At 44.8% G+C, this 52,980-nt stretch carries 49 protein-coding genes; 24 read left to right on the top strand and 25 right to left on the bottom strand.

Annotation, left to right across the window (positions count from 1 at the left end):
• Positions 1 to 64: 64 nt before the first annotated feature.
• The 6 genes from AB4405_RS12065 to AB4405_RS12040 all read right to left on the bottom strand — a co-directional run bounded on the left by AB4405_RS12065 (position 65) and on the right by AB4405_RS12040 (position 6,616).
• A complete protein-coding gene (locus AB4405_RS12065) occupies positions 65 to 649 on the bottom strand; it encodes a TetR/AcrR family transcriptional regulator (RefSeq protein ID WP_372060966.1) in 585 nt (194 codons plus the stop codon).
• A gap of 256 nt (positions 650 to 905) precedes the next feature.
• Entirely contained in the window at positions 906 to 2,654 is a 1,749-nt protein-coding gene (locus AB4405_RS12060; RefSeq protein ID WP_372060965.1) for an arylsulfatase, read from the bottom strand.
• A 53-nt stretch (positions 2,655 to 2,707) separates the two neighbouring features.
• Positions 2,708 to 3,199 carry a tetratricopeptide repeat protein gene (locus AB4405_RS12055; protein ID WP_372060963.1) on the bottom strand — a complete coding sequence of 164 codons (492 nt, stop codon included), beginning with the start codon at positions 3,197 to 3,199 and terminating at the stop codon, positions 2,708 to 2,710.
• Positions 3,200 to 3,342: 143 nt separating this feature from the next.
• The gene (locus tag AB4405_RS12050; protein WP_372060961.1) at positions 3,343 to 4,524 is read right to left on the bottom strand and encodes an iron-containing alcohol dehydrogenase; all 1,182 of its coding nucleotides are present in this window, start codon (positions 4,522 to 4,524) and stop codon (positions 3,343 to 3,345) included.
• A 198-nt stretch (positions 4,525 to 4,722) separates the two neighbouring features.
• Entirely contained in the window at positions 4,723 to 5,166 is a 444-nt protein-coding gene (locus AB4405_RS12045; protein WP_372060960.1) for a hypothetical protein, read from the bottom strand.
• Positions 5,167 to 5,200: 34 nt separating this feature from the next.
• Positions 5,201 to 6,616, bottom strand: coding sequence for a coniferyl aldehyde dehydrogenase (locus AB4405_RS12040; RefSeq protein ID WP_372060959.1), 1,416 nt, complete (start codon positions 6,614 to 6,616; stop codon positions 5,201 to 5,203).
• Between the two features lie 271 nt (positions 6,617 to 6,887).
• On the opposite strand from AB4405_RS12040, the gene AB4405_RS12035 reads away from it, so the two are divergent.
• Positions 6,888 to 7,400: a glycine cleavage system protein R gene (locus AB4405_RS12035; protein ID WP_102471601.1), complete on the top strand. Its 513-nt coding sequence runs from the start codon at positions 6,888 to 6,890 to the stop codon at positions 7,398 to 7,400.
• Positions 7,401 to 7,507: 107 nt separating this feature from the next.
• Here AB4405_RS12035 and AB4405_RS12030 read toward each other — a convergent pair whose 3' ends face one another.
• Positions 7,508 to 8,188, bottom strand: coding sequence for a DNA-3-methyladenine glycosylase I (locus AB4405_RS12030; protein ID WP_372060958.1), 681 nt, complete (start codon positions 8,186 to 8,188; stop codon positions 7,508 to 7,510).
• A gap of 223 nt (positions 8,189 to 8,411) precedes the next feature.
• On the opposite strand from AB4405_RS12030, the gene AB4405_RS12025 reads away from it, so the two are divergent.
• Positions 8,412 to 9,203: a fumarylacetoacetate hydrolase family protein gene (locus AB4405_RS12025; protein WP_372060957.1), complete on the top strand. Its 792-nt coding sequence runs from the start codon at positions 8,412 to 8,414 to the stop codon at positions 9,201 to 9,203.
• A gap of 114 nt (positions 9,204 to 9,317) precedes the next feature.
• Here the strand turns inward: AB4405_RS12025 and AB4405_RS12020 are convergent, their stop codons facing one another.
• The 7 genes from AB4405_RS12020 to pspA form a co-directional block, all read right to left on the bottom strand.
• Positions 9,318 to 9,929 (bottom strand): DNA-3-methyladenine glycosylase I, encoded by a 612-nt coding sequence (locus AB4405_RS12020; RefSeq protein ID WP_372060956.1) that lies wholly within the window; start codon positions 9,927 to 9,929, stop codon positions 9,318 to 9,320.
• Between the two features lie 183 nt (positions 9,930 to 10,112).
• Positions 10,113 to 13,223 carry an efflux RND transporter permease subunit gene (locus AB4405_RS12015; protein WP_372060955.1) on the bottom strand — a complete coding sequence of 1,037 codons (3,111 nt, stop codon included), beginning with the start codon at positions 13,221 to 13,223 and terminating at the stop codon, positions 10,113 to 10,115.
• Positions 13,223 to 14,302: an efflux RND transporter periplasmic adaptor subunit gene (locus tag AB4405_RS12010; RefSeq protein ID WP_372060954.1), complete on the bottom strand. Its 1,080-nt coding sequence runs from the start codon at positions 14,300 to 14,302 to the stop codon at positions 13,223 to 13,225. Before AB4405_RS12010 ends, AB4405_RS12015 begins: the two co-directional genes overlap by 1 nt.
• Positions 14,299 to 15,327 carry an efflux RND transporter periplasmic adaptor subunit gene (locus AB4405_RS12005; protein WP_372060985.1) on the bottom strand — a complete coding sequence of 343 codons (1,029 nt, stop codon included), beginning with the start codon at positions 15,325 to 15,327 and terminating at the stop codon, positions 14,299 to 14,301. Before AB4405_RS12005 ends, AB4405_RS12010 begins: the two co-directional genes overlap by 4 nt.
• A 297-nt stretch (positions 15,328 to 15,624) precedes the next feature.
• The gene (gene pspC, locus AB4405_RS12000; protein WP_372060953.1) at positions 15,625 to 16,044 is read right to left on the bottom strand and encodes an envelope stress response membrane protein PspC; all 420 of its coding nucleotides are present in this window, start codon (positions 16,042 to 16,044) and stop codon (positions 15,625 to 15,627) included.
• Positions 16,004 to 16,240, bottom strand: a complete 237-nt coding sequence (gene pspB / locus AB4405_RS11995; protein ID WP_102471495.1) for an envelope stress response membrane protein PspB — start codon at positions 16,238 to 16,240, stop codon at positions 16,004 to 16,006. The genes pspC and pspB overlap by 41 nt, the downstream gene beginning before the upstream one ends.
• A gap of 20 nt (positions 16,241 to 16,260) precedes the next feature.
• A complete protein-coding gene (pspA, locus tag AB4405_RS11990; RefSeq protein ID WP_102471494.1) occupies positions 16,261 to 16,926 on the bottom strand; it encodes a phage shock protein PspA in 666 nt (221 codons plus the stop codon).
• Between the two features lie 240 nt (positions 16,927 to 17,166).
• On the opposite strand from pspA, the gene pspF reads away from it, so the two are divergent.
• From pspF to AB4405_RS11960, 6 genes are all read left to right on the top strand, one after another.
• A complete protein-coding gene (gene pspF, locus AB4405_RS11985; protein WP_372060951.1) occupies positions 17,167 to 18,240 on the top strand; it encodes a phage shock protein operon transcriptional activator in 1,074 nt (357 codons plus the stop codon).
• A 140-nt stretch (positions 18,241 to 18,380) separates the two neighbouring features.
• Positions 18,381 to 20,000: an ABC transporter substrate-binding protein SapA gene (sapA, locus tag AB4405_RS11980; RefSeq protein WP_372060949.1), complete on the top strand. Its 1,620-nt coding sequence runs from the start codon at positions 18,381 to 18,383 to the stop codon at positions 19,998 to 20,000.
• Positions 20,000 to 20,962 (top strand): ABC transporter permease subunit, encoded by a 963-nt coding sequence (locus tag AB4405_RS11975; RefSeq protein ID WP_102471491.1) that lies wholly within the window; start codon positions 20,000 to 20,002, stop codon positions 20,960 to 20,962. Before sapA ends, AB4405_RS11975 begins: the two co-directional genes overlap by 1 nt.
• Entirely contained in the window at positions 20,949 to 21,836 is an 888-nt protein-coding gene (gene sapC / locus AB4405_RS11970) for a putrescine export ABC transporter permease SapC (protein WP_372060948.1), read from the top strand. The genes AB4405_RS11975 and sapC overlap by 14 nt, the downstream gene beginning before the upstream one ends.
• A complete protein-coding gene (locus AB4405_RS11965; RefSeq protein WP_102471489.1) occupies positions 21,836 to 22,831 on the top strand; it encodes an oligopeptide/dipeptide ABC transporter ATP-binding protein in 996 nt (331 codons plus the stop codon). The genes sapC and AB4405_RS11965 overlap by 1 nt, the downstream gene beginning before the upstream one ends.
• A complete protein-coding gene (locus AB4405_RS11960; RefSeq protein ID WP_102471488.1) occupies positions 22,828 to 23,613 on the top strand; it encodes an ATP-binding cassette domain-containing protein in 786 nt (261 codons plus the stop codon). Before AB4405_RS11965 ends, AB4405_RS11960 begins: the two co-directional genes overlap by 4 nt.
• Positions 23,614 to 23,810: 197 nt before the next feature.
• Here the strand turns inward: AB4405_RS11960 and rluB are convergent, their stop codons facing one another.
• From rluB to rnm, 3 genes are all read right to left on the bottom strand, one after another.
• The gene (rluB, locus tag AB4405_RS11955; protein ID WP_102471487.1) at positions 23,811 to 24,746 is read right to left on the bottom strand and encodes a 23S rRNA pseudouridine(2605) synthase RluB; all 936 of its coding nucleotides are present in this window, start codon (positions 24,744 to 24,746) and stop codon (positions 23,811 to 23,813) included.
• A 142-nt stretch (positions 24,747 to 24,888) separates the two neighbouring features.
• Positions 24,889 to 25,509, bottom strand: a complete 621-nt coding sequence (locus AB4405_RS11950; RefSeq protein ID WP_372060947.1) for an L-threonylcarbamoyladenylate synthase — start codon at positions 25,507 to 25,509, stop codon at positions 24,889 to 24,891.
• A gap of 70 nt (positions 25,510 to 25,579) precedes the next feature.
• Entirely contained in the window at positions 25,580 to 26,452 is an 873-nt protein-coding gene (gene rnm, locus AB4405_RS11945) for an RNase RNM (RefSeq protein WP_102471485.1), read from the bottom strand.
• A gap of 364 nt (positions 26,453 to 26,816) precedes the next feature.
• On the opposite strand from rnm, the gene AB4405_RS11940 reads away from it, so the two are divergent.
• From AB4405_RS11940 to AB4405_RS11890, 11 genes are all read left to right on the top strand, one after another.
• A complete protein-coding gene (locus AB4405_RS11940; protein WP_372060945.1) occupies positions 26,817 to 28,382 on the top strand; it encodes an anthranilate synthase component 1 in 1,566 nt (521 codons plus the stop codon).
• Positions 28,383 to 28,394: 12 nt separating this feature from the next.
• Positions 28,395 to 29,012, top strand: a complete 618-nt coding sequence (locus AB4405_RS11935) for an aminodeoxychorismate/anthranilate synthase component II (RefSeq protein ID WP_372060984.1) — start codon at positions 28,395 to 28,397, stop codon at positions 29,010 to 29,012.
• 34 nt (positions 29,013 to 29,046) lie between these two features.
• Entirely contained in the window at positions 29,047 to 30,045 is a 999-nt protein-coding gene (gene trpD, locus AB4405_RS11930; protein WP_102471482.1) for an anthranilate phosphoribosyltransferase, read from the top strand.
• Positions 30,046 to 30,061: 16 nt separating this feature from the next.
• Complete coding sequence (gene trpCF / locus AB4405_RS11925; protein WP_372060943.1) at positions 30,062 to 31,426, top strand: bifunctional indole-3-glycerol-phosphate synthase TrpC/phosphoribosylanthranilate isomerase TrpF; 1,365 nt, start codon at positions 30,062 to 30,064, stop codon at positions 31,424 to 31,426.
• Between the two features lie 49 nt (positions 31,427 to 31,475).
• Positions 31,476 to 32,666: a tryptophan synthase subunit beta gene (trpB, locus tag AB4405_RS11920; protein WP_372060942.1), complete on the top strand. Its 1,191-nt coding sequence runs from the start codon at positions 31,476 to 31,478 to the stop codon at positions 32,664 to 32,666.
• Positions 32,666 to 33,472, top strand: coding sequence for a tryptophan synthase subunit alpha (gene trpA, locus AB4405_RS11915; protein WP_372060941.1), 807 nt, complete (start codon positions 32,666 to 32,668; stop codon positions 33,470 to 33,472). The genes trpB and trpA overlap by 1 nt, the downstream gene beginning before the upstream one ends.
• Before the next feature lie 309 nt (positions 33,473 to 33,781).
• Positions 33,782 to 35,041, top strand: coding sequence for a dicarboxylate/amino acid:cation symporter (locus AB4405_RS11910; protein WP_102471478.1), 1,260 nt, complete (start codon positions 33,782 to 33,784; stop codon positions 35,039 to 35,041).
• A 301-nt stretch (positions 35,042 to 35,342) separates the two neighbouring features.
• Complete coding sequence (locus AB4405_RS11905; RefSeq protein ID WP_102471476.1) at positions 35,343 to 35,915, top strand: septation protein A; 573 nt, start codon at positions 35,343 to 35,345, stop codon at positions 35,913 to 35,915.
• An 88-nt stretch (positions 35,916 to 36,003) separates the two neighbouring features.
• Positions 36,004 to 36,405, top strand: a complete 402-nt coding sequence (gene yciA, locus AB4405_RS11900; protein WP_372060939.1) for an acyl-CoA thioester hydrolase YciA — start codon at positions 36,004 to 36,006, stop codon at positions 36,403 to 36,405.
• Positions 36,406 to 36,525: 120 nt separating this feature from the next.
• Positions 36,526 to 36,822: a YciI family protein gene (locus tag AB4405_RS11895; RefSeq protein ID WP_372060937.1), complete on the top strand. Its 297-nt coding sequence runs from the start codon at positions 36,526 to 36,528 to the stop codon at positions 36,820 to 36,822.
• A gap of 5 nt (positions 36,823 to 36,827) precedes the next feature.
• Positions 36,828 to 37,247 carry a GspS/AspS pilotin family protein gene (locus AB4405_RS11890; protein WP_372060935.1) on the top strand — a complete coding sequence of 140 codons (420 nt, stop codon included), beginning with the start codon at positions 36,828 to 36,830 and terminating at the stop codon, positions 37,245 to 37,247.
• Positions 37,248 to 37,311: 64 nt separating this feature from the next.
• On the opposite strand, the gene metE is transcribed toward AB4405_RS11890, so the two are convergent.
• Positions 37,312 to 39,594 (bottom strand): 5-methyltetrahydropteroyltriglutamate--homocysteine S-methyltransferase, encoded by a 2,283-nt coding sequence (metE, locus tag AB4405_RS11885; RefSeq protein WP_372060982.1) that lies wholly within the window; start codon positions 39,592 to 39,594, stop codon positions 37,312 to 37,314.
• A 211-nt stretch (positions 39,595 to 39,805) separates the two neighbouring features.
• On the opposite strand from metE, the gene metR reads away from it, so the two are divergent.
• Positions 39,806 to 40,717: an HTH-type transcriptional regulator MetR gene (gene metR / locus AB4405_RS11880; RefSeq protein WP_102471598.1), complete on the top strand. Its 912-nt coding sequence runs from the start codon at positions 39,806 to 39,808 to the stop codon at positions 40,715 to 40,717.
• A gap of 121 nt (positions 40,718 to 40,838) precedes the next feature.
• Here metR and AB4405_RS11875 read toward each other — a convergent pair whose 3' ends face one another.
• From AB4405_RS11875 to AB4405_RS11860, 4 genes are all read right to left on the bottom strand, one after another.
• Positions 40,839 to 42,338, bottom strand: a complete 1,500-nt coding sequence (locus AB4405_RS11875) for an ArnT family glycosyltransferase (protein ID WP_372060933.1) — start codon at positions 42,336 to 42,338, stop codon at positions 40,839 to 40,841.
• Between the two features lie 372 nt (positions 42,339 to 42,710).
• Positions 42,711 to 42,920: a hypothetical protein gene (locus AB4405_RS11870; RefSeq protein ID WP_372060931.1), complete on the bottom strand. Its 210-nt coding sequence runs from the start codon at positions 42,918 to 42,920 to the stop codon at positions 42,711 to 42,713.
• Positions 42,921 to 43,248: 328 nt separating this feature from the next.
• Entirely contained in the window at positions 43,249 to 43,461 is a 213-nt protein-coding gene (locus tag AB4405_RS11865; RefSeq protein ID WP_102471469.1) for a cold-shock protein, read from the bottom strand.
• 493 nt (positions 43,462 to 43,954) lie between these two features.
• Positions 43,955 to 44,713, bottom strand: coding sequence for a hydratase (locus AB4405_RS11860; RefSeq protein ID WP_372060929.1), 759 nt, complete (start codon positions 44,711 to 44,713; stop codon positions 43,955 to 43,957).
• 263 nt (positions 44,714 to 44,976) lie between these two features.
• On the opposite strand from AB4405_RS11860, the gene AB4405_RS11855 reads away from it, so the two are divergent.
• Positions 44,977 to 45,738 (top strand): transporter substrate-binding domain-containing protein, encoded by a 762-nt coding sequence (locus AB4405_RS11855; protein ID WP_372060927.1) that lies wholly within the window; start codon positions 44,977 to 44,979, stop codon positions 45,736 to 45,738.
• A 244-nt stretch (positions 45,739 to 45,982) separates the two neighbouring features.
• Positions 45,983 to 46,219, top strand: coding sequence for a hypothetical protein (locus tag AB4405_RS11850; RefSeq protein WP_102471466.1), 237 nt, complete (start codon positions 45,983 to 45,985; stop codon positions 46,217 to 46,219).
• Between the two features lie 146 nt (positions 46,220 to 46,365).
• Here the strand turns inward: AB4405_RS11850 and AB4405_RS11845 are convergent, their stop codons facing one another.
• The 3 genes from AB4405_RS11845 to AB4405_RS11835 all read right to left on the bottom strand — a co-directional run bounded on the left by AB4405_RS11845 (position 46,366) and on the right by AB4405_RS11835 (position 50,299).
• On the bottom strand, positions 46,366 to 46,581 hold the full coding sequence (locus tag AB4405_RS11845; RefSeq protein ID WP_102471465.1) for a hypothetical protein: 216 nt from the start codon (positions 46,579 to 46,581) through the stop codon (positions 46,366 to 46,368).
• A 451-nt stretch (positions 46,582 to 47,032) separates the two neighbouring features.
• Positions 47,033 to 49,225: a malate synthase G gene (locus tag AB4405_RS11840; RefSeq protein WP_372060925.1), complete on the bottom strand. Its 2,193-nt coding sequence runs from the start codon at positions 49,223 to 49,225 to the stop codon at positions 47,033 to 47,035.
• Between the two features lie 120 nt (positions 49,226 to 49,345).
• Positions 49,346 to 50,299, bottom strand: coding sequence for a LysR family transcriptional regulator (locus tag AB4405_RS11835; protein WP_102471463.1), 954 nt, complete (start codon positions 50,297 to 50,299; stop codon positions 49,346 to 49,348).
• A gap of 128 nt (positions 50,300 to 50,427) precedes the next feature.
• Between AB4405_RS11835 and AB4405_RS11830 the strand changes: the two genes are divergently transcribed.
• Positions 50,428 to 52,026, top strand: a complete 1,599-nt coding sequence (locus AB4405_RS11830) for an isocitrate lyase (protein ID WP_372060924.1) — start codon at positions 50,428 to 50,430, stop codon at positions 52,024 to 52,026.
• Between the two features lie 186 nt (positions 52,027 to 52,212).
• Entirely contained in the window at positions 52,213 to 52,791 is a 579-nt protein-coding gene (locus AB4405_RS11825) for a hypothetical protein (protein ID WP_372060923.1), read from the top strand.
• Positions 52,792 to 52,980: the final 189 nt, after the last annotated feature.

Here is a 52,980-nt window from a genome sequence, read left to right as displayed (position 1 = left end):
TCTTAAGTGAACGGCATTACTACCTCGTAGCCTTTTTTTGTACTTACCAGATTTGGTTACAGGTTTAATTGGTCGCTTTCACACCAATAATTTGCTTTGTATTTGTCATCGCATCGCTTAGTAGAACTCGATCTTTTTGTAGTGCACAGATCAACGTTGCGCCTAGCCAATTCCCGTAAAGCATTCTTGATGTGATATAGGGCTCGTCGATAGTAAAATCGCCCGTTTGATTACCCATATCAAAAAAATCGCTCATACGCGCAATGATTTTTTCAGATCCGATTGCCAACTCGTTTTGCATGCTCGATGAGGTGCCTGACATTTCTCCCGCTAACTTAACAACCAAGCATTGAATTTGAAAGTCTTCGGTCACTTTAGATTGTGACCAAAACTCAAAATAGTTAATCACACGCTCAGGGAATGAAAATGCGGCATCATCAAGATATTGATTTAAAATCTCGAGATGTTCTTCAAAGTAATTCTCTAGCAGTACCCGTCCAAAATCTTCTTTAGACTTAAAGTGATGATAAAACGAACCTTTCGTCCCATTCGCTTCCTGAATAATTTTCATTATTCCAATGCCAGCGTAACCGTGTTCACTGATTAAGCGAAAACCGGCATCAAGTAAAGCCTGTTTTAAATCAACCATTATTGGGCTCCTAAATCTTGGTCTTTCAAGCAGTATAAAACCCAACAAACCGACCGTCCAGTCTATTTTCTGTTCACCGAAGAATAGACAATGTTACTCCCTCTCGTTGCTTAAAAAAATCGCTAGAACCATAAGACAGGTGAAAACAATAGGTTCTCACGAACAATAGGTGATCACAAACAACAACTTCGTGATCACCCAGTCATTTATAAATTATCGACTCTGACAGGTCTATTTAGCGTTACAAAGAGGATGACTATTTAACGACTTCAAACGGGTTCCATTTGTCATCGACAGGGATAATATTGTACGTCTCTTCATGGCGTTGGTAGTCCTTCATCATTTCATTAAATAATTCTGGATATTGGCGACGTAAATCGTTTTGCTCTGCTGGGTCTAACTTAGTATTGTAAAGATGCCATTCATTATCACCGCCCATTCCAGATGAAATTCTTATAATTTTATGGTCACCTTTTAACAGCATACCACTTCCAAAGAGTTCGAAACCGATTGGATTTTGTGATGAGTGAACCTCTTTCTGCTTACCCGCCATAAATGGCAACAAACTAACACCACTCATAGGCGCTACCTCTCGGCCTTTATATTCGGTTCCAGGGTGCTTAATATTTGCAATGTCTAGAATCGTCGCTGCGACATCTTTTACTTGCGACATACTGTTAGTTTGCGTCCCTGCTGCCAACGCGCCTTCTACGCCAAGCACACCTTTTGGTGGCTTAACTATAAACGGCACACGAATGCCACCTTCTGCCGTATAAACTTTAAACCAAGATAACCCACCAGTAGATGCATTGGCCCACTCAGGCCCAAGTGACACACTTGAATTTTCGTTGCCGATATTATCTGTCGAGTTATCGAAATGGTGCTCAGTCCATGTACGAATTAAATCGCTCATGTTTTCACCGGTCACGTCTGCGGCTTCTGGTCCATTATCCGCAAGATAAATAATGTAGGTATTATCATATTCACCAATGTCTTTAAGGTAGTCGGTGATCTGGCCTATTTGCTGGTCTTGAAGCTCCATCATACCCATGGCCACCGCCATCTTTTTACCATACCAAGCCTGTTCTTTGTCCGTTAATGAATCCCAAGGTCGACTCATGCTGTTTCGGCTTGCCATTGATGCGTCATTAGGTATGACACCTAGCGCCTTCATTTTATTAAAGCGATCTTCTCGTATTGTGTCCCAACCGTGTTCTACGTAATAATCAATCTTATCTTGGTAGGTATGCTCTGGGGCTTGCAACGGCAAGTGTATTGCGGTGAACGGTACGTAGGCTAAAAATGGTTTACCATCTTCTTTATTTTTATCAATCATTTTGATGATTTCATTGGTATACACTTGATCGGAATACTCACCTTTGTATTGATCCTTTACTGCTTGACCATTTCGATATAATTGCTCTTGCTCAATACCGGGCATCTGGCCTTTTTGTAACGCTTCAGCGGTTGCGGCACTTTTCGCTGGGAACATCATATTGCGGTTAAAGTGATTGGATCCACCGGCTAATATACCGTAGCTCTCCCCAAACCCCCGGTCGTCGGGTAGGAAACCATCCTCGTGTCCTAGGTGCCATTTACCGGCTAGATATGTGTGGTAACCATTATCGTTCAGTAGCGTTGATACCGTGAGTCCTTTTTTCGTTAAATATCCTTCATAGCCAGGTTTACCAATCGAGTCAGGATAGACGGCATAGTCAAACGTCCCTAGTCCCACCTCATGATTATTCGCTCCAGTTAACATCATAGAGCGAGTAACTGACGACGTGGGAGAGGCGTGAAAATTAGTAAATTTAATCCCCTCTTCTGCCAACGCCATCAAATTGGGCGTATTGACTTCAGAGCCATAAGGCTGCGTGTCAGCAAACCCGACATCATCACCGACAATAATGACGATATTTGGCTTATCTGGATCTTGAGATGCAGAAACGCTACTTGAGGCTGCCAATATAGCGGAACAGACAATAGACTTATTTAATGGTGCCATTATGTTTACCTTAATAAATAATTGAAACGTAATTGTGAATAACTAGGTTAATATCAATGAGCGGCCTGAGACATCCAATGCAATAAATCCAGAGCTGGCAAATAGTTTTGATTCGCCGCCTTCCCTAGCCAAGAGACCGCTTTTTTATAGTTCTGAGCAACCCCATTTCCCGAGGCAAAAAGAAGCGCTAACTGAGTCTGAGCTTCTGGGTTTCCAGCATCTGCAGCCACTTGAAACCAATGGGCGGCTTTCGTTGAATTTTGTTCAACGTTATTGCCCTGCAAATACATATTTGCCAACTTAATTTGTGCCTTTTGATGCCCGTTATAGGCATTAGTGAGCACTATCGTAGCGTCTGTTATCTCTTTTTTATGACTTGCACAATTAGGCGCACCGCAACCTATAACTGTTGTATTACAATCGATAACTGTTGTATTACAATCCAGGTTTACTGCATTTAAATGATCCTCATCACTAATAACGCAGTAAGCGCCACTCAATATCACACAGAAAGCCAATAACATATAAATCAATTTATTGAACAATTGAACTACCTTTTAAGACCACTATTAAATAATAAATATCTGTTAACGATGGGTGTTAAAAATATGAAAGCGTCAGTACCAAACATTTAAAAACAGGCCAACACTTCATAACAGCTAATCCGTTGACTTAATTTAATGAATACTTAAACTGCAGACTCAATAATATGTTCTATTTTTTCTTCAGGCATTGGGTAAAATTGAAAACTGATGTCTTTTTTTACTGCTTCGACAATAGCAACTTTATCTTGCTCACTGATAGACCAAAGAGCAAAGCTCGTCATCGCTCCGATCTCCGCTTGAAATTGTTTTATGAACCCCGTTACGCGCTGCAGCACCATTTCATCGGTGCCCGTTGTATCAACATTCAATGCGCGGGCTAATTTCTTCGCCTTGTTCAAATAAAACCCAGGTAATGCCTCCATAACAAGTGGCAACAACACCGTATTCGCATCGCCATGAGGGATATGACTGATCGCGCCAAACGCATGAGCGACGTTATGAATTGGAATGCCGCCTAACGAAGAATAGAAAGCTGAAATAGCCATGGTACTGGCCTGTAATAGGTTTGCTCTGGCTGGAATGTTGTCGGCATCCACTAATACCTTCGGCAAGTTCTCTATAATCAGTGACGCAGCATGAAGACTAAATGCATCGGTTATTGGGTTACTCACCGGTGACACAATGGCTTCTAGGGCATGTGTTAACGCATCCATTCCCGTTGAACGAGTCAATGCGGCTGGAAGCTTTACCGTCAATAATGGGTCAAGTACCGCAATGTCTGCCTCAATACCTGATACAACAAGACTCGCCTTAATATTTTCGTGTTCATTAAAGAATACAGCAATAGGAGAAGCCTCTGCACCTGTACCTGCCGTCGTTGGTACTGCGATATGAGGGACCGTTATATCTTCGTTGTTGGGCCAAATTTCCATATGCCCCCCACCAGCAATGACTTCACGAATATCGTTCACGCCTTTATGCAAAGCGTATTTCACACCTTTCGAGGCATCAATCACACTACCGCCACCAATGGCTAGGATGGCATCCGCTTCGATTGACTGAGTAAACCTAATCGCGGCGTTAATATTGTCGCAAGTCGCATCTGGCTGGATATCCGTATAAATACCAACAATTTCAACGTCTGATTGTGATTCAAATATAGAATTAAAACGCTCAACAAACCCGAGCGACTCTAAACCTTTATCTGTAAATAACACCACTCGCTTAGCCTCTAAACGGTGGAACAACGCTGGAATATCCGTAATGCCGTTTTCTTTTGCATGAATAATGGTTTTAAGGTCAAACGTATAATTAGTCGTACTCATGATATTGCCCTCATTAAATTGATAACAACACAATACCACAGCAAACCGGTCGGTCTAGTTGTTTAATGTCAATTATACGTCAAGGATGACATTCGATGACAATATAAAAATCAGAAAAAATAAGGTCTAGAGAACAAACATTCTCTAGACCTTATTAATCTATATGATAGTTACACCGGGATTTATCTCGGCATAGTATTATCTAAGATGTGCCGGCACTTTATTTTTATCTCTATTAAGATAATAGAATAAGTATGCTAATGAATAAATAGTGACAAACGCGTCAAGTGCAAATACCCCACTCCAACCATAAAACCATTCGTAATCATTAATACAAACATTGTATAAAAACAAACCAACAAACATTGCTTTTTCAAAACCACTATAGATCATCGTCGATGTGCGTAGTTGTTTGTATTTAGCAGAGAACATGAGTAGTACACCAATACAGCCAACCATCACTCCCCAGTGTTGATAGGTCGCCTGCAAGTATTCTTTATTTTGCATCATTCCTTCAGAGTAAAAAAATAGATTTTGCATACTCCACTCTGGTGCCAAAAATGTTACAAATGCTGTTGCGGTTAATGCTCCGGTGATGATTAAATACGCTTTCATCGTTTTTTCAAAAAACTGCTCTAACATGTCATTGACCTTATTACTAAACAGATGGGATGTGTTATTGACCGACAAGGCTCAATACTGCGGATTTAAAGGCATTATCGCCTTGAGTAAACAAGTATTTAACTTGATGTTCAGACCCACTTTGTAATACCGTTTTTGCATGAGAAAATGTGAGAAAACCTTCATGCCCATGGTAATGCCCTTTTCCAGATTCACCGATCCCACCGAAGGGGGCGTCATCAACCGCAAGGTGAAAAACGCAGTCATTGATGCACATTCCTCCTGAATGTATCGTCGTTTTAACTCTATATTGTAGGTCTGTATCAAATGACATGAGGTACAACGCTAAAGGTCGCGGCTTATCGGTAATGAGCGCCAACGCTTGGTCAATATGTTGATAACTGATCACGGGTAGTAAAGGTCCGAAAATTTCTTCTGTCATCACATTCGATTGCAAATCAGGATTGATAATGAGTTGCGTCACCAAACGATTCTGAGAGCTCTGAACATCATTGGGGTGACAAGGCTCTATACGGGTTCCAGCTTTACGCTCTTCATTCAATAATCGATCAATTCGTGCATATTGGCAACGGTTAGCAAGCGATGTTAAGTTATCTGAATCTACGCCATCGGGAAATAAATTCGTATACTGTCGTTGATACTCTGCAATAAAAGCGTCTTCTTTGCCTTCTGGCAGCAATACATAGTCTGGCGCAACACACACTTGCCCATTGTTTAAACTTTTTCCATATATAATCCGTTCGACCGCCAATTCCATCGACACATCATCAGCAATGAGCACCGGTGATTTCCCCCCTAATTCAAGCGTTACAGGCGTCAAATTTGGTGAAGCGGCTTTCATCACCAATCGTCCAACCGAGGTAGAACCAGTAAACAACAAGTGGTCAAATGGCATTGCAGTAAACGCACTTGCCACCTCCGTTTCGCCTTCCACTACGACGACTTCTTGGTGGGTAAATACTTGTGCGAGTATGCGTCGAAGTACCTGGTTGGTATGGGGAGTGAATTCGCTCATTTTAATCATGGCACGATTACCCGCCGCCACGGCAGAAATCAAGGGGCCAACGGAAAGCATGATGGGAAAATTCCAAGGTGTCACAATCCCGACCACCCCCATCGGTTGATAGATCACCTCAACCGTAGAGGTAGACAATAGTGGCCCAGCACTTCGAACCGAAGGTGCCATCCAATCTTGAAGGTGAGTAACCGTATGATCGATATTTCCAATACAAGGTAAGACATCGGCAATGAGAGTGTCTTGTTTACTGCGTTGACCATAATCAAGATTCATTGATTCACATATGTCTTCACTGTGCTGAATCAGACTATTTTTCAACGCGGTAAGCTTCTCAATACGTTGTTCAAACGAAGGCATAGGGCTGCCCATAAATGCGCTCTGCATGGCTTCCAGTGAACATTCCATATTCTCGCTTGTCGTGTTATGAGTCATTGTGTCACCTTCATTGTTTAGTTGATGTCACTATACATAAAACAAACCGGTCGGTCTAGCTTTATATTTCAAGACATAGAATCACTATTACTGGATGACTCACAAGACATTGCTGATTACCGAAAATGTGGGCGGAGACAAAGAATCAGATAAATGCCAAGGGTTTGATTAAATTCCTAGAGGTCCATCGTGCTATGTCATTAGAATAGTTCTAAACTACACTTAACTAATCAGTTAGTTATCTATGTTTACTTGTGGAGGTCATTGTATGATCAGTACTACTTTCATCGTCAGCTTTATCGGCCAAGCGACCCCAACCACGATTCAAAATTTAGCGGCTATTACCCATGAAAATGATGGTAAATGGCTAGTGAGCAAGGTCAATTTCTTAGAAAATCATGTCTCTGCGGTTATCAAAGTAGAACTACCGAGTGAAAATCAGGAGGTGGTTAAACGTGCCTTTCAAGACTATCCAAACCTTACTGTTCAGATTACAGACACTGACCCACATATTCATGATCAAGAAACCATTTATCACTTACGCTTAGATGCCAATGATCGTTCTGGGATTGTCAACGAGATCACTCAATATCTCGACGCCCAAGACATTCGTATATTAGACATGGACTGCCATCGTGTCTTTTTAGCGGGAGGGGGCGGTATCAGCTCAAGTCTGTTCACGGCAAACATTGCTCTCAAGATCCCGCAGGCCATGAAAATAAGTGATATAGCTAATGAGCTTGAAGCGCTGAGTGAAGACACTCGAGTCATAATGGAATCTTAATACCCCAGCATGTTAGAAAGCAAAACGCAGCCACAATAATGGCTGCGTTTTTAATTTAATATCGCGGGTTATCACCTAGGATCACTGATTGTTTAACCAATATCACATTACAATCGGTTTTCACCAAAGCCGAAGGCAATAATCTGGCTGATTTCGGATAGTGACCGCCCAGATTCCTGTTGCCAATCTGCAAACGCAGAGTTGGTTGCTTTCAAGGCTCTTTTCGTACCTTTCCCTGAATCGATCACTTGCGTATTTCTCAAATAGTTTTCAACGTCAGAGGACAAAATAAACGTATCGACACCGAGTTGACGCAGTGCGTACGGGCCGGTATTCCCCCCTAACCTCGCGCCATGTTTTTTTAAGTACAGCCATAACTCTACCATGGACTCCGACGGCCAATTAGCAACCATATCAGCAAAAGAATCATGCTCAAAACGCGCTGATTGAATCATCTGTGCGTTAACTGGTATTGACATTACTTTCGTAAGATGACGAATAATTCGAGGGTTTTGAGCTTTTTGCTCCCAGTGTTCATCAGAAAGCATTAGCAACGGATTAACTCGAAATTGGAAAAACACGTCTTCAAAATTAGCCCATTTATTACGAACAACCTGCCAAGAAATACCACATTGAAATACTTTCATAGTAAACGCCGCAAGCCATCTATCATCAGGTATAGCTAACAATTCTGAAGTGCTTAAAGGCTTATTCACTAATGACTCTAGTGCTATTTCACCACCTTTACGCTCTGCTGCACGGGCATAAATCGAAGAAAACTTTTCCATATCACCATTCAATTCGTTGATTTATTTGCTCGTACTATAGCACGCATTGGTAACGCAATTTTGAGCCCCCCTTTAATCTGATTCTGTTTTAAATCCGTATGACTATTCCAGCACGGCGACACAACCGCTGCTACGCTAGTAAAGCGCAGTAATAATCGAGTCATCACCAGACCCTATTCGGGATGGTGCTGACTTCCGATGCTAAAGATAACAAGGATGGTTCATGAAATTTATTCTGCTGATTGCACTTTTTACTTCGCCAGTTTTTGCCGAACAATATGGACGCGCGGAAATAAACGGTGAAGTCGAATGGGTACGCATCACCTCCGGTGAAACAATGGACGTGTTGACCTCCACGCCTTTCTCGTCGTTTGACGTAAAGGCCACCGTTCCATACCAAAAAAGCCAGTTACGCCCTCCCATCGACAACGGCAACGTCTTCGCTGTTGGCCTGAACTTTCGTAGTCACGCAGGTAATGCTGGAGAAAAAAAACCTGAGATATTTTTCAAATCAGCGCCATCAATACGGGTAGATGGCGATATCGTATTGCCAACTGACGCTCGCAATGTTCATTTTGAGGGCGAGTTAGTTATTGTGATAGGTAAACTTTGCGACGCGGTCGAGGCACAACAGGCAAAACACTGTGTATTTGGATACACCGTAGGGAATGATTTAACGGAACGCAGCTGGCAGTCCAGTGACCTACAATGGTGGAGAGCAAAAGGGGCCAAAGACTTTGGACCCGTTTCTGCCCTCATTCAAACGAATCTAGACATCTCGAATCAAGCCATCACCACGACTCTCAATGGTAAAGTTGTGCAACAAGAGAGCTTAGAAAACATGATCCACGATGTCGAGGCGATTGTATCTTACATCAGCCAGTATATTCCTTTACGACCAGGGGATTTAATCTTTGCTGGTACTCCCGGTAGAACACGAGCCCTTCAAGCCAATGATACGGTAAGCGTTAGTATTGACGGTATAGGTGAAGTCACCAATACCATTCGTCGTTAATTGGAGCAAACAGACAAAGGCAACTTAGTCGATTGTTATCAAATGATAAACCGCCAATACAAGTGCCTGAGCCGTCCATTCATATGTCAACCACAGGATTGGACGTTCGCGTCATCAGGCCTTACTTTCGGCGTACTCTACGCCCAAAGACTTGTAGCTATCGATGACTTCTTGTCGTCGATAACACTCTTTGCTGTGGTCATTAATGAGGCCCGCGGCTTGGAGGTATGCATAAATAATGGTCGAGCCAACAAACTTGAATCCTCGCTTCTTCAGGTCTTTGCTTAGTGCATCCGATACTGGCGTGGTTACAGGGTAGTCTTCCAGTTTATCCCAGTTGCTAACCAGCACTTTGTTGTCGACAAACGACCACACATATCGGCAAAACGACCCAAACTCGTGCTGGATTTCAATAAAAAGCTGAGCATTTGTCACCGTCGATTTTATTTTGAGTTTATTACGAATAATCCCTGTATCTTCGATTAGCCTTGCTTCATCTTGTTCGGTAAACTTTGCCACCTTTTCTACATCAAAGTTAGCGAAGGCTTTGCGGTACCCTTCACGTCGCTTCAATATCGTATACCAGCTCAACCCCGCCTGTGCAGATTCCAGTACCAGAAATTCAAACAAGGTCCTATCGTCCAACACTGGGACGCCCCATTCCTTGTCGTGATAATCGACATAGTCCGCTTTTGTTTGGTCGAGCCAAGGACAACGTTTGCACATAATTATTCCTTAAACGAGTTCACTTATGTTAATACAGTGAATATTCATGACGCTACGATATTTCTACTTTAATACATCGGCCTAATCATTACATCGACCCATTCACCGTTATATAAAAAATAACACTGCCACCTTATTAGGTGGCAGTGCTTCGATAGTCACTCAAAGGATTCCGTGTGTGTGTTAAATCACTTTCACACGATGGAATAATCGATAAAGTACCGGCACGACGATTAACGTCAACACCGTCGCAAAGCCCAGGCCAAACATTATCGTTACCGCCATGGGTTTAAAAAAGATGTCAGGCAGCAAAGGGATCATCCCCAATATCGTCGTAATTGCCGCCATACAAACCGGACGCACCCGACTTAATGCCGCGTCGACAACCGCTAAATACGGCTCTTTTCCTGATTTAATCTCTATCTCTATTTGATCAAGGAGTACAATACCATTTTTCAACACCATTCCAGATAAGCTCAAAAACCCGAGCAAAGCCATGAAACCAAATGGCGTGTTTAAGGCAAGTAAACCCGTTGTCACTCCAATTATGGCAAGTGGCACGGTCAACCAGACAATCAGCGCTTCTTTTACCGCGTTAAACAAGAAAATGGTGATCAAAAACATAAACAAGTAACCCATCGGCATGGTTTGGAACAATGAAGCCTGGGCGTCACCAGACGATTCATATTCCCCACCCCATTCTAGGAAGTAACCAGGAGGTAGCTCGATAGATTCAATCTGTGACTGAATACGTTTTTGTAATGTTGCGGCCGTTTCTTCTCCTAAAAGATCAGGGTCAGCCATCACGGTGAGCATTCTTTTGCGGTTTTTACGAACGATAATCGGGTCTTCCCAGCGAATGTCATACCCTTGCGTCACTTGTTGAAATGGAATAAATTCCGACAAGGCTGGGCTCCAGATCATCATGCCTTCGATATTACGAATGTCGACACGCTCTTCATCCGGAAGGCGCGCGACAATCGGCATGAGTGTTGTTCCATCACGATACAACCCAACGGATTTACCCGAAAAAGACATCATCAGTACATCATCGACATCAGACTTGGTAATCCCATAACGTCGCGCTTGGCTCTCGTTAAAAATAGGTTCCAGAACCTTCGTTCGTTCTCTCCAGTCATGGCGAATGTTAAAGGCTCCAGGGTCGGCGTACATAATGTCCATCACCTGTGTTGCAATGCCTCGCAGTACGGTAGGGTCAGAGCCAATGATACGTGCCTCAATTTTGGCGCCGCCGCCTGGACCCAACTCGATCTGTTTCAGCTTATAATTGATTTCAGGAAATGTACTATCGACATAAGACCGAAAACGCGTCATTAGCGGCTCTAACTGTTCGTAGCTTTTCGCCCTCGTTGTGATCTCTCCATACGCCGCGTAGCTTTTTTCCGGCGAGTACGTGAGCATAAAACGCTGTAAGCCTTTACCTGCCGTCGTCGTGATATGAGCGGTCTCTGGTTGCTCTGCAATCCAACGCTCTAACACCTCAAGCTTAGTATTCGTCGCTCGAATATCGGTCCCCTCAGGTAACCAAACATCCACCTGAAACATGGGTGTCGTTGATGCAGGGAAGAATGATTGCTTCACCTTCGTGAACCCATACAAGCTTCCAGCCAGACAAACAATCAGGAAAACCACGGTTAACCAAGCACGATGCATACAAAATTCTAAGAATTTTCGGTACATCGTAAAGACGAAACCATTATAAGGATCATTGCCCTCGCCTCCCTCTTCCCCGCCTTTGATTTTTTGTCCGCGAAAGAACATATCAGCAAAAAATGGCGTCAATGATATTGCGGTAAACCAACTCAACATCAATGAAATCAACAGTACGGAAAACAGCGTTCCACAATATTCGCCAGTGGAATCTTCAGACAGCCCGATTGGCGCGAAAGCCGTCACGGCAATAACCGTTGCACCCAATAACGGCCACTTTGTTTGGGTCACAATGTCGGTCGCGGCTTGAAGCCTTGTCCTCCCGCGCTGGGTTCCGATTAAGATCCCTTCCACCACCACAATGGCATTGTCCACCAGCATCCCTAGGGCTATGACTAACGCCCCTAGCGATATCCGTTGTAGATCTATCGCCATATATTGCATAAAAATAAAGGTGCCCAATACAGTAAGCAACAGTATCAAGCCAATTAATAACCCGGAACGAAGTCCCATGAAAAATAGTAAGACGATGATGACAATTGCCACCGCTTGCCCCAAGCTCACGACAAAGCCGCGTACCGATTTATCCACTTCCTTAGGCTGGCTGTACACTTCCGAAATATCGATACCGACGGGCTGTTGAAACTTCAGTTCAGCTAAGCGACGGTCAAAGCGTTCTCCGACTTCAACTACGTTGACTCCCGTAGCAAAAGACACGCCGACATTAAGGGCAACCTCGCCATTGAAATTGATAATATTGGTAGGCACTTCAATGAAGCCACGTTTAATATTGGCCACATCTTTTAGGTAAATGAGCCCTTCTGCCCCGCCTTCGGTCAAGATTAAATCGCCTAGCTCGCCAACGTCGGTAAATTCACCCGTTGGTTGAATTCGGATGTATTCGTTTCCTATCCTCGTCGCACCAGCATCCGAGACAATGTTTTGTGTTTGCAATAAGTTAAAAATCGTACTTGGCGCAATACCCAAGGCGCTAATACGCTTAATTGAAATTTCTATGAAGACTTGTTCTTGTTGCTGCCCCGTCACAGAGACCTTACTTACGCCATCAATCAGCTCTAGCTCTCGGCGTAAATAATCCACGTAATCGGAAATTTCCTTATAGCTGTATCCCTCACCAGTGAGCGCAAGCAGCACTCCGTAAACATCACCAAAATCATCAATAACCGTTGGATCATTCACCCCAGGCGGAAGTGAGCCTTTTAAATCGTTAACTTTACGTCGTAATTCATCCCATATTTGCGGTAAATCATCAGGGCCATAATTGTTTTTCATTGTCACTGTGATTTGAGAAAGTCCGCGACTAGAAATAGAGTTGATCTCATCCACATAGGTTAACTGTTGGATGGCCTTTTCAATGGGGTAAGTCACTTCCTCTTCAACTTGCTGAGGCGTTGCGCCTGGGTATGAGGTCACAACCATTGCGTCTTTAATCGTAAAGGCTGGATCTTCCAATCGCCCTAAGTCAAAAAAAGCAGACACGCCGCCGATCAAAAAGATCAATGACAACATCCAGCTGATCACCTTGTTACGAATAAAATAGGCCGCTACACCGGTAATCTCATCGTCGCTTTGAGGCAAAGACTTCTTTTCTTCTTGGCTCATTACATCGCCTCCTGCGGTAATACTTCTACTTCCATGCCATCTCGTAACCTGGCAACACCTGCAATCACAATCACTTGAGCGTTATCAAGTCCCTCAAGGATTTGAATCGTCGAACGCGATACTTTACCAGTCAGTACTTTTTGTTTCGTCACAGTGTTATCGCTATTCAATACCCAAACAAATTTGTCCAAGTCATCAAGCATATCGCCATCTTGGTTAAACACCGCTTCAATCGGCACACTAACGCCCATATCCAACTTAAGTCCGATATCTTTAGCTTTAGAAGTCACATCCACAGCCATGCCATCAAGTATGTATTCATCTTTAGGCATAGGCAGAATGAGCGTTGCCGTGAACGTCCCTAACGCTGGGTCTGGCTGGGTAGTAAACTCTTTGAGTCGTGCCGTATATTCATTCCCAGATGGAACCCGTATGATGGCTTCTATATGATCAATATCATTATCTTTAGGCTGATTCAGCGAAAAGCTATCAGGCAGTTGAACGATAATTTCCACTTCTTCAACACTGTGAATATTCACCACTTGTTGCCCTATTTGAATATTTTCAAATTGCTCAGCAGACACACGAGAAATGACACCATCGACAGGCGCAACGAGCTGGGTGAATGACAGGCGCAATTTTGCAAGGTCAAACTCGGCACGAGCATAGGCGCGCTGCGCGGCAATTTCATCAAACTGAGACTTCGCCAATAACCCTTTTTTAACCAACGGGCTAGAGCGGCGATACTGGCTATCAATAACGGCATATCTTGCTTGTGCATTATCCACATCTAATTGAAAGTCAGTCGGTTCCAAGGTGGCTAATATGTCTCCTTTTTTTACAAAGTCGCCTTCTTTTAAAGTGATATTATTAATTTCACCAGCGACACGAAAGCTAAGATGAGAACGATCAGCAGCTGACGCCAGTGCCGGGAAATATAACTGACTTTTGAGCTCAGACTTTCCAATCTCCGTTACCTTCACCTTAGGGATATCATGCCTCTCTTCTATCGATGCTTTATCACAACCAACGACGAATAGAGCGGCACAAAGAAGAGTCGCGAATCGATAAATTCTCATAATCCTCTCTCCTTAATCCACTCTCGGACCTGAATGCCAGGCTTAATGCTTTGAACGCCCGAGATGACAATTTTATCTCCATCTTCAAGCCCTGAAATAACTTGTCGTTTGTCATTCAATTCCACTGCAACCTTCTCAACAATGCCACCACTCGTCACTCTCCAAACACATTGCTTATCGTTCTCCATGAAAAGGGCTGACACTGGAATGACGGTTGCTGCCGTACTACGAGCCAATATTCGGACCTGCCCAGCCATTCCAGGCAATACACCAATGTCAGAGGGGCGTGCCATTATCATGGTCACTTTATAAGTCCCGGTCTTAGGATCAGCCTCGGTATCGATTTCTTGAAATGTCAGTTCGTATTCATTACTAGGAAAGGCATCAAATGCCATCGACGCGTCGATTTGATGATCCCCTTGAAACCGGTTTAATAAATAGTCCGGCAATTGAAATATAACCTTGAGCAACTGGTTCGATTGAATGTTCATCACGCCTTCTTTGGCTTGGATGTATTCATAATTATCGGCAGGAATAATCGAAATGGTTCCATTGTACGGAGCAACTAAAGTGGTGTAGTCAAGATTTGCCTGAGCTTGAGACCAACCTGCTTTTGCTGATTTCATATTGGCATTGGCTTGATCGTAATCCTGCTCTGATACCACCTGACTTTTGCGAAGTTTTAATGCACGCTGGTATTGTACATCTGCCAAACGGAAGTTGGCTTTCGCTTGCTTCTCTAACAACTGATACTCATCAGGGTCAAGGCTCGCGAGTCGATCACCTTTCTTCACTTGTTGCCCTGAGCGTACAAAAAGATTATCCAACTGTCCTGGCACTCGAAACGCCAACACTGCTTTATCGCCCGCTTCAGAAGTTGCAGGAAACGTACGCTCGAACTGGCTGTTTCCAACTGAAACAGAAAACAATTTTGCAGGGCGCGACTCGGGTTCAGGGATGGGGGGAGGGGCTTTTCCACAGGCACTAAGCACTGTTACCACTAGAAATAATGCCGATAACTTCATGTTCATTCTTCAACTACCATGTTCTGCTTGTCATTAAAAAATAGTCTAGAGCAACAAGTATTACCAGCAAGTCACTAATTATTAATAGTTTTTAGCAGTAAATCATAGATAGCTTGCTAACCGAATCGTTGTTATCGATTATCCACGGTTTTAGTTGTCAACGATTCACCCCTCATGTTATGAACATGCTAAGGGCATAGATGATAAAAAACCCAGTGTCCGAATGTTCACTGGGTTAATCATTAAGTGATTTTATTTGCTATATCGCTACGCGATTGAAGGTGAATAGTCTCATACTCAGAGTTTACTGAATTCTCGGTTTACCGCATAGGTATCAGAGGTCACATAAGCTTCCATCGTTCGCAATGAATCTTCAATTTTATCCATGTCTTTTTCAATCGTACCGAGTAAGTCTTTGGCACTTTGACCTTGTTTCCAAGGCTTGTTTTTAAGGGAGTGCTCTTGCTTTGTCTTTAAGGCTTCCACAAAATTGTCTGGCTGCTTCTCAAGCATCAAACTCATTGCAATATAGGCAAGTAAGACTAAAAAACTCCCGCCCAACAATGCCGCTGAGATAACTAAGATTCTGATCAACCAAACCTCGACGCCGAAGTAGTTGGCAAGCCCAGCGCAAACCCCTGTCAATTTGCCGTTAATTGGATCTTTATAGAGCTCTCTATGCGTCATAATGTTGCCTCCATTTAGGCGACTCCGCATCAAGGATCTTTTCTAGGCTCTCGACGCGCCGTTGCATTTTTTCCGCTCTTTGCGACAAGGCTTGTAGCTTTTCAAAATCTTGAGAAGACAAACCAGCCTCCGACTTTCGCTTGCTACGGTAATGAAGAAATAGCCAAAGCGGAGCAACAAATATCAAGAATACAATGACGGGTCCGGCAATAAGAAATGTCGACATGTCTAACTCCTATTCGATGTTTATTTTTTGTTCATCTGTTCTTTAAGCTTAGCCAGTTCGATATCTATCTCATCTTGTGCTTGAAGCTCAGCGAACTCTTGGTCGAGAGATTTTGCATTGCCGGTATTCGCATACAAATCCGCTTCCGCTTCGAGCTCATCCACTTTACGTGAATATTGCTCAAATTTTGCCATTGCTTCATGCGTACGGCTGGTGTGCAGGTGCTTTTGCACATCACGGCGATTATTGGCCGTTTGCGAACGAATGATTAAAGCCTGCTGTTTAGCGCGAGTTTCCGTGATTTTCGCTTCTAGTTTGGCAATTTCACTCGTCAGCTTATCAATCGTCTCTTCAACCAGAGTTTGCTCATCATGCAACCCTTTCACTATTTTTTCTACTTTCTGCTTTTCAATCAATGCAGCACGCGCTAATTCTTCTCTTTGCTTGGTCAACGCAAGGGTGGCTTTGTGCTGCCACTCGACAATTTGTTCTTCTAGCGTTTTCACTTTACGCGCCAGTTCTTTTTTATCCGCAATCGCCTTGGCGGAATTAGTACGGACTTCGACTAGCGTGTCTTCCATCTCTTGGATGATAAGGCGAATCATTTTTTCCGGGTCTTCGGCCTTGTCTAAAAGTGCACTAACGTTAGAATTTACGATATCAGCGAAACGAGAAAAAATACCCATAATACATCTCCTAAATGAATGAACGTGGCTACTTACTTTGACTACTGCGTGGCTCTTTCTTGTCGCGATGTCGTCATAGCCATTCAATGTTGTACTCAGTATAGATAATCCAATTATCGTGCCAATTTAATAACTTTATATATAACAACCACCTATGAGAATACTCGCATTTTCACATCAAACTGCTAATATGGTTTTACCAACTATTGGTAAAAAAAACCAATCTTTAAGGACCCTACCATGGCTCAGAACCTTATTGGTGAATCCCCTTCTTTTCTTTCGGTACTTGATAAAGTATCAAAGCTGGCTCCCATTGAGCGACCGGTATTAATTATCGGAGAGCGCGGCACTGGTAAAGAACTGATCGCCCAGCGTCTTCATTACCTTTCCACTCGCTGGGATAAGCCACTCATCTCTCTCAATTGCTCGACGCTCAGCGATGGCCTTATTGATTCTGAATTATTTGGCCATGAATCAGGGGCGTTTACGGGCGCTAAAGGCCGACATTTAGGCCGCTTTGAGCGCGCAGAAAATGGTACGTTGTTTCTTGATGAACTCGCGACTACGCCTTTATCTGTCCAAGAAAAACTATTGCGTGTTATCGAATATGGCCAATATGAACGCGTCGGTGGCATGAAAGCGCTCGAGGCCAATGTCAGGCTCGTTTGTGCCACGAACGAAGACCTTCCAGCCTTGGCAGAAAGAGGAAAGTTTCGCGCCGATCTGCTCGATAGGCTTGCTTTCGACGTTATCCAGTTACCTCCCTTACGTGCGAGACAAGAAGATATCGCATTACTTGCTGAATATTTCGCGATTAAGATGTGCCGCGAGTTAGGCTTACCTCTGTTTGTCGGATTTACGAGCAAAGCGTGGCAAAGTATCCATGCCTACCCTTGGCCAGGTAACGTCAGAGAATTAAAGAATGTCATCGAGCGTGCGGTGTACCAACATGGCACAAGCGAACATCCCATTGATTCGTTGGTTTTTAATCCGTTTCTCAATACGTTCTCTTCTCTTTCTTCCTCTGATTCAGACAATCGTGATGCCCCCCCTAAAGAGATGCCATCTCGTGATGGGCAGCACCGCGATGCTACTCAGGTGCTCAAAACAGCTGAGAGTATGCCTACCGCCGCATCGAGTCCACCAACCGTGACGTTCCCAATTGACTTTAAACTGTGGCAAGAGGAACAATCCTTAACCATGGTTCGCACAGCGTTAGATGAAGCACAATACAATCAAAGAACCGCCGCTAAAATGCTGAGCTTAAGCTATGATCAGCTAAGAGGCCTCGTGAGAAAGCACAAACTAATATGAAGGCGCTCAAAGAGTCAGCATCAAAGCAAACAAAATCGTCGATAACTACTTGTCGTTATTGGTTAAACCATCCAATTAGTGGTAAATTACTCTGTTCTCAGTACAGATATTGCGTTCACTAAAATGAATGTAGCGTGTTTATGAAGGCATTACTAAAACTATCCATAGCAATTTGCAGCGTTGCACTAGTCACCGGCTGTGAAGATAAGGTCGATCACACAAAAATTCGTCAAGACGGTTTTGTGTACTGTGACCAAGGTCGCCCAAGTACATTTAATCCTCAATTGGTGGACGGTGGCATCATTGTCGAAGCGATCGCGCCTCAATTATATGACACGCTATTAACGCTCAACCCTGGCACTCACCAACCGGTACCAAACCTTGCAAAAAGCTGGACGGTTGACGAAACCGGTACGGTTTATCACTTTAACTTGCGTGATGACGTCCAGTTCCAAACAACCGAGTGGTTCACTCCGACGCGTCCGTTAAATGCTGATGATGTCGTATTTAGCTTCAATCGTATTTTAGACGAAAACACTCCCTATCATCAGGTTGGAGGGAGTGTTTACCCGTGGTTTGCTGGCATTAACTTTTCGGCACTCGTTACCAGCGTCACCGCACTCGACGTCAATACCGTACAATTCACATTGTCTAAACCCGACAATTCATTTTTGTCGAATATTTCCACTGCTCATGCCCCTATTTTTTCCGCTGAATATGCCAAGATATTGCTAGACAGTAATAGTAAGCAAAGGATTGATACCTACCCTGTGGGCACCGGCCCATTCTACCTCGATGAATATCAAGTATCAGACTTAGTACGCTTAAAACGCAATGAACAGTATTGGCGTGGCCCTGTCCAGATGAAGCAGGTTGTTTTCGACATCTCCCACCGAGGTGCAGGCGCGCTAGCCAAATTGCTGCGTGGGGAATGTGATGTCCTAAATTCACCCGTATCAAGCCAAATACCAGTGATACTCAACGAAGACTCTGTGGTTTTACAAGCCAAGCCCGCAATGAACGTCTCGTTTATCGCCATTAATACCCAACACGGCGCGCTAAGCGACGTGAGAGTGCGGAAGGCGATTAACCTCGCGATTAACCGAGATAACATATTAGAAGCGGTTTATTACGGAACGGGGGAGAAAGCCTATACCCTACTTCCACCAAGCTCTTGGGCATACCAAAAAGACCCCACTCAAATTCGCTATGACCGAAACTATGCGATGGCTTTGCTACGTGATGCTGGATATGCCAATGGCTTAGAACTGACGCTAGCGGTGCCACTTGAGCCGCGAGTCTATAACCCGAGCCCGCGAAAGACCGCTGAGCTGATTCAAGCCAACCTTGCCGATGTCGGTATCACCCTTAATCTGCTCACCGACGAACGCGTTGACCGCAAAGAGTTGTCAAATATCAAAGCGGTCGATCTTCTGTTGACTGGTTGGGTGGGCAATACTGGCGACCCTGATAACTACCTAAGACCCCTATTGTCTTGTTCGTCAAAGCGTGAAGGACTTAACCTATCTATGTGGTGTAACGACGATTTTGATTTTTTGTTAGACCTAGCACTGGAGGTCAGCGAGCCCCGTTACCGAGCCAATCTTTATCGACAAGCGCAAAATATTTTATATGACCAGGTCCCCGTCATTCCACTAGCTCATGGCCAAAAATATCAAGCTCACAATGACGATCTAACTGGCTTCCGTACTAGCCCGTTTAATACTCAGCCTTTTGATCAAGTCGTGAGGTTAAAATAATGTTCTGGTATGCCGTTCGCCGACTTAATCTATTTGTTATTACGCTACTGATCTTGACATTGGTCGGCTATAACCTTATCCGCCTAGATCCAAACTCAATTTGGACGACCAAAGAGTTCCTACCTGGCTGGATAAGCTACGTAACACAGCTTACTAAGCTTGATTTTGGCCTTACCAAAGCAGGCGTTCCTATTATTGATGAGCTGTCTGCTGTATTGCCAGCCACATTAGAGTTGTGCTTTGCCGCCTTTATGATTTCGGTTTTTATTGGCATCCCAGCCGGTACCATTGCTGGCATGAAAAAGGGCAAATGGCTCGATAACATTATCTCATTCTCATCGATGGTCGGGTATGCCGCACCACTGTTTTGGATTGCACTGTTGATGATTATGTATTTCTCTCTTAATTTTCAGTGGTTTCCGGTAGCAGGACGCTACGACTTGTTGTACGAAATTGACCATGTCACGGGGTTTGCTTTGATTGATGCTCTACTGTCCGATGGGCCCTATCGACGTGAAGCACTGCAAAGCGTCATTGAACATATGATTTTGCCTTGTTTTGTACTCGCGTTATCCCCAACCATGCAGGTAATACGCATGATGCGCACCTCTGTTACCGAGGTCATGGCGCAGAACTATATTCGTGCAGCGCGTATCAAGGGTCTATCTAACTATGAGATAGTAAAAGAACACGTACTCAGAAACGCCATCCCGCCTATCATACCGAAACTGGGTGTACAGCTATCCAGTATGATTACGCTCGCCATTATGACGGAGTCCATCTTTAACTGGCCCGGCATAGGGCGTTGGCTTCTCGACGCCCTATCAAGTCAAGACTATGCATCCATTCAAGCTGGCGTAATGGTAGTGGCTAGTATCGTACTGACGGCAAGCATCTTATCCGATATTCTCGGAGCCATGATCAACCCGCTGGTGAGGAAGGAATGGTATGCTGTCAGATAATATTTACCAAGAAGAACGCATCCCCACTCAGCTTGAGCGCTTTTGGCGCAGCTATCGAAGCAACAGCTTGTCTATGTTTGGGTTATGGTGCTTTGCTCTTATCATTATCATCACCCTATTGTCGCCTTGGATCGTCCCCTACGACCCAATGGAACAAAGCTCTTACCTGCTCATCCCACCGTCTTGGGATCCTGCGGGTACCGTAGATTACTTTTTTGGTACGGATGATTTAGGTCGAGATATCTTGTCACGGATTGTCGATGGCTCTCGGTTGTCTTTTGGTGCTGCTGTATTAATTACCGTGCTTTCCGCGGTAATTGGCTGCTTCATTGGTATCCTTGCCGGTATGACCAAAGGCTTGTTATCCAGTATTTTAAATCATTTACTCGATACGGTTATGTCGATACCTTCATTGTTGTTGGCCATCATATTCGTCGCGTTTTTGGGGCCTGGTGAATACAATATTTTATTGGCAATATGCTTGGCGCTAATCCCTCGCTTTGTTCGTTCCGTCTATGTCGCTGTTCATACGGAAGTTGAAAAAGATTACATCATGGCTGCTCGCTTGGATGGCGCGAACGACTTTTATTTATTGTGGAACTCTATCTTGCCAAACATTCTCTCTATTATTGCAGCAGAATTTACCTTCGCCTTATCCATTGCCATTCTCGATATCACGGCATTAGGTTTCTTAGGCTTAGGAGCCCAACCACCGAGCAGTGAATGGGGTTCTCTGCTCGGCGATGCGGCTGAATTACTGTATCTCGCACCATGGACCGTGATTTTGCCAGGCTTAGCTATCTTATGTGTTGTTGTCGTCGTTAATATTGTTGGCGAAGGCGTGCGCAGCGCGCTGAACGCGGGGGTAGAATAATGCCTGTATTAGATATTCGTCACTTAACGATTGAGATCGAGACACCGCAAGGCTTAGTAAAAGCCGTTGACCGAATGAGCTTCACCATCAATGAGGGCGAAATTCGAGGCCTCGTTGGAGAATCGGGATCAGGAAAAAGTTTGGTGGCAAAAGCCATTCTAGGCGTCTGTAAAGAGACGTGGCGCGTATCCGCTGACCGAATGCGTCTTGGCAATATTGACCTACTGCAGCTCACCCCTCGAGAGCGTCGACGAGTCATTGCTCGAGACGTCGCGATGATATTTCAAGAGCCCTCCACCTGCCTAGATCCATCAGAGGAAGTCGGTCGACAACTTATTGAATCCATTCCGTCACGCTCTTTTGACGGTAAATGGTGGGAGCGATTTAAATGGCGTAAAAAACAAGCCATAGCGCTTCTTCATAAAGTCGGAATCAAAGAACATACGCGCGTCATGCACAGTTATCCTTATGAGTTAACGGATGGTGAGTGCCAAAAAATCATGATTGCAATGGCCATCGCCGCCAAACCAAAACTGCTCATTGCCGACGAACCAACCAATGATTTAGATCCGATTACACAGTCGCAAATACTGCGTTTATTGAGCCGTATGAATCAACTCAATAACACGACGTTAATCTTGATTGGTCACGATTTAACGACCATCACTCAGTGGGCAACACGAATCACCGTGATGTACTGTGGACAATCCGTTGAATCGGCTGATACAAAAAAAATATTAGATACCCCTAAACACCCATATACGGTTGCATTGTTGAAAGCGATACCTGATTTTGGCGATTGGATCCCACACAAAGAAAAGCTGCAATCGCTACCAGGTTCCATTCCGCCACTCCAGCATTTACCTATTGGGTGCCGCCTTGGACCACGTTGCCCTTATGCGCAGCGACAATGCGTTGAAATTCCGCCAGTAAAACGCGTTAAAAATCACAAATACAGCTGCCACTTCCCTCTGAATACGGAGAAAAAAGCATGAGTGCCTTGCTAGAAGTCACTGGATTAAAAAAAGACTTTGTCACTCGCTCAAAGCTGTTTCAGAAGAAAATACAGCATGCCGTCAAACCCGTAAGCTTTGAACTAGAAGCCGGACAAACGATTGGCTTTATTGGTAAGAATGGCTCCGGGAAATCGACGTTGGCAAGAATGTTAGCTGGCGTTGTAGAACCGAGTGCGGGTGAAATCAGGGTCAATGGCGACCTACTGGAACATAAGGATTACTCAACACGTTGCAAATTAATCCGCATGATTTTCCAGGACCCTAACACCTCGTTAAACCCTAGGATTCAGATTGGTCGGATTTTAGAAGGCCCGCTTAAACGAAATACGAATATGCCTCCAGAAGCCCGTATGCGCCGCGTAAAAGACACGCTGGTTCGTGTGGGGTTACTTCCAGAACATGCTTATTTCTATCCTCAGATGCTGGCGACAGGCCAAAAACAGAGAATCTGTCTAGCGAGAGCGCTCATTTTGCAGCCATCGATTATCGTTGCAGACGAGGCATTAAATGGTCTCGATATGGCGATGCGATCGCAGATAATTAACCTATTTTTGGAACTCCAAGAAGAAATGGGTGTGGCTTTTGTGTATGTGTCACAGCATTTAGGCATTATAAAACACATCACAGACAAGGTGATCGTCATGCATGAAGGGGAAGTGGTCGAAAGTGGCAGCACTCAAGACGTATTGACCAGCCCGCAGCACATTGTGACGCAAAGAATGGTAGAGAGCCATTTCAATAAGAAACCGGTATACCGCTAGGTCAGGCGCGTATCTTGCGCGAGAGACGATTAACCACGCGTGAAATATTAGCAAGTCCTGCCTTGATACAATTGCCGGTGATAGATGCCACTGGCAAGTACCTTCTCCACCTAGATACATTAAGTGACTGACAAACAAAAAGCCAGTTAGCGATGCTAACTGGCTTTTTCAAATCTATTTAATAAAACGACGCTAGATTAGCGAGTTTTAGATCGTGCGCTTTGTTCGCCTGCACTTTTCTTATTGCGTCTCTGCTGATTACTACGGCCTTTTGAAGGTGTATTCACACGTTCTTCATGACGACGTACTGCACGACGAATTTTTTGGCTACGTGAACGTTCACGTTGACGAGACGTATTCGCACTATTCAGATCAAGAAGCGTTTCTTTCTCTGGCTTTAGCTCAACTAATTCACGCAAGTAGTTAACATCTTTTAACGTTAACTCAGCCCAACCGCCACGAGGCAGTTTTTTATCTAAGTAGATATCACCGTAACGAACACGCTTCAAACGACTCACGGTTGTTTCTTGTGATTCCCATAGACGACGAACTTCACGGTTTCGGCCTTCGTTGATCGCAACGTAGAACGTGTGGTTCATACCTTCGCCACCTGCGTAAACAACGTCTTCAAAACGAGCCATGCCGTCTTCAAGTTTCACGCCGTGTACCAAGTTACGGATCTTACTTTCTGTCACATCGCCGAATACACGTACTAGGTACTCACGTTCGACTTGACGACTTGGGTGCATCAGTCGATTTGCCAATTCACCATCAGTAGTGAACAGTAACAAACCCGATGTGTTTGCATCCAAACGACCGACTGAAATCCAACGCGAACCGCGGATTTTAGGTAAGCGATCAAATACCGTACGACGACCTTCAGGATCGTGACGTGTACAAAGCTCACCTTCTGGCTTGTAATAAGCCAAAACTCGACAAACCACTTCTTCTTGTGCTTTTGCCGATACAGTATGACCGTCAATACGAATAATCGCACTGTCGTCTTCAAGGCGCTCACCCAGTTTTGCCACCTGACCGTTGACACTCACTCGCCCAGACTTGATTAATGTTTCAAGTTCACGACGGGAGCCATGGCCTGCGCGGGCAAGCACTTTTTGTAATTTTTCGCTCATCTACCTACCTATAATGTCGTCTTCACAGACGTCGAAACCAGATATTGCGATCGTTGAAATCGCGGTCGCGTATTATCGCAGAGAAATTGTGCAGAAGCACCCTATTTCTTGCGATAAGTCACGCCAATATCCAACTCGATGCTTATTCAAAGGGTGCAGAATCGCCTGCACCTAAGCGGAGCACTTTCGCTTCATCGTCGCTAAAGTCAATCACCGTCGTAGGTTGCTCACCAAGATAACCTCCGTTTAAGATCACATCAACTGCGTGTTCAAGCTTATCTCGAATATCTTCAGGATCAGACTCGGTGACATCACTGCCTGGCAAAATCAATGATGTTGACATGAGTGGCTCACCTAAAGCTTCCAGCAAGTCCAACGCGATTCGGTTATCTGGTACTCGAATACCAATGGTTTTTCGCTTTGGATTCATCAAGCGACGCGGTACTTCCTTAGTCCCTTTAAAGATAAAGGTATAAGGCCCTGGGGTATTACTTTTAAGCAATCGGAATGCCGTATTGTCCACTCGTGCATACAACGAGATTTCCGAAAGATCACGGCACAACAAAGTAAAATTATGCTTATCGTCAAGACGACGAATCTGGCAAATACGTTCTAAGGCTTGTTTATTTTCAAGCTGACAACCAAGTGCATACCCTGAATCGGTCGGGTAAATGACAACACCACCGTTTCGAATAATGGCAACCGCTTGACTGATCAAGCGTGCTTGTGGGTTGTCTGGATGTACATAAAAAAATTGGCTCATTGTTATTCCTTCAGCTAAATACTCTCGTCGCAACCTTCCTTGTTGTTCAACATCAAGAGCTTAAATAATTCTATTTTTCGGCACTCTGACTTTCAAGCGTCGTTGCCGTTTGTAAAGACAGTCTATCCCATACCGGTTCGACACCAGATGGCAGCCATAAATTACGGCCAAGCTCAGTCCAAGGTGATGGATAATGAAAGTCCGAACCTTGCGAAGCTAATAGATTGTATTGTATCGCATAATCTGCAAGGTTGCGCCTTTCTTGCATACTTTGTTGTGGCAAAGCGACTTCCATAGCGTCACCATTCGCTTCAGAGAAAGCGGCGAGCAAACGCTTGAGCCACTTGGCCGTAAGTTGATAGCGACCGGGATGAGCCAGGACAGCGACCCCACCAGCCTGATGAATGGCCTCGACGGCATCACTGATCAAACACCAGTTGGGCGGTACATAACCGGTGTTATTTCTCGTTAAATATTTCTTGAACACCTGCTGCATATTCTTGGCATAACCGTGCTCAACAATCCATTTAGCAAAATGAGAACGTGTTATTGGTGCACCATCAGCGATGGCTTTCACTTCTTCAAGCACACCTGGTCGAGTCGCCTTTTCCAATCGTTCCGCCATCAGTTCAGCGCGCTCGGCACGTCGTGCCTTTTGCGCTTCAATTAAAGACAACAAATGAGGGTTATTCATATCGACACCAAGGCCCACCACATGAATATCTTTATTTTGCCATACCGTTGAAATTTCAATGCCATTGACAAGCTCAATGGGTAGTTGACGCGCCTCAATCAGCCGGTGAGCTTCAGGCAACGCATCTAATGTATCGTGATCAGTAATCGCGATGATTTTTACGTTAAACTCGATCGCTCGCTCTAGAAGCGCTTCGACGGATAATCGCCCATCCGATGCGGTAGTGTGACTGTGCAGATCTATCTTCATTTTATTTATAATATTGGTTGACTTTAATGCCATGAACTAGTTAACTAGTACGCAGGTAAAAATTAAGAGTAATGCACGTATGGTACAAGAAATTCAACCAATCCAAAAACCCCAAATCAGCGTTCAACGCTCTGTTGGTGATTGGTGGCGCACATGGAGTCATTCCAAGTGGGCTTTTTTACGTGCGTAAAAAACAAGTAGATTTAATACTAGCCCACTCAAACGAGTGGGCTTTTTTATTTTTTGGTTTAACTGATTAACTATGCGGCAATTTGGACCGATTCAACGTTGGGCAAACGTTTTAATTGTGCGAGTATGGAACACAATTGTTGCATGGACAGATTGAAGATTAAGAGGAGGTTTTGTGAACAAAGCCATTACAATTCAAAAACAAGGTCGTCTAGAGGTGCTTTCATTACAAGTACCGTACGCGAAAGACCCGACAAAGCTGTTTCATACACTTTGTGAAAACAAGACCGACAGCCTACTCCTTGAGTCAGCCGAGATCGAATCGAAGCAAGACCTGCAAAGTTTGCTTATTGTGGACTCTGCGGTTCGTATCGTCTGTGAGGGTCATATCGTTCGCTATGAAGCACTCACCACGAATGGCGAAAACTTGCTAGAGATACTCGCAGGCAATCTTTCTTCTGATATCCGACACATTTTAAAACCAAAAGAGCTAATCGTTCATTTTGAAATGCCGAACAATCAACTTGACGAAGACTCAAGGCTTCGAGAAGCATCTTCATTTGACGCACTTCGGTTAGTGCAACACAGCTTTGATATAACTGGACTGAACAAAAATGCGATTTTCATGGGTGGCCTTTTTGCCTATGACCTCGTGGCACAATTTGAACCTCTTGGCGATGCGACCCAATCGAACCAATGCCCCGACTACGTGTTTTATGTGGCGGAAAGCTTATTGGTTGTTGATCATCAGAAGAAGTCATGCGAACTACAAACTACCTTGTTTAACCATGATGACGATGAACTCGCGCGCATTCGTGAGAGAATGAGTGACATCAGCACACAATGTGACAACCTCAAAGCCTTGCCGACTGCCATCAAGGTCACTGATAACCAAGAAGTCGCCAGCGTCTCCGATGAAGACTTTTGCCAAACGGTTAGAGACCTAAAAGAATACGTCGTGCGTGGTGACATCTTTCAAGTCGTTCCGTCACGCCGATTTACACTCCCATGCCCATCGCCATTAGTGGCATATAAAGAGCTGAAGAGAAGCAACCCAAGCCCTTACATGTTTTATATGCAAGATGAGCTGTTTACGTTATTTGGTGCCTCTCCTGAGAGCGCCCTAAAATACTGTTCACAAAGCAACCAAATCGAAATCTACCCAATCGCCGGTACGCGACGCCGTGGGAAAAACCCTGACGGTTCAATTAACAAAGATCTCGATAGCCGTATGGAACTAGAGTTGCGCTGTGACATGAAAGAGAACGCTGAGCACATGATGCTGGTAGATTTGGCTCGCAATGATGTGGCTAGAATCTCCGAACCAGGCACACGTCATGTCGCCAGCCTGCTGCAAACCGACCGTTACAGCCATGTCATGCACTTAGTCTCAAGGGTTGTCGGTCAGTTGCGACTTGACCTCGATGCCCTTCACGCCTACCAAGCTTGTATGAATATGGGCACCTTAACTGGCGCACCGAAAATCCGAGCAATGCAGCTTATTCGTCAAGTAGAACAGCAAACACGCGGCAGCTACGGCGGCGCGGTTGGTTACATGAATGGTATTGGCGACATGGATACCTGTATCGTCATCCGCTCAGCGTATGTTGAGAACGGTATTGCACAAGTCCAAGCTGGCGCCGGAGTAGTATTCGATTCCGACCCACAAGCTGAGGCTGACGAAACACGCGGCAAGGCCCAAGCGGTTATCTCTGCCATCAAAACTGCGCATCAGGAGTAGTAACGTATGAACATGACTTCCAATGCGACACCCGCACATTGCGCCAATATCGTGTTTGTCGATAATTTCGACTCATTCACCTACAACCTTGTCGATCAGTTTCGAAGCCTTGGCCATAATGTCACCATCTATCGAAACCACATCTCGGCAGAAACCATCGCACAAGCGGTGCTTCAACTTGATAACGCCGTGGTTGTTTTATCGCCAGGCCCCGGTGCGCCCTCTGACGCAGGTTGCATGCCAGCACTCATTCAACAACTCAAGGGGCAAGTGCCGATGATCGGTATCTGCCTTGGTCACCAAGCTCTCGTAGAAGCTTATGGTGGTACGGTCGCTGGTGCGGGTGAGATTCTGCATGGCAAAATTTCCATGATGGCGCATGACAATCATGCGATTTATCAAGGACTGCCTTCTCCACTGGCGATTGCTCGCTACCACTCATTGGTCGCGACCCATGTTCCCGATAGTCTTGAGGTGACGGCGCAAGTCGATGGTTTGGTCATGTCGATTGCTAACGAACAAGACCGCGTGTGTGGCTTTCAATTTCACCCAGAGTCCATTATGACCACCCATGGTGCGACGTTACTTGGTAACGCCATCGAATGGGCTCGCGCGCACCCATTGCGTTAATCAAACAACTCAACGAATTTAAGGCATCGTAATTATGGAAAATATCATTAATAAGCTTTATGACCAGCAATCACTGAGTCAAGAAGAAAGCCAACAGTTGTTTGATACCATTATCAAAGGCGAACTTGACCCTATTTTGATGGCAGCAGCGTTAACCGCGTTAAAAATTAAGGGCGAAACACCCGACGAGATAGCTGGCGCAGCGAAAGCTCTGCTCGCCAATGCTAACGCTTTCCCTCGCCCCGACTATGACTTTGCCGACATCGTGGGCACGGGTGGCGATGGCGCAAACACGATTAATATTTCCACGACAGCGGCATTTGTGGCGGCGGCATGTGGGCTTAAGGTTGCAAAACACGGCAATCGAGGGGTATCAAGCAAGTCAGGTTCATCCGACTTACTTGATTCCTTTGGTATCAATCTGGCAATGAGCCCAGAAGATACACGCAAGGCTGTGGATGATATTGGTGTCGCTTTTCTATTTGCACCTCAGTATCACGGCGGCGTTAAGCATGCGATGCCAGTACGTCAAACCATGAAAACACGCACGATCTTTAATATCTTAGGACCACTCATCAATCCAGCTCGTCCAAATATAGAGCTGATGGGCGTATATGACGCAAAACTGGTTCGCCCAATAGCGGAGACCATGTTACAAATGGGTATGAAGCGTGCTGCCGTTGTTCATGGTAGCGGCTTAGATGAGGTCGCCATACATGGCGAAACGTTAGTCGCTGAAATTAAAGATGGCGTCATCACGGAGTACACATTAACACCTGAAGATTTTGGTGTGAATCCACATCCTCTGGAGGCTATCAAGGGTGGCGAGCCAGAAGAAAATAGAGCCATCATCACCGACATGCTGACCGGAAAAGGTACAGAAGCTCAACTCGGCGCGGTCGCGGTTAACGTGGCACTTCTAATGAAGCTTTTTGGCTTTGATGATTTAAAAGCCAACGCTCAACAAGCCATTGATGCGATGAATTCAGGCAAGGCTTACGAACTCGTTAAACAACTCGCTGCGCGCGGTTAAGAAATAGGAACTAGGAATGGAAACGGTACTAGCAAAAATCGTCGAAGATAAACGAGTCTGGGTTGAAGCCCGCAAACAGTCACAACCACTTGCAAGCTTTCAAGCGCAATTGGAACCATCAGATCGCCACTTCTATGATGCACTGTCAACAGGAAAGACCGTGTTCATTCTAGAGTGCAAGAAAGCCTCACCTTCTAAGGGATTGATTCGAGAAGACTTCGATCTTGATTACATTGCATCGGTATACAATAACCATGCAAGTGCCATCTCTGTCCTGACTGATGAAAAGTACTTCCAAGGTAACTTTGACTTTTTGCCACAGGTACGCAGCCAAGTAACGCAACCGGTCATCTGTAAAGATTTCATGGTCGATAGCTACCAAGTCTACCTCGCGCGTCACTACAAAGCCGATGCTATTTTATTGATGCTATCGGTCCTTAGCGATGAAGAGTACCGTGAACTCGCCGCTGTCGCGGAGTCACTTAATCTCGGTATTCTTACTGAAGTAAGTAATGAAGCAGAACTAGAGCGTGCCATCAACCTACAAGCTCGTGTCGTCGGTATTAATAATCGTAACCTACGTGACTTGTCTGTAAACCTTGATCGAACGAAAGAGCTTGCGCCAAGCCTTCCGGAAGGCACGATCATTATTTCTGAGTCTGGCATCTATAATCATCAACAAGTACGCGATTTATCTCACTATGCAAATGGCTTCCTAATAGGTAGCTCGCTAATGGCAGAAGACAACCTAGAACTGGCCGTGAGAAAAGTGCTACTCGGTGAAAACAAGGTGTGCGGCTTGACGCACGCCGATGACGCCGCAAAAGCCTATCAGGCGGGTGCAGTAAAAGGAGGCCTTATCTTCGTTGAAAAATCGCCACGCTACGTCGACTTTGAATCGGCAAGAATGGTGATGAGTGGTGCGCCACTTGAATTTGTTGGCGTGTTTCAAAACCACACTACAGAAGTGGTGGCAAATACGGCTAACGAATTAGGCTTATCAGCGGTGCAATTGCATGGTGACGAAGATCAAGCCTATGTCGAGGCATTGCGAGCTCAGCTCCAATCCGACATCGCAATTTGGAAAGCTCACGGCGTGAAAGATGCCCTACCTGACTTTTCTGCCATCGATGTCGACCGCCATCTATTGGATGCTCAAGTCGGCAACCAAACCGGCGGTACGGGTCAACGCTTTGACTGGCAGTTACTTCACAACACAAACAACATCATGCTCGCTGGTGGGTTGTCTCCGGATAACATCAAAGAAGCGAGTCAGTTAGGCTGTATTGGGCTCGACCTAAACTCCGGCGTGGAATCAGCGCCAGGGAAAAAAGACGCCAACAAGCTAAGCCAAGCATTTACACTAATTAGAGATTACTAATACTTGCTCACCTGCGGGTATAACCAAAATTAATTAAGAGGACACTACCATGGCGAAACTGGATGCCTATTTTGGCGAATATGGTGGGCAATTTGTTCCACAAATTCTTGTACCAGCGCTTGATCAACTTGAACAAGCCTTTATCGATGCACAGGATGATCCCAAGTTCCAAGCTGAGTTCATGGGCTTATTGCAAGAGTATGCAGGTCGTCCAACCGCTCTGACATTGACAAGAAACCTCACGAAAGGCACAAAAACCAAACTGTACCTAAAACGAGAAGATTTATTGCACGGTGGCGCGCACAAAACCAACCAAGTACTTGGCCAAGCCTTGCTAGCTAAGCGTATGGGCAAAAAAGAAATCATTGCAGAAACTGGCGCCGGCCAGCACGGCGTCGCAACCGCACTGGCATGTGCGCTGCTCGGCCTCAAATGCCGCGTTTACATGGGTGCTAAAGATGTTGAACGTCAAAGCCCGAATGTATTTCGCATGCGGTTGATGGGCGCTGAAGTGATTCCGGTTCACTCTGGTTCTTCCACGCTAAAAGACGCCTGTAATGAGGCGCTACGCGACTGGTCAGCAAGCTATGAAGAGGCGCATTACCTCCTCGGCACTGCCGCAGGTCCACACCCGTTCCCAACCATCGTGCGAGAATTTCAACGCATGATTGGTGAAGAGACAAAACACCAAATCTTGGCACGTGAAGGCCGCCTACCCGACGCTGTCATCGCCTGTGTGGGTGGGGGTTCAAATGCCATCGGTATGTTTGCAGATTTCATCGAAGAAGAAAATGTTCGCCTTATCGGTGTTGAGCCTGCTGGTTTGGGTATTGATACCGACCAACATGGTGCACCGTTGAAGCATGGTACAACCGGTATATTCTTTGGAATGAAGGCACCGCTTATGCAAGACCCTCATGGCCAAATCGAAGAGTCTTATTCTGTATCTGCGGGCTTAGACTTCCCATCAGTAGGTCCACAGCATGCGCATTTAAACGCAATCGGCCGTGCTGAATATGGAGCTATCACCGATGACGAAGCACTTGAGGCATTCCAACTTCTTGCCCGTCAAGAAGGCATTATACCTGCTCTCGAATCATCCCATGCGCTTGCTTATGCACTTCAGATGGCACATAACGAGCCAGAAAAAGAACAACTACTTGTCGTCAACCTATCAGGCCGTGGCGACAAAGACATCTTTACGGTACATGATATTTTGAAAGAAAAAGGAGTGCTATAATGGACCGTTATCAAGAACTGTTCCGTCGCCTTTCAGCAAAACAACAAGGCGCGTTTGTTCCTTTTGTTACCATCGGTGATCCTAGCCCTGAGCTATCTCTGAAAATCATGGAAACCTTGGTTGACTCAGGGGCTGACGCACTTGAGTTAGGTATGCCGTTTTCCGATCCTCAAGCCGATGGTCCAACGATTCAAGGTGCGAACATTCGCGCATTAGAAGCAAAGACCACCCCCACTATTTGCTTCGAGTTAATCGCAAAAATTCGAGCGAAATACCCTGAACTGCCTATAGGCTTGCTGATGTATGCGAACTTAGTGTACTCAAAAGGCATTGATGCGTTTTATCAAGAATGTGCTGCTGTCGGGGTTGATTCCGTACTTATTGCCGATGTTCCTACAGGGGAAAGCAAAGAGTTTGTTGCAGCGGCGCACAAGCATAGCGTGCACCCAATCTTCATTGCCCCACCAACGGCAACCGAAGAAACAATCAAACAAGTTGCACAACTTGGTGGCGGTTATACTTACCTACTGTCTCGTTCAGGCGTTACCGGTACTGAAACCAAAGCAAACATGCCAATGACGACCCAATTGGACAAACTCACTAAACACGATGCCCCTCCGTCGTTGCTTGGGTTTGGTATCTCAGAACCACAACAAGTGAAAGAGGCACTGAATGCCGGCGCTGCGGGTGCGATTTCTGGTTCTGCCGTCGTAAAAATCATTGAGCGCAACCTAGAAAACCCGCCACAATTGCTATTAGAATTAAGCGAATTTGTTGCATCAATGAAAGCAGCAACTCAGCGCTAACATACCTAATATTGTTCTTTAAAAAGTTGCACTCTGTGCAACTTTTTTTTTACATCCGCATCCTGTTGAAATATTGACACTCTCTATACACAACAGTCGAAACATACCAAACCTCAGGCGCAAACGTTTGCTATTGGCGGCTTTATCAGCAATCGAACTCTATTTTGTGCAGTTTTCTGCACTAATCGATTTCTAACGGTTGCTATGAGTGCTAATAAAGTGTAAAAAATCAATCGAAATATTAGTCTGCCATCTTCCGTTCAAGTGGAAGACTATACTGGGATATTAAATTTTTACAGCACAGAGGTTATGGAAGTGTTAAAAGACAAGTCATTACTAAAAAACATCGGAGTCCAAGTTGTCATCGCGATGATCTTAGGTACTCTCGTTGGTGCCATGATGGGTGAAACTGCAGCAATGTTTGCACCGCTTGGTACCATTTTTATCAATCTAATTAAAATGCTCGTGATTCCACTCGTTGCCGTTGCGCTTATATCTGGCGCTGCTGGGCTTGGTAATAGTAGTAATGCCGGTAAAGTGGGCATCACGACACTGGCATTCTTTGGTTTAACGTCTGCATTAGCCGTTGCTCTTGCCCTTTTCATGGGCGAAGTGTTTGAACCAGGTGTTAACATCGATACAGCTGGTATCGAAGGTATGTTCTCGACCGAGTATGCCGCTAAAGGTGACCTACCCTCTTTCTGGGCAACCCTAACCGGTATGATCCCAACTAACGTTTTTCAGTCACTAAATGAAGCGAACATCCTGCAGATTCTTGTTTTCTGCTTATTCTTTGGCATTGGCCTATCAAAGCTAACAGCAAATCGCCGTGACCCATTGCTTAACGGTGTCAACGCGATTGTTGATGTCATGGTATGGATGATCAACAAAGTCATGATCATTGCACCAATTGGTGTATTTGGTCTAATGGCTGAAGCTGTTGGCACCTTTGGTTTCGGCGCATTGATGGTCGTATTCAAACTATTTGTTGTCTATATCGCTGCGATTTTAGTGTTTGGTTTTGTGGTGTACCCGCTACTCATTCAACTCTTCACAAAAACATCAGCGAAAAAATTCCTTAGCGCAATGAAGAAACCGCAAGCCGTTGCACTCTCTACGGCCTCTTCAATGGCAACACTGCCTGTGACTATGGATACAGTTGAGAAAGAGCTTGGCGTTAAAAACTCTACGGCTTCTTTTGTTCTGCCGCTAGGCGCAACAATCAACATGTCAGGTAACGCGATTTACTATGGCCTCGTTGCTATCTTCTTTGCACAACTGTTCAACATCGACCTATCGATGGGTGCGTACGTGGCGATCATCGTAACGTCGACACTGGGTGCTGTTGGTCAAGCTGGCGTCCCTGGTCCTTCATTCCTCGTTGTTGCCGTACTACTTGCAGCGGGTATTCCTATTGAAGGTCTACCACTGCTCTTTGCTCTTGACCGAATCTTCGACATGATTCGTACCGCATTGAACATCACCGGTGATGCAGCGTGTGCGGTTATTGTTGACGCACTGGTTGAAGAGGAAGCGCAAGAATCTCAGCTACAAAAGCAAGAGGCTTAATCGTCTCGTTTTAAGTCATAGACTTGCAATAAACCAAAATGTAAATAAGGAGTTATGGTTATCCATCGCTCCTTTTTTTGTGCCATTCCCCTCGTCCCCAAGCAAACCTCTAATGTGCGTTTTGTTGGGGATTGGACTCTACTCATTTTAACCATTCTGGTTCATGCGTTTCAGGAATGGTTAAAACCTAGGTGATACCCCCTCTGCCCTTGTTATTGTTTCTAATTGTCTCTAATGGTTTTGTATTGAGCTCATTTTCGTTACACTGTCGGCAATTCTTAAAGTAAGGTTTGCATGAAACATGAAGCAAGTTATTGATTTTATTCCTCTGATTATCTTTTTTGTTCTGTACAAAATGCAGGATATTTATGTCGCAACAGGTGCACTCATCGCGGCAACGGCTGTTCAAATTATTTTGACCTACTTCCTCTACAAAAAAGTAGAGAAAATGCAGATCATCACCTTTCTAATGGTGGCGGTATTTGGCGGAATGACCATTTTCTTGCACGACGATAATTTCATTAAATGGAAAGTCACTATCGTCTACACTATTTTCGCCATCGGCCTTGCTGTGACACACATGATTGGTCGCAGCGCCATTAAAGGTATGCTGGGTAAGGAAATAACGTTACCTGACCACGTATGGGCAAAAGTAAACTGGGCATGGGTTGCTTTCTTCTCGTTCTGTGCGGGTCTCAATATTTACGTAGCTTACGAGTTCCCTCTAGACGTGTGGGTTAACTTCAAAGTATTTGGCTTACTGGCAGCCACGCTTGGCTTTACTGTTCTTACTGGCGTTTATATCTATAAATACATGCCGAAAGACGCCGAAAGCAAAGCCGTTAAAAAAGAGAATGAAGACCATACGTCTTGATTCATTGAGTGGATTTTGTATACTCCGCTCACTATCTGAATTGCAGCGACCTTAGGGTCGCTGTTTTGCTTTTTGGACACTTATAATCATGACAAATACAATCACAACGACCCCCAAAGGTCAGCTAATCATCCGCACACTGGCTATGCCTGAAAATACTAATGCTAACGGCGATATTTTTGGGGGCTGGATTATGTCACAGCTCGATCTTGCTGGCGGTATTCTAGCCAAAGAGATTTCACATGGCCGAATCGCGACCGTGTCGGTATCCGGTATCACATTCAAGCACCCAGTGAAAGTTGGGGATGTGGTGTGTTGCTATGGTGAGTGCACCAAGATTGGCAATACATCAATGTCGATCAATCTAGAGGTTTGGGTTAAACCGGTGACACTAGAGGGCGTTGGTGAGCGCTATCAAGTCTGTGAAGGCACTTTCCATTACGTTGCCATTGACGGAAATGGTCGACCACGACCAATTAATCCAAATTAAGTGACAGTGGACATGACATTTACATAAAAAAATGACATCGTAGGTAGAGAATTTTATAACTATCTCTTGTTATCACTATCTATTGTTATAACACTGCTTAACGATTTGAAGGATCCAAATATGTGGTATGTCATTTTTTCTCAAGACGTTGAAAACTCCTTAGAGAAACGTATGAGTGTTCGCTCACAACATCTAGCCCGACTTCAAGAGCTTCAAGATGAAGGACGGTTGTTGACCGCTGGGCCTATGCCAGCAATTGATAGCGAGAACCCTGGTGACGCAGGCTTCACCGGTTCGACGGTTATTGCGGAATTCAACTCACTTGCTGACGCGCAAGCATGGGCCGATAGCGACCCTTACATTGATGCTGGTGTCTATCACAGCGTCATCGTAAAGCCTTTCAAAAAAGTATTTTAACCATTATGAAGACTCAATTAAAAAAACGCTTTCTTTGGATATCGCTTGCAGCGGTTGCGGCATTAACGGGTTGTTCGAGTAAAGGTGATGACGAACAACGTCAACTTGAAATGCTGGCACAAAGCCGTGCCAGTGTCCTGTCCTCCGGCTTGCCGATCGAACAGGGCCCACTCTCTATAATGAAAGCCTCCGCTAACAAAGGTGTAGTAGAGATCATGATGCTCTACAACACCGATGCGCAAGGCGCTAAGCCCATTGACCAAGTTCTACGTAATAGTATGAATTTTTACTGCACCGACCGAGAAGTGAAAGCCAACCTTGATCTAGGCCTGGCGTATCGAATTATGATGCGTAATACGCGTGGACAAATGATGGTCGACCAAATTGTCACCAAGCAATATTGTGATAAACCTGATACGCCTTAAAGATTCGCTCATTAAAAAGGCTTGCATCTGCAAGCCTTTCTTTATTTTGCGTCCATCAACGACCTTAAGCTAGCGTTGTTCTTAAACGCTTCGCCGCTTCCACAAGATGCGTTAACGCCGTTTCGGTCTCAGCCCAATTTCGAGTTTTTAATCCGCAATCCGGGTTAACCCATAAACGCTCAACTGGAATACGGGTCGCCGCTTTCTCGATCAGTTGCTCAATCCATTCGACTTCTGGTACGTTTGGCGAGTGAATATCATACACCCCAGGCCCAATTTCATTGGGATAATTGAATGCTTCAAACGCGTTAAGTAACTCCATATTTGAGCGCGATGTTTCGATAGTAATGACATCAGCATCTAGCGCAGCGACCGAATCAATTATTTCGTTGAACTCGCTATAACACATATGTGTATGAATCTGGGTTTCTGGTTTAGCACTCGCCGCGGAGATTTTAAATGCGTTCACGGCCCAATCCAGATACGTACTGTGGTCTTTTGCCTTAAGCGGCAGACCTTCACGGATCGCAGGTTCATCGATTTGGATAATATTAATACCAGCACTCTGAAGGTCGCTCACCTCGTCTTGCAATGCAAACGCCAGTTGGTTGGTGATCGTTTCACGGGAGACATCTTCACGAGGGAACGTCCAGCATAAAATCGTCACAGGCCCGGTTAACATGCCCTTCATCGGTTTGTCAGTCAGTGATTGCGCATAACATGTCCAATCGACAGTCATTGCTTTTTCTCGCTCAATATCAGCAACAACAATAGCGGGTTTGACACAGCGTGAGCCATAGCTTTGCACCCAACCAAATTGCGTCGTTTGGAACCCTGAAAGATTCTCTGCAAAATACTCAACCATGTCATTACGTTCCGCTTCACCGTGAACCAGCACATCAAGACCAATTTTTTCTTGGCGCTCAACGGTATCTTTAATAAAGCCCTGGATCCTCTCACGGTACTGCTGTTGCGTAATATCACCACGTTTAAACGCTGCCCTTGTTTTTCTTACGTCAGCCGTTTGCGGAAACGAACCGATCGTCGTCGTCGGCAACAACGGCAGCTTAAGCACTTCTTTTTGATGATGAGCACGCTCTGCATAAGCAGCGGATCTCTCGGAATCTTTATTTGTAAGACCGGCAATACGTTGCTGAACATTGGCCTTGTTGACCCAAGCGGACAATTCTCGGTCGATGATAGGCTGGCTATACTGGGCACAATATTCAATGGCGTCGACATCACCTTCCAAGGCACGCGCTAACCATTTCACTTCAGCGACTTTTTGTTTAGCAAAGGCAAACCAATTCTTTGTTTCCTCCGTTAGCTTAGTCTCGAGTTCCAGATCAACAGGGCTGTGCAACAATGAACATGATGTCGCTATCCAGAGTCGCTCACCAAGTTGTGCCTTCGCTTCTTTCAAAGCACTCAGCTGACTATGAAGATTAGCCCGCCATACATTACGCCCGTTGATTGCACCAGCAGAGAGGACCCAACCGTTTGGCAAGGCTTGTACAACCTCTGCAAGTTGTTCTGGCGCCGCAGCTAAATCGATATGCAAACCATCGACGGCTAAATCGGTAATAGTGGGAAGTACATCGACAACCGAATCAAAATACGTTGTTAGCAACACTTTAACGTCACTTCGTATGACTTGATAAGCCAACTTAAAGCTATCCAACCATTTTGCATCGAGCTCTAAGGCCAAAATCGGTTCATCAATTTGCACCCATTCCACGTTGAGTTTTTCTAATTTTGCAAAGATCGTTTGATAAGCCGTCAGTAATCTCGGCAATAGTGTTAGGCGATCAAAGCCTTCCTCCACTTCTTTGCCCAAATATAAGTAGCTCAAAGGTCCAAGCAAAACAGGCTTAACGGTATGACCTTGTTTTTGGGCTTCACTAATCTCATCAAACAACTGTGTCCAACTCAACTCAAATTTATCTTCCGACGTAAATTCTGGCACGATATAATGATAGTTGGTATTGAACCATTTTGTCATGTCTGAAGCCGCCTCACCTGAACACCCACAATTTACTTGTGATTGGCCCCTGCCCACTCGAAACAGGGTATCCAGATCGGGAAAACCATTTTGATGACGCTTTGGCACATGGCCAAGGAGCAAACTGGTCCCCAGCACATGGTCATACCATGCAAAATCCCCTGCCGTAGCAAACGATAGTTGGTTGTCTTTTTGTAGTGCCCAGTTTTTCTTTCGAATATCAGTGGCGACCTGTTGCAGTGCTTTGACATCGGTTTCACCTTTCCAATATTGCTCAAGCGCAAACTTTAATTCGCGTTGCTCGCCAACTCGTGGGTAACCTAGGATATGTGTCGTTGTCATGATGATGTTCCTTATTGAGAAGTCCAGATGGCCAAACTATCTCGCACTCACTATCATGAGACAAGGTGAAATGATTCACCTTGATTATGAATAAATTTCAACTATCTAGGAATGAGTATTTATTTTTGAATAGAAAACTTTAGCCGTCTAGACGTTTACATATTCCAAGAATCACGTTAAGTTAATCCTCAGGGAACAGACATTAGAGATGATCATGGTAGAGCTTAAGCATTTAAAAACATTAACAACATTACGAGATACGGGGTCATTAACGGCGACTGCGACATCACTTCATCTCACACAGTCTGCACTTTCTCATCAGCTAAAAGAGCTTGAGACAAGAATTGGTGCACCGTTATTCATCCGTAAGACTCGCCCTGTTCGATTCACATCTGAAGGCGACATCTTACTTAAACTTGCCAATGAAATACTCCCAAGAATTGCTCAGGCAGAAGGTGAACTCGCAGGGTTACGAGAGGACGTGAATGGTCGTTTGCATATGGCGATTGATTGCCACTCATGCTTTCAGTGGTTAATGCCTGCACTGAAGGAATACCAACTATCTTGGCCTCACGTTGAGCTCGATTTTTCTTCGGGTTTTGGCTTTGAACCTCAGCCAGCACTTGTTGCGGGAGAGCTTGATCTAGTGATTACCTCGGACATACAGCCTCGTTCAGAAGTCCACTATGAACCTTTGTTCGATTTTGAAATGCGCTTGGTCACCTCAATCTCCCACCCGCTTGCAGAAAAAGACCAGATTAGCCCTAGTGATATTGCCGACCAGACCTTGCTAACCTATCCGGTGCAAAAGCAGCGTTTAGACGTCGTCAAACATTTTCTAATACCTGCCGGGGTTGAGCCACAAAAGTGGAAGCAAGCCGACAATACATTGATGCTGATTCAGATGGTGTCAGCCGGTCTTGGCGTCGCTGCTTTACCGAATTGGGCTGTCAATGAGTTCTCAAGGCAGGGACTTGTGACGAGCAAACCACTTGGCGACGGGCTGTGGAGGCGCTTGTATGCCGCGGTAAGACACAGTGAAAAAGACAAACATTATTTGCAAGCCTTCTTCACAACCGCCAGACAACAATGTCAACAGCACCTAGAAGGCATCCGAGTCGCCTAAAACTAGACGACTCGGTAGGCATTCAATCGATGATCAAGGTTTTGAGGAACTGGACTATTTAGTTTCTTTTCGGTTTAGCCTCATTCTCACTTATCCCGACATCGTTGAACGGATAGGTCACTCAGCCCTTTACATTATTTGGCAATACAATACCTAAGCATACTCGCTCTTCAGGGTCCTGAGGTGAGTCTTGATAAATGAACTCTTTTCGAGTATCCAAGGCAAACTGAGGCCATTCTTGTGTAAAACGATTGAAGGCGCCTTGTTGGCAACCCGATCCAACATTTCCCATCAAGAGCACACCATGTTTTGCAATCTTTTCCGCGGTGATGTGGCGGTTATAGACATTAGGCAAGGTATTATTGTCCCATTGATTCGTCATTTTAGGATGTGGGGCAATATAAAAAGTAAACCACTGGGATAACTCCGTTCCACCAATATAACTTAGCGGCTCATCGGTATTGTCATACCAGTACTGCTTCGCTTCATCACTCAATGTTCTGATACCAGAAAAATTCTCACCGGCATTTCGCACATTGAATACCATGACTGAGACATACCCCATAATAATGACTAAGCCCATTACCGACAACACTTTAAATGCTCGTCCCAACTGGCCATGTATTTGGGGTGATAAAAATGCGACGAGCACAGCTGGAGCTGGCATAAAGAAAGGGTGTAGCCATTCAACCAAACGATCCCCTTTATGAAAAGTAAACCAACCCATGATGATGACAAGCGGTGCGAGCAAGACAAAAGTGTTGAGCCATACTTTTTCCGGTACCGCCTTGTTCAACCGAAATGCATGCCGTCCTAGCAGCCCTGACAGTAAAATAAATGGATAGAACACAGATAACAAAGCTAGCCAACTTCCCGGGCTCAATTGAGCCGATACCTGACCGCTCACCCACTTAATCGAAGAGAAGTTATTAGCAAACAACCAAAAGAAATTGGGGAGTACTAAGGCAATAAACGCAAATATTCCGGCATAAAATCCAGGCTGCTTCCACGCACGGCGAACACTTGGTACCAATACGCTGACAACAAACACCATCGCGACCGGGGCAAAGGTGGTGTATTTAGCCATAGAGGCACAGCCCGCCAAGATACCAAAAGGCACCCACCATTTAGGGTTTTCATAAACGGCTTTAGTAAAGAACAGTAACAACCATGACCATGACCCAAACAACAAATAGTTATCATTATAAGGAATTGCTTCAAAGTTAATGACACCGGATAAATTAAGCGTCAATAATCCGAGCCAAGCCAGTGCCACTGAGTTGGAAAGCTTATAGGCAAGTCGGTAACACCCTAACATGCCCAATGCAATCACAGTAAAATGGCCGACATACCAAAATGCAGAAGCAAATTCCGTTGAATTAGACAGCAGAAGAAATCGAGCGAAAAAACCGACAAACCACGGGTTGTTCGGGCTTCCCCACTCACCATTACTTGCCCAATTGAGTGCTTCAACGGCGTCATAAGGAACGGTAGGGTCTAACTCATAGGAAACAAAAGACCACAAAATGGCATACGCCACACACCAAACAAGTGCAAATCTATGGGAGCGCTCTACGTCAGAGGCATTGGTTTGGTCAAAACTTAAAAGGGTTGCTAGCATTAGTAAACACCACTCCTCGACATCATCAATATCGTCTGTAAACTTTTTGGCTGTGAACTCTACGCAAGTTTTTAACGATACTAAACGGGCTCGCGTCAGGTTTCTGTAAAGATCGACCTAACACATTCACAGTTAAAATATAGCGATAGATGATATAAAAATCATCAATAAAGTGATGTCCAAGCTTGTATGGATTTGTCAGAAAACAAAGATGAGGTAGTAACGCGATGTATTATGTTACAGAGGAAGAGTATCAAATCCTGAATTTATATGGTCAAAATAATGGGGTAATAACCATATAACAAAGGTATTTTTGCAACGATAAAAATACTATTCAGAATTGAGGGTATGACTAAATAAAAATAAGCAGCATTAAGAGGATATTGAAAAACTGCCAATTAACTCATTGTAATTATTGATGATAGTTCCTTGCTGTGTATCTTCGCAGTAAGAAAAATCTATCGCCATCGTATTAACATGGCCTTTCAACAATAAATGACGCAAGAGGATATCGCCATTAAGTTGATGTATGGTTGTACTCCAAGAGCATTGATTTTCTAGTAATGTAAAATTGACGATCATTCATTACCTCTTTTTGTTGTGTGTTTAGTTTTGTTATTTTGGAACCAAAAGCGTTTACGACCCATTGAACGAGACATAAAAATCCTTATTATTTTTATAGCATTTAAGATGCACAAAGCATTAACTTAAAGGCACACTTAAGCTATGAGATTTAAAAATTGATTGTATTTATATTGAGATAACGAAGAGAGTAGAAACGTAACGACATGTGTGTGAAAAGCAGATGTAGGAATTGTTTATATTTTCTAGATTACGGTATAAATTATTGTATTGTTTATGTAAAAAGTAGCGAAAACAGCTATAAAGCCATTTTCGCCGACTTTCGAAATTAGATAGCTACAACGTTAGCTGCTTGAAGACCTTTTTGGCCTTGCTCTACTTCGAAAGATACTTTTTGGCCTTCAGCAAGAGTTTTGAAACCTTCTGAAGCGATAGCACGGAAATGTACGAATACGTCAGCGCCGCCGTTGTCTTGAGTTAGGAATCCGAAACCTTTCTCTTCGTTAAACCATTTTACTAGACCAGTTGTTTTAGTAGACATAATGTGTCCCTTATAAAGTTAAATTCATTGGAAAATATCGCAAAATTGCGATGTGCTGAGAGCTTGAATTATTGAATGTGACGATGAAGCTAAGGGAACCACTGAGAATAACAACAATAACGAAGAATACTGAGAAGTGCTTTTACTTGATGTATCATTAATAACCCTGAACAACAGAGCGAGGTGGATATTACTAGAACCTGACGCTATGTAAAGACTTTTTTTCTAGCTAATGACAATTATTTAGAATTAACGTCTTTAGCAGTCTATCGACTCACACTCGCCCTTTTGTAAAAACCGCATTTATTCCAACGAAATCAGAAATTTACAAATTCATGCTCGCGAACTCGTAGCATAAATCAATAATAGGCGTAGCAGTAGCGAGTGCCATAGTGTAGAACACCCACCCACGCTGTTCGTTCTAAAATCGCACAGCTTCTAAAGCACAGAACGACAGACGCATGAGGCAACCGTCGCTCTGTGTTTCTCGGCCTTATTTTTCGCTGAACATCACTTGATACTGTCCAATACCTTCATACCTGATTGACGTAGGTTGATTGAACTCAACCTCTACAATGCCACAATATGATCCAGTAATAATGGCTTCACCCGCTTCAAAATCTACACCACGACGTGTCATGTAGTTAATCAGCCAGTAAATAGGGTGTTGTGGTAACGGGTTAGGATGCGTACCCGCAAATGTCTGTACTTGTTCACCTTGCTCAACTGTAATGTCGATTTTAGATGCGCTGAACGCAGCCTCGCGATCAATTTCAGGACCAATGTACATACCTTGGTTAACGAGACAATCAGCAAGTCTCTCGTAGAATTCGGCACCACTGTCATCCGCAAAGCGAGATTGCATCAATTCAAGCGCCATATGGCAAGGACCAATAGCCTCGTTTATTTGTTCTTCGCTATAACCCTCAGAACAAGCAGGTAACCGTTGGCTAAGAATGAAGGCAATTTCAGGCTCAATGCGAGCAACGTTATTGTCAGCGAACAATGCACAATGCTCTCCTCGTTGAATGCTGTCAGCAAAAATTGGCGCCACAACAAATTTATCTTCAGCGAGCGGCAATAAGCATTTCCATCCACCCACTTTATCAGTGTGCAAATCGATCATGGATGATTGAATTTGTAATGCATCTTCTAGGTTTAATGGGCGTTGTTGCTCTGCGATACGTGGCGCTTTAGTTCCTGCCACACGGCGGCTAAGCAGATCAGCCGCGACTTGTTCATATTCTTTCATAATATTGTATTACCTTTAAGTTAACTCATTAAAGTATATCGGAGTTTACTTGATGTTGATAGCGCTCAGCTCTCAGTCTACATAGTAATAACCTATACGATTCACCACCAATCAATCTAAAGGTATCACGACTGTCTAGCGTTGATTTTCCCCCATAGAACCAAAGCCTTCCGCTTGTTAGCGCCTTATTTTGATGGTTTGATCTGTTTAAACACGTTTTCCTGCTAATGTAGCGAGACCATCGATTTCACCAAAAGACCATAATGAATAAAACACTATTACTTGCTGCTATCACAATGAGCCTTTCAGCGGTCGCGCATGCCGATCAACTGGATGATGTTCTTAAATCCGGGACCCTGCGCGTTGGAACCACCGGAGACTACAAGCCATTTTCTTACTACGATGGCAACCAATATTCTGGTTACGATATTGATGTCGCTAAGCACGTGGCGAAACAGTTGGGCGTCGAACTCCAATTCGTTCAAACCACTTGGAAGGGATTACTTACCGACCTAAACGACGATAAATATGACATCGCGATGGGTGGAATAACGCGAAAAATGCAACGCCAACTTGACGCTGAGCAAACCCAAGGTTACATGGCATTTGGTAAGTGCTTCCTAGTGGCAAAAGGCACAAAGGATAAGTTCAACACATTAGAAAAAGTCAACAAGCCTTCCGTTCGTGTCGGTGTCAATATTGGTGGCACAAATGAGTCATTCGCAGATACTCACTTGACTGAAGCACGCTTTACGCGCTTTGAAAACAATCTCGATGTGCCAAAAGCTGTTGCGACAGGTAAAGTCGACGTAATGGTCACTGAGACACCTGAAGGGTTGTTTTACCAAGTAACCGATCAGCGTTTAGAAGCGGCACGTTGTGACAAGCCATTCACCAACGGTCAATTTGGATACCTCGTCCCGAAAGGCGAACAACGCCTGATCAATACCATCAACTTCATTATGGATGATATGAAGCTCAAGAATATTGATGAACAGTTCATGATCAACAACTCGTTAAAATAACCACTTAGAGCTTTAGAAGCGAGATTAACTGAGCGGCTGTGATTCGGTTTACAGCCGCGCTTCGCTATACCAGCGACATTCACTTTGCGAGTTCACTCGCCACAAGCAATATCAACCTTTCCTGTCAACAGTACTTCTTAGGTGCAAAGTATCTTGGAAGTACTGTGACAACAAAATAACCACAATATTTATGGCACTACTATTGCAATCGCTCTTACTCAGTATTTATTAGAGGAGTGTTAACATGTCAAAATGGTTCCCTGTTGTCGTCTCGTTCACCCTAATTTCGACACTTATCTTAAGTGTCCTTATGTTCTTTTCTGGATTGCAACTCATTGTTTTTGCGCTAGATGAATGGAAAAACAGTTGGTTTGTTATCTTTGGTATGGCTGCGTGGTTGTTTGGCTGCTTATTTGCAGGCTTTGGTGTTTTGGAATTCTCTCTCAACAAAACCAAATTGCACCTGTTAGGTGAACAGTGAGACAAAATAGGGCAACACTGACCATTATTGATGGCGCCGTGTTGTCCTATTGTCGAGCTCAAAAGAACCTCACAAAGAAAAACGTATCTAAACTGTCAGTCTAAACCTAGGCAGAATTAGTCGCTCATTCAAAGCCGTTACTGGCGTTATTTATCTTCAGAGGTATAGGCGGAATAAGAGCAGTAATAGCAACCGTTGGATTGTGGATAGATTTTCTTGGCCGCGTTGAGTGCCGTACTACAGGCTGTGTGATAACCCAGTGGATCGCAATCCTTCAGGTTTGGACTGTGAGTGCAGGTAGCGGTATGGACCTCGTGATCACCATTTTCTTGTGCATTTTTATCAACATAAAACAAACTCATAATTACCTCTGACAATTAGTGTTTAACTCAATGTTTACCGCACTACCCTACTCCTGCGCGATCGCTAACGAAAGGTGGCATTTTCCATCATTTGATGAGCGTCACTTATCATGGGCGTATTTCCATCGTGATTTAGACCCAGCGACCTATCCATCACCTGACATTGATAGACCCCCTCCGACATACCTTAAAGACTGAACGATTACAGCGTTTCGAAAAAAGCGAATCGTAATCACAATGCAAAACCAATGAGAAAATGACTCGCGTTCGAACGGCAGTGTTATGTTGGTCGCACTCACGACATAAAAAAACCGCGCTCGAGGCGCGGGAACTTGGGCAGTTTACGGGGGAAATGTGTACTAGAATAAGAACCCCCCAATTCAGTTGGTTCTTACCCATAGGTGCAACCTTGATTCAGCACACCAGCACGAATACCTTTTCGCTAGACGGTTTACAACTTTGCGGTCTGCGCTTTAAGTTTCAACCGCATGGCATGTAATACCGGTTCAGTATAACCACTAGGCTGTGCGCAACCTTCAAACACGAGTTGGCACGCAGCAGAGAACGCAATACTTTGGTCAAAATTTGGCGCCATATTCTTGTAGCTAGGGTCGCTTGCGTTTTGTTCATCAACGACCGCCGCCATGCGTTGCATCGTTTCCATAACTTGCGCTTTACCGCAGATACCATGGCGCAACCAGTTCGCAATATGTTGGCTAGAAATACGCAACGTGGCTCGGTCTTCCATTAAGCCGACATCATTAATGTCGGGCACTTTTGAACAGCCCACGCCTTGGTCAATCCAACGAACTACGTACCCAAGAATACCTTGAGTATTATTGTCCAGCTCATTTTGAATATCCGCTGCGGTCAGTTTTTGGTTGCCAAGTAGCGGAATCGTCAAGATATCATCCACATTTGCTCGTACGCGCTCACGTAACTCTCTTTGACGACTCGGTACATTAACCTTGTGATAATGAAGGGCATGAAGCGTCGCTGCGGTGGGTGATGGTACCCAAGCGGTGTTCGCGCCCGCTTGCGGATGACCAATTTTCACTTCCATCATCTTGGCCATGTTATCTGGCTCAGGCCACATGCCTTTACCAATCTGAGCCTTACCTTGCAATCCGCATGCTAACCCAAGATCAACGTTTTGATCTTCATAGGCTCCGATCCAAGTCATCGATTTGAGTTGGACTTTCGGTGCAAACGGCCCGGCTTCCATACTCGTGTGAATCTCGTCACCGGTACGATCTAAAAAGCCCGTATTAATAAATACCACTCGTTCTTTTGCTGCGCGAATACACGCTTTCAGGTTAACGGAGGTACGCCTTTCTTCATCCATAATGCCGACTTTAATCGTATTGCGCTCTAATCCAAGCGCTTCTTCAATGCGCCCAAAAAGCTCATTAGTAAACGCGACCTCTTCTGGACCATGCATTTTAGGCTTTACAATATTGATGCTATTGGCTGTCGAGTTTTGATGGGCGCTATTACCCTTTAGATCATGCATTGCAATCAAAGACGTGACCATGCCATCCATAATGCCTTCTGGGACCTCATTACCTTGTCCGTCGATAATGGCAGGCGTGGTCATGAGATGGCCAACATTACGGATAAACAACATACTGCGACCTTTTAAGGCTATTTCGCCTCCTGTCACGCTGGTATATTGACGGTCTGGATTCAGGCGCCTGACCATTGTTTTCCCATTCTTCTCAAGCGACTCCTGTAAATCACCTTTCATCAAGCCTAACCAGTTTTTGTAGGCAAGCGCTTTGTCTTCACCATCAACCGCCGCAACCGAGTCTTCACAGTCCATGATCGTGGTTAGGGCCGCTTCCACCACGACATCTTTAATGCCCGCAGCGTCAATACTTCCAATAGGGGTAGTCGGGTCGATTTGGATTTCGATATGCAAATTATTATGTTTAAGAAGAATGCAAGACGGCGCGGTTGCCGCACCTTGGTAGCCAATAAACTGGCTCGCATCCATTAACGTCACTTCTTCGCCATTACTGAGCGTGGCTGTCAGCGTATTACCAATACTCACATCACTAATGCGGTATTGCGTGACCTCTTTGTGAGACACGCCATTTAACGGCACCGCTTCATCAAGAAATTCGCGGGCGTAAGCAACCACCTTAGCCCCACGGACAGGGTTAAACGCACCACCTTTCTCCGCGCCATCATTTTCACTAATGACATCGGTACCATACAGCGCGTCGTAGAGGCTCCCCCAACGAGCATTGGCCGCATTGAGCGCGAAACGAGCATTCATAATCGGCACCACTAGTTGCGGGCCGGCCTGTGTCGCTATTTCTGGCTCAACATTCGCTGTTTCTACTTGGAAATCACTACCTTCTGAAACCAAATATCCTATCTGTTGTAAGAAGGCTTTGTATTCAGCAGCATCTAACGCCTGTCCAGCACGCTCTTGATGCCAGGCATCTATCTGATGTTGAAGATCATCACGCTTAATAAGCAGCGCTCTATTTTTAGGCGCCAAGTCATTAAGAATCGTCTCAAAAGATTGCCAAAAATCGGCGGCATTAATACCCGTTCCCGGTATAGCTTGTTCATTTATTAGTGCGTGGAGGGAGCTATCAATGCTCAAGCTTCCCTGTTGAATACGATTGCTCATAGGATCTCTCTCAGCTTTAACGATTACGTATAAAGAAAACTCTACGTAATGGATGAAAATTTAGCTAATTTATGCCGCTTATATTGAACATTCACAATGTGAATACCCATAATTTCACGGTTATTCAGTCACACCACTTTCAATTTCATTCGCCACACTCTTAATCAATCGACGCATCCATTGGTGGTCGGGATTACTTTGTAATAACGGACTCCACGCCATTTTTACCTCAAAGGGCTCAATAGCAAATGGCGCCGGTTTGATGAGCAGTTTCGGATTATTTCGTTGGGACTGAGCCGCTTTACTTGGAATGGTCAGGATAAGATTTTTTTGCTGAGCGAATAACACCGCCGACAAATAGTGACGAGTGAATACCGTAATGTTGCGTGTCTTGCCAATGCGCATTAACGCCTCGTCAATCCAGCCCAGCTTTTGCGCTTCGCTCGGGTTAATACCGACACCCGTTCCCATACCTGTTTTGCTTACCCAGATATGCTGAGCCTTTAAATAAGAAAAAATATCAAAGTTATCAGCGATTGGATTATCCCGACTAAAAAGGCAAGAAAAGCCGTCATGCCAAAGGCTCATCTGGTGGAACGACTGAGGAATATCATCAAAACGGTTGATGATAATGTCGACCGTGCCCTGCTCCACATCTTGGTAGCTGACATCACTGGGCGTCATAATATCGAGCCTTATTTTCGGCGCAATCTGATTCAACCGCTCAAGTAACGGTTGAATGAGTGTCGATTCAGCATAGTCACTGGCCATAATGCGGAACACTCGTTCGCTGTCTTCCGCGTTGAACTCAATCGTCGGTTGCAGCGCCTTTTCAACGTTCGCTAACACGTTTCGAATCATGGGCTGCAGCTTTTGAGCGCGCTCTGTTGGAATCATGCCCTCACTGGTTCGAACCAGTAGTGGGTCTTCAAATAAATCTCTAAGACGACGCAGCCCATTACTCATTGCGGGCTGTGTGATCCCCAATTGATTCGCCGCACGCGTGACGTTTCGCTCTCTCAATAAGGTGTCTAAATACACAAGTAAATTAAGGTCTATACGAGCTATATTCATAAAATAAATACCGAATATAATAACTATAAATTAACAAAATTATCACATGTTCACGTACGCTTTGTCCATGGTTAAGATTTAGCCCAGGCCGGTTTGGCCACATATCCAACTGAAACTAAGGAAGAGTTATGTCGCAAATCACACAAGATATCGAAATGATCGAAGTTGCTAAACGCACTGCTGGTGCTCCGTGGGATGCTATTAATCCAGAGTCGGCGGCTCGAATGCGTGCTCAAAATAAATTCAAAACGGGTCTGGATGTTGCGCAATACACGGCCGATATCATGCGAGCTGATATGGCGGCGTACGACGCAGACAGCTCTCAATACACACAGTCTCTCGGTTGCTGGCATGGATTTATCGGCCAACAAAAAATGATTTCTATTAAGAAGCACTTTGAAGGCAAAACAGATCGTCGTTACCTTTATCTATCGGGTTGGATGGTCGCAGCACTTCGCTCTGATTTTGGTCCTCTTCCTGACCAATCAATGCATGAAAAAACATCGGTTGCTGGCTTAGTTGAAGAGCTATATACCTTCCTTCGTCAAGCGGACGCTCGTGAACTTGGTGGCTTGTTCCGTGCGCTAGATACGGCTCGTGAAGCTGGTGACGTGGCTGCGCAAGACTCTATCCAAGACCAAATTGACAATCATGTTACACACGTAGTGCCAATCATCGCTGATATTGATGCCGGCTTTGGTAATGCGGAAGCAACGTATCTGATGGCGAAACAGATGATTGAAGCTGGCGCGTGTTGTCTACAAATTGAAAACCAAGTAGCGGATGAAAAGCAATGTGGTCACCAAGATGGCAAGGTTACCGTCCCTCACGCGGATTTCCATGCCAAGCTGCGCGCACTGCGTTATGCCTTCCTTGAGCTTGGCATCGACAACGGCATCATTGTGGCACGTACCGATTCACAAGGTGCTGGCCTAACCAAAGAGATCGCCGTTGTGAAAGAGCCTGGCGACCAAGGTGATGTATACAATTCATACTTAGACGTAGAAGAAATCGACGTGGCGGATATGGCTGAAGGCGATGTATGCTTCAACCGCGATGGCAAACTGGTACGTCCTAAGCGTCTACCTTCTGGCCTGTATCAATTCCGTCAAGGCACTGGTGAAGACCGCTGTGTATTTGACTGTATTGAAGCAATCAATGCCGGTGCTGACTTACTTTGGATTGAGACAGAAAAACCGCATATCGGTCAAATCAAAGAAATGATGGATGGTGTTCGCGCCGTTCACCCTGATGCAAAACTGGTATACAACAACTCACCATCATTCAACTGGACACTCAACTTCCGTCAACAAGCTTATGATGCCATGGTTGAAGCGGGTGAGGACGTATCAGCGTATGACCGTGCAAGCCTAATGAGTGCCGAATACGATGACACTGAACTGTCGACTCGAGCCGATGACCGTATCCGTACATTCCAAGCCGATTCATCACGTGAAGCGGGTATTTTCCATCACCTAATCACGCTCCCGACTTACCACACTGCGGCGTTGTCGACAGATAACTTAGCAAAAGAATACTTCGGTGACCAAGGAATGCTGGGTTATGTTGCGGGGGTTCAACGTAAAGAAATCCGCCAAGGCATCGCCTGTGTGAAACACCAAAACATGTCAGGCTCTGACATGGGTGATGACCATAAAGAATACTTTGCCGGTGAAAACGCACTAAAAGCGGGTGGCGCATTAAATACGTCGAACCAGTTTAGCTAATTCGTTGGCTCAGCTTACTTAGGCGCCCCCAAATAAGTCACTTAAGTAAATGTAAATATTAAGAGAAAAGCGACTTTCGGGTCGCTTTTTTATCTCCGCAACTTTGCTACAGTATTTTTTACATAAACGTGCAGCGATGAGACTAACGTCCGTCGGAACCACCCTTATTATTTGTTGAGAGTGCCTATGACTGATACCCCTCTATACCTACAAGATGCGAAGCAATTGTTATCAACCGATGGCTTTGCGACAAACGATACTTGGTATCATGGAACATCTTCAGCCCTTCTGGTGTCGATTCAAGGACAAGGATTGAAACGCTCTGGAGACAAGGCGCTAAATGAAGCCGCAAAAAATACCATGGCCACCATCGGAAATGACTACACCGAGTCAGTAGAACCTGTATTCCTAACGCAGAGTAAAGAGCTCGCGTATTACTGGGCGAAACAAACAGTAAGAGAGCGACTCGCACGTTTTGATGGCAACGAACACCCGATTGTTCTCGAGGTTAATCTATCAAAAAAACAACAAGCAAGCGTCAGACCCGATGTTGGCGCAATGAGCCTATTACTTATGGATGCAGGTGAGCAATTCCTCGCACATGTCGCCGCCATTTATGAACGAAACGGCATTGCCGGGCCTGATATTGATCTACGCAACGCCGACCGCCTAGCGTTTCTTCATAAGCTGGGGATGGCTTATCTTGACCAAGACATTAGTTTAGCCTGTGTTTCTTTGGTTGCCATTCCTGAAGTAGAAGCCTAGAACGAGCACTTACTCATCAGGTAGTGATAACGCGTCGTCATAGCCAATGATGAATTATGACCAATAATGAACGAAAACCAATAACGATCCACAACGAAGATTCCGCTTAAACAGCCGTCTTAGCGACGGCTGTTTAAGCGCTACCTACCACGCTCCAGCAAACAACTAAGTAAGCGGGTAAGCGGGTAA

The organism is Vibrio sp. 10N.261.51.F12, assembly GCF_041471725.1.
In the GTDB taxonomy this organism is placed as follows: Bacteria; Pseudomonadota; Gammaproteobacteria; order Enterobacterales; family Vibrionaceae; genus Vibrio.
This window is presented reverse-complemented; position numbering and strand designations above follow the sequence as displayed.

Coding starts and splice junctions, on each gene's coding strand:
- AB4405_RS12065 (WP_372060966.1), bottom strand. CDS start 649: ATGGTTGATTTAAAACAGGCTTTACTTGATGCCGGTTTTCGCTTAATC.
- AB4405_RS12060 (WP_372060965.1), bottom strand. CDS start 2,654: ATGGCACCATTAAATAAGTCTATTGTCTGTTCCGCTATATTGGCAGCC.
- AB4405_RS12050 (WP_372060961.1), bottom strand. CDS start 4,524: ATGAGTACGACTAATTATACGTTTGACCTTAAAACCATTATTCATGCA.
- AB4405_RS12045 (WP_372060960.1), bottom strand. CDS start 5,166: ATGTTAGAGCAGTTTTTTGAAAAAACGATGAAAGCGTATTTAATCATC.
- AB4405_RS12040 (WP_372060959.1), bottom strand. CDS start 6,616: ATGACTCATAACACGACAAGCGAGAATATGGAATGTTCACTGGAAGCC.
- AB4405_RS12030 (WP_372060958.1), bottom strand. CDS start 8,188: ATGGAAAAGTTTTCTTCGATTTATGCCCGTGCAGCAGAGCGTAAAGGT.
- AB4405_RS12025 (WP_372060957.1), top strand. CDS start 8,412: ATGAAATTTATTCTGCTGATTGCACTTTTTACTTCGCCAGTTTTTGCC.
- AB4405_RS12020 (WP_372060956.1), bottom strand. CDS start 9,929: ATGTGCAAACGTTGTCCTTGGCTCGACCAAACAAAAGCGGACTATGTC.
- AB4405_RS12015 (WP_372060955.1), bottom strand. CDS start 13,223: ATGAGCCAAGAAGAAAAGAAGTCTTTGCCTCAAAGCGACGATGAGATT.
- AB4405_RS12010 (WP_372060954.1), bottom strand. CDS start 14,302: ATGAGAATTTATCGATTCGCGACTCTTCTTTGTGCCGCTCTATTCGTC.
- AB4405_RS12005 (WP_372060985.1), bottom strand. CDS start 15,327: ATGAAGTTATCGGCATTATTTCTAGTGGTAACAGTGCTTAGTGCCTGT.
- pspC (WP_372060953.1), bottom strand. CDS start 16,044: ATGCGGAGTCGCCTAAATGGAGGCAACATTATGACGCATAGAGAGCTC.
- pspB (WP_102471495.1), bottom strand. CDS start 16,240: ATGTCGACATTTCTTATTGCCGGACCCGTCATTGTATTCTTGATATTT.
- pspA (WP_102471494.1), bottom strand. CDS start 16,926: ATGGGTATTTTTTCTCGTTTCGCTGATATCGTAAATTCTAACGTTAGT.
- pspF (WP_372060951.1), top strand. CDS start 17,167: ATGGCTCAGAACCTTATTGGTGAATCCCCTTCTTTTCTTTCGGTACTT.
- sapA (WP_372060949.1), top strand. CDS start 18,381: ATGAAGGCATTACTAAAACTATCCATAGCAATTTGCAGCGTTGCACTA.
- AB4405_RS11975 (WP_102471491.1), top strand. CDS start 20,000: ATGTTCTGGTATGCCGTTCGCCGACTTAATCTATTTGTTATTACGCTA.
- sapC (WP_372060948.1), top strand. CDS start 20,949: ATGCTGTCAGATAATATTTACCAAGAAGAACGCATCCCCACTCAGCTT.
- AB4405_RS11965 (WP_102471489.1), top strand. CDS start 21,836: ATGCCTGTATTAGATATTCGTCACTTAACGATTGAGATCGAGACACCG.
- AB4405_RS11960 (WP_102471488.1), top strand. CDS start 22,828: ATGAGTGCCTTGCTAGAAGTCACTGGATTAAAAAAAGACTTTGTCACT.
- rluB (WP_102471487.1), bottom strand. CDS start 24,746: ATGAGCGAAAAATTACAAAAAGTGCTTGCCCGCGCAGGCCATGGCTCC.
- AB4405_RS11950 (WP_372060947.1), bottom strand. CDS start 25,509: ATGAGCCAATTTTTTTATGTACATCCAGACAACCCACAAGCACGCTTG.
- rnm (WP_102471485.1), bottom strand. CDS start 26,452: ATGAAGATAGATCTGCACAGTCACACTACCGCATCGGATGGGCGATTA.
- AB4405_RS11935 (WP_372060984.1), top strand. CDS start 28,395: ATGACTTCCAATGCGACACCCGCACATTGCGCCAATATCGTGTTTGTC.
- trpD (WP_102471482.1), top strand. CDS start 29,047: ATGGAAAATATCATTAATAAGCTTTATGACCAGCAATCACTGAGTCAA.
- trpCF (WP_372060943.1), top strand. CDS start 30,062: ATGGAAACGGTACTAGCAAAAATCGTCGAAGATAAACGAGTCTGGGTT.
- trpB (WP_372060942.1), top strand. CDS start 31,476: ATGGCGAAACTGGATGCCTATTTTGGCGAATATGGTGGGCAATTTGTT.
- trpA (WP_372060941.1), top strand. CDS start 32,666: ATGGACCGTTATCAAGAACTGTTCCGTCGCCTTTCAGCAAAACAACAA.
- AB4405_RS11910 (WP_102471478.1), top strand. CDS start 33,782: ATGGAAGTGTTAAAAGACAAGTCATTACTAAAAAACATCGGAGTCCAA.
- AB4405_RS11905 (WP_102471476.1), top strand. CDS start 35,343: ATGAAGCAAGTTATTGATTTTATTCCTCTGATTATCTTTTTTGTTCTG.
- yciA (WP_372060939.1), top strand. CDS start 36,004: ATGACAAATACAATCACAACGACCCCCAAAGGTCAGCTAATCATCCGC.
- AB4405_RS11895 (WP_372060937.1), top strand. CDS start 36,526: ATGTGGTATGTCATTTTTTCTCAAGACGTTGAAAACTCCTTAGAGAAA.
- AB4405_RS11890 (WP_372060935.1), top strand. CDS start 36,828: ATGAAGACTCAATTAAAAAAACGCTTTCTTTGGATATCGCTTGCAGCG.
- metR (WP_102471598.1), top strand. CDS start 39,806: ATGGTAGAGCTTAAGCATTTAAAAACATTAACAACATTACGAGATACG.
- AB4405_RS11875 (WP_372060933.1), bottom strand. CDS start 42,338: ATGCTAGCAACCCTTTTAAGTTTTGACCAAACCAATGCCTCTGACGTA.
- AB4405_RS11870 (WP_372060931.1), bottom strand. CDS start 42,920: ATGATCGTCAATTTTACATTACTAGAAAATCAATGCTCTTGGAGTACA.
- AB4405_RS11865 (WP_102471469.1), bottom strand. CDS start 43,461: ATGTCTACTAAAACAACTGGTCTAGTAAAATGGTTTAACGAAGAGAAA.
- AB4405_RS11860 (WP_372060929.1), bottom strand. CDS start 44,713: ATGAAAGAATATGAACAAGTCGCGGCTGATCTGCTTAGCCGCCGTGTG.
- AB4405_RS11855 (WP_372060927.1), top strand. CDS start 44,977: ATGAATAAAACACTATTACTTGCTGCTATCACAATGAGCCTTTCAGCG.
- AB4405_RS11850 (WP_102471466.1), top strand. CDS start 45,983: ATGTCAAAATGGTTCCCTGTTGTCGTCTCGTTCACCCTAATTTCGACA.
- AB4405_RS11845 (WP_102471465.1), bottom strand. CDS start 46,581: ATGAGTTTGTTTTATGTTGATAAAAATGCACAAGAAAATGGTGATCAC.
- AB4405_RS11840 (WP_372060925.1), bottom strand. CDS start 49,225: ATGAGCAATCGTATTCAACAGGGAAGCTTGAGCATTGATAGCTCCCTC.
- AB4405_RS11835 (WP_102471463.1), bottom strand. CDS start 50,299: ATGAATATAGCTCGTATAGACCTTAATTTACTTGTGTATTTAGACACC.
- AB4405_RS11830 (WP_372060924.1), top strand. CDS start 50,428: ATGTCGCAAATCACACAAGATATCGAAATGATCGAAGTTGCTAAACGC.
- AB4405_RS11825 (WP_372060923.1), top strand. CDS start 52,213: ATGACTGATACCCCTCTATACCTACAAGATGCGAAGCAATTGTTATCA.